At 50.9% G+C, this 57,671-nt stretch carries 56 protein-coding genes (1 of these 56 running past the window's edge); 35 read left to right on the plus strand and 21 right to left on the minus strand.

Annotation, left to right across the window (positions count from 1 at the left end; all coding sequences use genetic code 11):
* The first annotated feature begins 147 nt into the window (after positions 1-147).
* On the plus strand, positions 148-699 hold the full coding sequence (locus tag ON072_RS14875; RefSeq protein WP_144380338.1) for a gamma carbonic anhydrase family protein: 552 nt from the start codon (positions 148-150) through the stop codon (positions 697-699).
* Here ON072_RS14875 and ON072_RS14880 read toward each other — a convergent pair.
* Together ON072_RS14880 and aroE are read right to left on the minus strand one after the other, a co-directional pair.
* Complete coding sequence (locus ON072_RS14880) at positions 696-959, minus strand: DUF1488 domain-containing protein (protein ID WP_028780916.1); 264 nt, start codon at positions 957-959, stop codon at positions 696-698. The genes ON072_RS14875 and ON072_RS14880 overlap by 4 nt on opposite strands.
* On the minus strand, positions 956-1,777 hold the full coding sequence (gene aroE / locus ON072_RS14885; RefSeq protein WP_117200125.1) for a shikimate dehydrogenase: 822 nt from the start codon (positions 1,775-1,777) through the stop codon (positions 956-958). Before aroE ends, ON072_RS14880 begins: the two co-directional genes overlap by 4 nt.
* Positions 1,778-1,902: 125 nt before the next feature.
* Here aroE and ON072_RS14890 point away from each other — a divergent pair, with 125 nt between their 5' ends.
* Positions 1,903-2,334, plus strand: a complete 432-nt coding sequence (locus ON072_RS14890) for a group II truncated hemoglobin (RefSeq protein WP_025011814.1) — start codon at positions 1,903-1,905, stop codon at positions 2,332-2,334.
* A 33-nt stretch (positions 2,335-2,367) separates the two neighbouring features.
* On the opposite strand, the gene hemF is transcribed toward ON072_RS14890, so the two are convergent.
* The 3 genes from hemF to ON072_RS14905 all read right to left on the minus strand — a co-directional run bounded on the left by hemF (position 2,368) and on the right by ON072_RS14905 (position 4,517).
* Positions 2,368-3,282: an oxygen-dependent coproporphyrinogen oxidase gene (hemF, locus tag ON072_RS14895; RefSeq protein WP_123115435.1), complete on the minus strand. Its 915-nt coding sequence runs from the start codon at positions 3,280-3,282 to the stop codon at positions 2,368-2,370.
* Between the two features lie 25 nt (positions 3,283-3,307).
* On the minus strand, positions 3,308-3,871 hold the full coding sequence (locus ON072_RS14900; RefSeq protein ID WP_025889807.1) for an L-threonylcarbamoyladenylate synthase: 564 nt from the start codon (positions 3,869-3,871) through the stop codon (positions 3,308-3,310).
* An 82-nt stretch (positions 3,872-3,953) separates the two neighbouring features.
* A complete protein-coding gene (locus ON072_RS14905) occupies positions 3,954-4,517 on the minus strand; it encodes a DNA topoisomerase family protein (protein WP_025011817.1) in 564 nt (187 codons plus the stop codon).
* Positions 4,518-4,679: 162 nt separating this feature from the next.
* On the opposite strand from ON072_RS14905, the gene ON072_RS14910 reads away from it, so the two are divergent.
* Positions 4,680-6,437, plus strand: coding sequence for a collagenase (locus tag ON072_RS14910; protein WP_144380340.1), 1,758 nt, complete (start codon positions 4,680-4,682; stop codon positions 6,435-6,437).
* A gap of 205 nt (positions 6,438-6,642) precedes the next feature.
* Here ON072_RS14910 and ON072_RS14915 read toward each other — a convergent pair whose 3' ends face one another.
* The 3 genes from ON072_RS14915 to ON072_RS14925 form a co-directional block, all read right to left on the minus strand.
* Positions 6,643-7,119, minus strand: a complete 477-nt coding sequence (locus ON072_RS14915; protein ID WP_025889803.1) for a DUF494 family protein — start codon at positions 7,117-7,119, stop codon at positions 6,643-6,645.
* A 2-nt stretch (positions 7,120-7,121) separates the two neighbouring features.
* The gene (gene dprA / locus ON072_RS14920; RefSeq protein WP_446741085.1) at positions 7,122-8,060 is read right to left on the minus strand and encodes a DNA-processing protein DprA; all 939 of its coding nucleotides are present in this window, start codon (positions 8,058-8,060) and stop codon (positions 7,122-7,124) included.
* A 161-nt stretch (positions 8,061-8,221) separates the two neighbouring features.
* A complete protein-coding gene (locus tag ON072_RS14925; protein ID WP_025889800.1) occupies positions 8,222-9,322 on the minus strand; it encodes a LysM peptidoglycan-binding domain-containing protein in 1,101 nt (366 codons plus the stop codon).
* 126 nt (positions 9,323-9,448) lie between these two features.
* Here ON072_RS14925 and def point away from each other — a divergent pair, with 126 nt between their 5' ends.
* From def to ON072_RS14950, 5 genes are read left to right on the plus strand one after another with little or no spacing between them, the layout of a single operon-like run.
* Positions 9,449-9,958, plus strand: a complete 510-nt coding sequence (gene def / locus ON072_RS14930; RefSeq protein ID WP_109248279.1) for a peptide deformylase — start codon at positions 9,449-9,451, stop codon at positions 9,956-9,958.
* A gap of 27 nt (positions 9,959-9,985) precedes the next feature.
* Entirely contained in the window at positions 9,986-10,939 is a 954-nt protein-coding gene (gene fmt, locus ON072_RS14935) for a methionyl-tRNA formyltransferase (RefSeq protein WP_045283980.1), read from the plus strand.
* The gene (gene rsmB, locus ON072_RS14940) at positions 10,936-12,234 is read left to right on the plus strand and encodes a 16S rRNA (cytosine(967)-C(5))-methyltransferase RsmB (RefSeq protein WP_261753218.1); all 1,299 of its coding nucleotides are present in this window, start codon (positions 10,936-10,938) and stop codon (positions 12,232-12,234) included. Before fmt ends, rsmB begins: the two co-directional genes overlap by 4 nt.
* 9 nt (positions 12,235-12,243) lie before the next feature.
* The gene (gene trkA, locus ON072_RS14945) at positions 12,244-13,653 is read left to right on the plus strand and encodes a Trk system potassium transporter TrkA (RefSeq protein WP_025011823.1); all 1,410 of its coding nucleotides are present in this window, start codon (positions 12,244-12,246) and stop codon (positions 13,651-13,653) included.
* Between the two features lie 10 nt (positions 13,654-13,663).
* Complete coding sequence (locus ON072_RS14950) at positions 13,664-15,106, plus strand: TrkH family potassium uptake protein (RefSeq protein WP_261753217.1); 1,443 nt, start codon at positions 13,664-13,666, stop codon at positions 15,104-15,106.
* A 6-nt stretch (positions 15,107-15,112) separates the two neighbouring features.
* Here ON072_RS14950 and speG read toward each other — a convergent pair whose 3' ends face one another.
* Together speG and hemG (ON072_RS14960) are read right to left on the minus strand one after the other, a co-directional pair.
* Positions 15,113-15,646, minus strand: a complete 534-nt coding sequence (gene speG / locus ON072_RS14955; RefSeq protein WP_107353450.1) for a spermidine N1-acetyltransferase — start codon at positions 15,644-15,646, stop codon at positions 15,113-15,115.
* A 148-nt stretch (positions 15,647-15,794) separates the two neighbouring features.
* The gene (hemG, locus tag ON072_RS14960; protein ID WP_054745270.1) at positions 15,795-16,334 is read right to left on the minus strand and encodes a menaquinone-dependent protoporphyrinogen IX dehydrogenase; all 540 of its coding nucleotides are present in this window, start codon (positions 16,332-16,334) and stop codon (positions 15,795-15,797) included.
* Positions 16,335-16,562: 228 nt separating this feature from the next.
* Between hemG (ON072_RS14960) and ON072_RS14965 the strand changes: the two genes are divergently transcribed.
* A complete protein-coding gene (locus ON072_RS14965; protein WP_025011827.1) occupies positions 16,563-16,868 on the plus strand; it encodes an ArsR/SmtB family transcription factor in 306 nt (101 codons plus the stop codon).
* Between the two features lie 274 nt (positions 16,869-17,142).
* Here the strand turns inward: ON072_RS14965 and hemG (ON072_RS14970) are convergent, their stop codons facing one another.
* The 4 genes from hemG (ON072_RS14970) to pepQ all read right to left on the minus strand — a co-directional run bounded on the left by hemG (ON072_RS14970) (position 17,143) and on the right by pepQ (position 21,121).
* Positions 17,143-17,670: a menaquinone-dependent protoporphyrinogen IX dehydrogenase gene (gene hemG, locus ON072_RS14970; protein ID WP_208135172.1), complete on the minus strand. Its 528-nt coding sequence runs from the start codon at positions 17,668-17,670 to the stop codon at positions 17,143-17,145.
* Positions 17,670-19,127: a TrkH family potassium uptake protein gene (locus ON072_RS14975; RefSeq protein WP_025011829.1), complete on the minus strand. Its 1,458-nt coding sequence runs from the start codon at positions 19,125-19,127 to the stop codon at positions 17,670-17,672. The genes hemG (ON072_RS14970) and ON072_RS14975 overlap by 1 nt, the downstream gene beginning before the upstream one ends.
* A 64-nt stretch (positions 19,128-19,191) precedes the next feature.
* Entirely contained in the window at positions 19,192-19,806 is a 615-nt protein-coding gene (locus ON072_RS14980) for a YigZ family protein (protein ID WP_107111435.1), read from the minus strand.
* Positions 19,799-21,121, minus strand: coding sequence for a Xaa-Pro dipeptidase (gene pepQ, locus ON072_RS14985; protein WP_208135178.1), 1,323 nt, complete (start codon positions 21,119-21,121; stop codon positions 19,799-19,801). The genes ON072_RS14980 and pepQ overlap by 8 nt, the downstream gene beginning before the upstream one ends.
* 236 nt (positions 21,122-21,357) lie before the next feature.
* On the opposite strand from pepQ, the gene fadB reads away from it, so the two are divergent.
* The 6 genes from fadB to ON072_RS15015 all read left to right on the plus strand — a co-directional run bounded on the left by fadB (position 21,358) and on the right by ON072_RS15015 (position 30,162).
* Positions 21,358-23,508 (plus strand): fatty acid oxidation complex subunit alpha FadB, encoded by a 2,151-nt coding sequence (fadB, locus tag ON072_RS14990; RefSeq protein WP_261753215.1) that lies wholly within the window; start codon positions 21,358-21,360, stop codon positions 23,506-23,508.
* Positions 23,509-23,529: 21 nt separating this feature from the next.
* Positions 23,530-24,693, plus strand: coding sequence for an acetyl-CoA C-acyltransferase FadA (gene fadA / locus ON072_RS14995; RefSeq protein ID WP_044735608.1), 1,164 nt, complete (start codon positions 23,530-23,532; stop codon positions 24,691-24,693).
* A 198-nt stretch (positions 24,694-24,891) separates the two neighbouring features.
* A complete protein-coding gene (locus ON072_RS15000; protein ID WP_044735607.1) occupies positions 24,892-26,019 on the plus strand; it encodes a diguanylate cyclase domain-containing protein in 1,128 nt (375 codons plus the stop codon).
* Between the two features lie 122 nt (positions 26,020-26,141).
* Positions 26,142-26,387: a sulfurtransferase TusA gene (tusA, locus tag ON072_RS15005; protein ID WP_025011832.1), complete on the plus strand. Its 246-nt coding sequence runs from the start codon at positions 26,142-26,144 to the stop codon at positions 26,385-26,387.
* A 27-nt stretch (positions 26,388-26,414) separates the two neighbouring features.
* Positions 26,415-26,885 carry an MOSC domain-containing protein gene (locus tag ON072_RS15010; RefSeq protein ID WP_115389544.1) on the plus strand — a complete coding sequence of 157 codons (471 nt, stop codon included), beginning with the start codon at positions 26,415-26,417 and terminating at the stop codon, positions 26,883-26,885.
* Between the two features lie 100 nt (positions 26,886-26,985).
* Positions 26,986-30,162, plus strand: coding sequence for an amidohydrolase family protein (locus tag ON072_RS15015; RefSeq protein ID WP_144380354.1), 3,177 nt, complete (start codon positions 26,986-26,988; stop codon positions 30,160-30,162).
* A 401-nt stretch (positions 30,163-30,563) separates the two neighbouring features.
* On the opposite strand, the gene ON072_RS15020 is transcribed toward ON072_RS15015, so the two are convergent.
* Positions 30,564-31,127 (minus strand): DNA-3-methyladenine glycosylase I, encoded by a 564-nt coding sequence (locus tag ON072_RS15020; protein WP_025011835.1) that lies wholly within the window; start codon positions 31,125-31,127, stop codon positions 30,564-30,566.
* Between the two features lie 109 nt (positions 31,128-31,236).
* Between ON072_RS15020 and glyQ the strand changes: the two genes are divergently transcribed.
* Both glyQ and glyS read left to right on the plus strand, forming a co-directional pair.
* On the plus strand, positions 31,237-32,142 hold the full coding sequence (gene glyQ / locus ON072_RS15025; RefSeq protein ID WP_028780936.1) for a glycine--tRNA ligase subunit alpha: 906 nt from the start codon (positions 31,237-31,239) through the stop codon (positions 32,140-32,142).
* A 10-nt stretch (positions 32,143-32,152) separates the two neighbouring features.
* Positions 32,153-34,222: a glycine--tRNA ligase subunit beta gene (glyS, locus tag ON072_RS15030; RefSeq protein WP_261753214.1), complete on the plus strand. Its 2,070-nt coding sequence runs from the start codon at positions 32,153-32,155 to the stop codon at positions 34,220-34,222.
* Positions 34,223-34,276: 54 nt separating this feature from the next.
* On the opposite strand, the gene ON072_RS15035 is transcribed toward glyS, so the two are convergent.
* From ON072_RS15035 to dnaA, 5 genes are all read right to left on the minus strand, one after another.
* A complete protein-coding gene (locus ON072_RS15035) occupies positions 34,277-35,320 on the minus strand; it encodes an HDOD domain-containing protein (RefSeq protein ID WP_109248284.1) in 1,044 nt (347 codons plus the stop codon).
* 133 nt (positions 35,321-35,453) lie between these two features.
* Entirely contained in the window at positions 35,454-37,871 is a 2,418-nt protein-coding gene (gene gyrB / locus ON072_RS15040) for a DNA topoisomerase (ATP-hydrolyzing) subunit B (protein ID WP_208142333.1), read from the minus strand.
* A 16-nt stretch (positions 37,872-37,887) separates the two neighbouring features.
* Positions 37,888-38,970 carry a DNA replication/repair protein RecF gene (gene recF / locus ON072_RS15045; RefSeq protein WP_062793861.1) on the minus strand — a complete coding sequence of 361 codons (1,083 nt, stop codon included), beginning with the start codon at positions 38,968-38,970 and terminating at the stop codon, positions 37,888-37,890.
* Positions 38,971-38,989: 19 nt separating this feature from the next.
* On the minus strand, positions 38,990-40,090 hold the full coding sequence (gene dnaN, locus ON072_RS15050) for a DNA polymerase III subunit beta (RefSeq protein ID WP_274626087.1): 1,101 nt from the start codon (positions 40,088-40,090) through the stop codon (positions 38,990-38,992).
* 15 nt (positions 40,091-40,105) lie between these two features.
* Positions 40,106-41,494, minus strand: coding sequence for a chromosomal replication initiator protein DnaA (gene dnaA, locus ON072_RS15055; RefSeq protein ID WP_025011718.1), 1,389 nt, complete (start codon positions 41,492-41,494; stop codon positions 40,106-40,108).
* A gap of 440 nt (positions 41,495-41,934) precedes the next feature.
* On the opposite strand from dnaA, the gene rpmH reads away from it, so the two are divergent.
* The 8 genes from rpmH to ON072_RS21130 all read left to right on the plus strand — a co-directional run bounded on the left by rpmH (position 41,935) and on the right by ON072_RS21130 (position 48,463).
* Complete coding sequence (rpmH, locus tag ON072_RS15060; protein WP_011758135.1) at positions 41,935-42,072, plus strand: 50S ribosomal protein L34; 138 nt, start codon at positions 41,935-41,937, stop codon at positions 42,070-42,072.
* An 18-nt stretch (positions 42,073-42,090) separates the two neighbouring features.
* Entirely contained in the window at positions 42,091-42,447 is a 357-nt protein-coding gene (gene rnpA / locus ON072_RS15065; protein ID WP_025889662.1) for a ribonuclease P protein component, read from the plus strand.
* Positions 42,414-42,668 carry a membrane protein insertion efficiency factor YidD gene (gene yidD / locus ON072_RS15070; protein WP_081737191.1) on the plus strand — a complete coding sequence of 85 codons (255 nt, stop codon included), beginning with the start codon at positions 42,414-42,416 and terminating at the stop codon, positions 42,666-42,668. Before rnpA ends, yidD begins: the two co-directional genes overlap by 34 nt.
* 3 nt (positions 42,669-42,671) lie before the next feature.
* The gene (gene yidC / locus ON072_RS15075; protein ID WP_274626088.1) at positions 42,672-44,297 is read left to right on the plus strand and encodes a membrane protein insertase YidC; all 1,626 of its coding nucleotides are present in this window, start codon (positions 42,672-42,674) and stop codon (positions 44,295-44,297) included.
* An 80-nt stretch (positions 44,298-44,377) separates the two neighbouring features.
* Positions 44,378-45,739, plus strand: coding sequence for a tRNA uridine-5-carboxymethylaminomethyl(34) synthesis GTPase MnmE (gene mnmE, locus ON072_RS15080; protein ID WP_096142810.1), 1,362 nt, complete (start codon positions 44,378-44,380; stop codon positions 45,737-45,739).
* An 877-nt stretch (positions 45,740-46,616) separates the two neighbouring features.
* Positions 46,617-47,117, plus strand: a complete 501-nt coding sequence (locus tag ON072_RS15085) for a hypothetical protein (protein ID WP_186297232.1) — start codon at positions 46,617-46,619, stop codon at positions 47,115-47,117.
* 82 nt (positions 47,118-47,199) lie between these two features.
* Positions 47,200-48,030 carry a zeta toxin family protein gene (locus ON072_RS15090; RefSeq protein ID WP_144167256.1) on the plus strand — a complete coding sequence of 277 codons (831 nt, stop codon included), beginning with the start codon at positions 47,200-47,202 and terminating at the stop codon, positions 48,028-48,030.
* Entirely contained in the window at positions 47,996-48,463 is a 468-nt protein-coding gene (locus ON072_RS21130) for a hypothetical protein (RefSeq protein WP_342656061.1), read from the plus strand. Before ON072_RS15090 ends, ON072_RS21130 begins: the two co-directional genes overlap by 35 nt.
* A gap of 171 nt (positions 48,464-48,634) precedes the next feature.
* On the opposite strand, the gene ON072_RS15100 is transcribed toward ON072_RS21130, so the two are convergent.
* Positions 48,635-49,486, minus strand: a complete 852-nt coding sequence (locus ON072_RS15100; RefSeq protein WP_261753211.1) for an endonuclease/exonuclease/phosphatase family protein — start codon at positions 49,484-49,486, stop codon at positions 48,635-48,637.
* A gap of 148 nt (positions 49,487-49,634) precedes the next feature.
* Between ON072_RS15100 and mioC the strand changes: the two genes are divergently transcribed.
* The 10 genes from mioC to atpH form a co-directional block, all read left to right on the plus strand.
* A complete protein-coding gene (gene mioC, locus ON072_RS15105; protein ID WP_107111420.1) occupies positions 49,635-50,075 on the plus strand; it encodes an FMN-binding protein MioC in 441 nt (146 codons plus the stop codon).
* Between the two features lie 450 nt (positions 50,076-50,525).
* Entirely contained in the window at positions 50,526-52,415 is a 1,890-nt protein-coding gene (gene mnmG, locus ON072_RS15110; protein ID WP_044735595.1) for a tRNA uridine-5-carboxymethylaminomethyl(34) synthesis enzyme MnmG, read from the plus strand.
* Between the two features lie 100 nt (positions 52,416-52,515).
* On the plus strand, positions 52,516-53,139 hold the full coding sequence (rsmG, locus tag ON072_RS15115; protein WP_025889675.1) for a 16S rRNA (guanine(527)-N(7))-methyltransferase RsmG: 624 nt from the start codon (positions 52,516-52,518) through the stop codon (positions 53,137-53,139).
* A gap of 86 nt (positions 53,140-53,225) precedes the next feature.
* Positions 53,226-54,014, plus strand: coding sequence for a ParA family protein (locus tag ON072_RS15120; protein ID WP_025889676.1), 789 nt, complete (start codon positions 53,226-53,228; stop codon positions 54,012-54,014).
* A gap of 10 nt (positions 54,015-54,024) precedes the next feature.
* On the plus strand, positions 54,025-54,906 hold the full coding sequence (locus ON072_RS15125) for a ParB/RepB/Spo0J family partition protein (protein WP_274626089.1): 882 nt from the start codon (positions 54,025-54,027) through the stop codon (positions 54,904-54,906).
* 225 nt (positions 54,907-55,131) lie between these two features.
* Positions 55,132-55,515 (plus strand): ATP synthase subunit I, encoded by a 384-nt coding sequence (locus tag ON072_RS15130; RefSeq protein WP_028780951.1) that lies wholly within the window; start codon positions 55,132-55,134, stop codon positions 55,513-55,515.
* Positions 55,516-55,527: 12 nt separating this feature from the next.
* Complete coding sequence (gene atpB / locus ON072_RS15135; RefSeq protein ID WP_025011728.1) at positions 55,528-56,322, plus strand: F0F1 ATP synthase subunit A; 795 nt, start codon at positions 55,528-55,530, stop codon at positions 56,320-56,322.
* 65 nt (positions 56,323-56,387) lie between these two features.
* Entirely contained in the window at positions 56,388-56,639 is a 252-nt protein-coding gene (gene atpE, locus ON072_RS15140; protein WP_025011729.1) for a F0F1 ATP synthase subunit C, read from the plus strand.
* 37 nt (positions 56,640-56,676) lie between these two features.
* Complete coding sequence (gene atpF / locus ON072_RS15145) at positions 56,677-57,147, plus strand: F0F1 ATP synthase subunit B (protein WP_028780952.1); 471 nt, start codon at positions 56,677-56,679, stop codon at positions 57,145-57,147.
* 15 nt (positions 57,148-57,162) lie between these two features.
* A protein-coding gene (gene atpH / locus ON072_RS15150; protein ID WP_025011730.1) for a F0F1 ATP synthase subunit delta crosses the window boundary here: on the plus strand, positions 57,163-57,671 show its 5' portion. The gene runs 25 nt beyond the window's last position; the window shows 509 of its 534 coding nt (coding positions 1-509); its start codon is at positions 57,163-57,165; its stop codon lies beyond the right edge, outside the window.

The following is a 57,671-nucleotide window of genomic DNA, read 5'->3' on the forward strand; positions in this document are numbered from 1 at the left end:
TGGGAGCGCATTATAGGGAGCCAAAACTTTTGTGCAAGGGCTTTTTATAAGAAAACTGCTGTTTTCGGCTTACTTGTCGAGAATTTGTCCTGACCTGCCACTTTTTAATCTTTATAATGGCGAAAACCATTCATATAAGGACTTTTTATGGCCAATTCTCTCAGATCTTATCAAGGTACCAAGCCAAAGTTGGCCGAAGGTGTCTATATTGATGAAGCAGCGGTTCTGGTAGGTGACATCTTTTTGGATCAGGACGCCAGCGTTTGGCCTATGGTGGCTGCCCGGGGTGACGTCAATCATATTCACATAGGCAAACGCAGTAGTGTTCAGGATGGCACTGTCCTGCATGTTACTCGTAAGTCGGTGGCCAATCCCGAGGGACACCCTCTGCTCATCGGCGATGATGTCACCATAGGGCACAAAGCTATGCTTCATGGTTGCAAGGTAGGTAATCGTGTATTGGTAGGCATGGGAGCCATTATTTTGGATGGCGTCATCATCGAAGACGATGTGATTTTAGGTGCTGGTTCCTTGGTGCCTCCCGGCAAGGTGCTAAAGAGTGGCTTTCTCTATATAGGCAGCCCGGCCAAGCAGGCTCGCCCCTTGACCGAAGCCGAACGCCAATTTCTGCCACAATCGGCAGACAACTATGTCCGCCTTAAAGATGAGTACCTGGCCGAGCAAAGTAGTACTGACTAAGGTAACTCTATCTCACCGGCTCCATTGAAGCACTCCTGCTCAATCAGCGCCTCGGCTTCATCTTCGAAGTCGAAGCGCCACTGTTCAAACAGGCTCAGGATCTCTTGTTCTTCGAGAAAAACCTTGCCACTTAGTTGCTGCATACGTTGTAAACCAACATAGCAAGGAATACTGACCCCTTGCTGCTGGGCCATAAACATGAGCCTGTTTGATTCGGCTTGCCACTGACACAAGTCGCTGAAGATGATCCCCTGATTCATGAGGCCTCTCCTTTCAATTCTTGCCGCAGACTCTCGAGTACAGGCTCAACTTTGGGCATGACACCTCGCCATAAATAGAAACTTCTAGCCGCCTGCCCCACCAACATTCCTAAGCCATCCAGTGTTTTTGCCGCCCCTTGCTCGGCAGCCCAGCGATTGAACGCGGTTGTATGTGCCGAATACATCATGTCGTAGCAATAGCTATGATTGGCAACCACGGTTACGGGAATATCCGGCAGCTCACCATGCAAACTGGCTGAGGTGGAATTGATAATGAGATCATAACCCTCATAGAGTTCATTTCGCCTCAACGCCTGCAATTGCTGTGGCGCAATAGCCGCCAACACTTCGGCCTTACTGTATGTTCTGTTGTAGATATCAATATGGCCGACACCGGCCGCCAGCAGAGAAAGCAGACAACCTCTGGCAGCCCCACCAGCGCCGAGCAGCAAGACCTTTTTATCTTGCAGCGTCAGGTAACGACTGAGATCGGCCACCAACCCGTAGCCATCGGTATTGTCGCCCCGAATTCTGCCATCATCCAGTTTAATCAGGGTATTCACTGCGGCGGCGGTTTCGGCTTCCTGGCTCAACTCATCACAGAGTTGAAAGGCTTGTTCCTTGAAAGGCACAGTGACATTGGCGCCCATCCCCCCTGCAGCAAAAAAAGCCGTGACACTGCCGCTGAAGTCATCAATTGGTGCCAAAATCGCTTGATAGCTTAGGGGTTGCCCGGTCTGAGCGGCAAAAGCTGCATGGATAGCCGGTGATTTACTGTGATGAATGGGATTGCCAAAGACGGCATAGCTGTCGGTCATCTGTGCTCCAGAGCAATGGAAGAGGTATCAGTCTACTCAGCGGCCCAAGGCCAGGCAAGACTCCCGACCTATGGGGCTTTCAGTGTATACTGACGCCAAAATCGACAACAAGATTCAACACGAAAATGAACTGGCTAAAGAAAATTATCAATCGCAAACCCGAGGCCGAGCGGGACCCCACCCAGTCCAACGCCTATGATCTGATTGGTGGCGATGAGACGATACGCGCCATAGCCAAGAGCTTTTATCAGCAAATGCAAACGCGGCCGGATACTCAGGAACTCCTGTCCATACATCAGGCTCCGCTGGCACAATCGGAACAGAAACTATATGAATTTCTCAGCGGTTGGTTGGGAGGGCCTCAGCTGTATCAAGCCAAATATGGCCACCCGGCGCTGAGAGCCAGACACATGCCGTTTGCCGTTGATGAAAGAATGCGCGATCAGTGGCTGTTATGCATGAGGGCCTCGCTGGAGGCCAATCTGAAGGATCCTGAACACAGGAAGGTGATTTTCAATGCTATCGCTCAGTTAGCTGACCATATGCGTAACCAATAAGCCAAAGAAAGGCTTATTGGTTACGCTCACTAACTATTCGGTGAGCCAATCCCTGGGGTGCAAAAAGTCACTGTATAGCTTGGCTTCGGCAGAGCCGGCTTCAGGTTCATAGGCGTATTGCCAGCGAACCAAGGGCGGCATCGACATGAGTATTGACTCGGTTCGGCCGCCGGTTTGCAGCCCAAACAGCGTTCCTCTGTCATAGACCAGGTTGAACTCTACATAGCGACCTCGGCGATACAGTTGGAACTCGCGCTCACGCTCGCCATATTCGGTATCCTTACGCCGCTCAACAATGGGGGCATAGGCAGGTAAGAAGCCATTTCCGACAGCTTGCATGAAAGCAAAGCAGTGCTCAAAGCCACCTTCATTGAGGTCATCGAAGAAAAGGCCGCCGACACCGCGGGTTTCGTTTCTGTGTGGCAGGAAGAAATACTCATCGCACCATTTTTTGTACTCGGGATAAACCGCTTCGCCGAAGGGCTCACAAATCGCTTTGGCTTGCTGATGCCATTCGCGCACATCCTCGAGGAAGGGGTAATAGGGGGTCAGGTCGAAGCCACCACCAAACCACCAGACGGGATCGGCGCCTTCTTTGCGGGCAATAAAAAAGCGCACATTGGCATGAGTGGTTGGGATATAGGGATTACGCGGGTGGATAACCAGTGAAACCCCCATAGCTTCAAAGCTTCGTCCGGCCAGCTCAGGCCTGTGTGCCGTAGCCGAGGCTGGCATGGCTGCGCCTTCTACATGGGAGAAGTTCACCCCGGCCTGTTCAAACACACCACCGCCGTTAAGTACCTTACTGATCCCGCCACCGCCCTCGGCCCGTTTCCAGGAATCGGTAGCAAACTCAGCTTTGCCGTCCAGTCGTTCCAGTCCTTCACAAATCTGTTGTTGCAGTTGCATCAAGAATGCTTTTACCTGGTGGGAATCAGGTGCCGTCATGCTCGCTCCTTCTTGCTTGGAATTATTAGCCATTACGCAGGATCTGGCCGCTGCGAATATCTATGATGGTGGAAGGCTGGCGCTGCTGCCCCAACTCCCCTTCGATAAGGGCATCTATCTGCCCGGCAAAAGTTGTTTCAATATCATTCACAGTCAGTGCCGGCGGCTCACCCGCCAAGTTGGCACTGGTGGATACCAGCGGCTTACCCAAGGTATCACACAACTCCCTGACAACCGGATGGGCCGACACCCTGACGGCTATAGAGTCAAAATGGCCACAAAGCAGTTGGCTCATTCCCTGACGCACCGGCATGACAAAGGTAAAAGGTCCGGGCCATTTGGCAAAAGCCTGCTGCAGTTGCTCATCACTCAGTTGAGACTCGTCCAGATAGGGTTGCAACTGCCGATAGTCACTGGCGACCATGATAAGCCCCTTGTGCCAGGGGCGCTGTTTGATGTCGAGAATTCGGGAAACGGCGGCTTCATTATCGGGATCGCATCCCAAACCATAAACAGCTTCGGTGGGATACGCTATGACCCCTCCATCCAGAAGCAGTTGCTTACTCCTGGCGGCGAGCAAGTGCAGCATTGAGAGTACCTTTTATAGAGACAAAGACGGCTGAGCGCCCTCGGCGACAGCGGAGGTGATTATAGTCACATATTGAGCCGGATCACAGAGTTCGCTTGTACTTACATTCCTTACGGGGACATTCCAGTCTGTCGCCTGCAGCTCCCTTACGTTCTACCAGAATACCGAAACCGCATTCAGGACAAGCTTCTGCCCGAGGAGGAAAATTCACCAAAAACTTGCACTTGGGGTAGTTGCTGCAAGCATAAAAGCTCTTGCCGAACTTGCTGGTCCTATGCTCAAGCACTCCGCTATTACACTGAGGACAAGCCACTTTTTCAGCCTCTTCCTGCTGATCGTGTCGCTCGATATGAGTGCATTGTGGATACTGGGTACAACCAATAAAAATACCAAAGCGCCCCGACTTGACCGCTAACTCGTGGCCACACTGGGGACACTCGGAGCCGGGAATAGGCTGAGAGTCGATGGATTCGTGCTGCACCAAAGGCCGGGTGTAATCGCACGCTGGATAATTGTTACAGCCAATGAAGCCACCATGCTTACTGTGGCGCACGGAGAGCTCACTGCCGCACTTGGGACAAAGTTCATATTCTTTTTCGAGCGCGTGCGCCCGAGCATTGAACAACTGCTGGTCTATCTTGGCCATGACACATCTCGCTGTTAAAAGAGTTAGGCGAACATTTTACCAGCGCCACACGGATAAAGGGAGCCTGCAACAGGAGTCATCAAACAGCAAAGACAAATGGGGCTGGGATCTCAGTGCGGATAAGGATATATTGTATCCAAAATAACAAAAAGGACGTTCTCTATGCCTCTGCTCACAACTCCAGGAAAATCTCTCGCTTCCATACTGATGACGCTAATGATCAGCGCCTGCGCCGGCCACACACAGACCACGAATCTGTCCCCCGCCATAGCGACAGCTTCCCATGAACAATTACTGCAACACTCGGATGCCCTCTATAACCCAGTGCAATTGCAGCATATGCTCGCGTCACTACAAAACACAACGGATATGACACAGTGGCAGCAAGGGCTGTTTTATTTGAGGGGATACAGTTATTTCGGTCCCTTCGATAAATTGACCGACACAGATTTTCAGGCCATAGCCGACGCGTTGGCAAGGTTGCCGCAACAGGCAAACTTTTCTATGGATGAGCAGTTTGCCGTAACCCTCTATCTCTATTTCACCAGCGACCAGCAAGCCGGAAAACTTGCACCACTACTGCCGAGGCTCGCCCACCAGCTGTCTCGATTGGGTAAACAAACTGCCAGTGAAGCCAGAGATTATGCATTATGGGAGACAATTCGAGCCTATGGATTTCTACTTAACCAGAGCCGACAGCGGCTCGATGGCCAGTTGAATAAGCTGCTGTTGCAACAGCACCTCGACGCAGATCTTTTGGGTTTTGTAGCTGGCAACAGATCAGCATGGGAGCGGGAAAACGCATATTGGGCCCTGGCCATGTACCGCCTGGCACTGACCCCCAGCAAGGGCAAACAAGCTGACGATGCCCCGACTCCAGAACAACTGGCTCTGGATAAACAGCTCGAAGTCCTGGCACTCAAAGATATTGCCATCAGAGGTGATGCGGGTAAAGACAGCTACACCTTGGGATACCATGTAAACCACTTTGGTGGTCAACTGAGTTGCCAAGAGAAGACTCAGCTTTGCCGCATACCGGACTTACTCTCTGTACTACCGCAAAGACATGAATGTTCAGAGTCTCTATTTATCGTCGCCCAGGATCTCAGCACGGCTGAATTTACCGAGAGCTGCCAGCGACTAACGTCCCAGGAAAGCCATTTCCACTCTTTGCTCAAAACAGAGCAACAACCTACAACCAACGATCACAACCAGGCGCTGCAAGTCGTAGCTTTCAAAAACTGGAGCCAGTACAACGCCTATGGGCAGTTGCTGTTTGATATAGGTACAGACAACGGCGGCATGTATATAGAAGGTACACCACAGCAACCTGGCAACCAAGCCAGCTTCTTTGCCTTTCGCCAATTCTGGATCGCTCCCGAGTTCGCCATTTGGAACCTGAACCATGAGTACGTCCACTATCTGGACGGACGTTTCGTCAAATATGGTGGCTTTGGCCATTTTCCAGACAAAATGGTGTGGTGGGCCGAAGGCTTGGCGGAGTATATCTCCAAGGGAGAAACCAACCCCAAGGCTATTGATTTAGCTACTGAAGCCCTGGAACAGAAAAAGGCTTTGGACTTGGCGAGTATTTTTGCCACCGAGTACCAGGACGGCCAAGATCGTACTTACCGCTGGAGCTACTTGGCTATCCGCTTCCTGGCAGAGCAAGAACCTCTGGCACTCGTTCGCCTGAGCCAAGCCTTGAAAATGGATTATTTTGCCGGTTATGAGCAGGAATTGACGGCCTTAACATCAAAGGAGCCAGCTTTCCGGCAATGGCTGCAACAACTGGCCCAAACAGCCAAAAACAATGACGCGGATACTGCCCCATCAATACGCAAGCTCAATAGGTACAGCTATCGTGACTACCTGCAGCCGGCACACTTGAGCAGCAGCGGCCGTCATCAACACTACTGACAATGTCGTAATCGGATGCTTGATTCAGATAAGAAAGAGTTTGGGAAGGTGCCGGCAAGTCTGGCGCCTGTATTGCCAAAACATAAGAATATGAACAAAAACCGGCTTAGTTGCGGAATGGTAGAAATAAAAAGGGTCGCTTAATGAAAGCCAAACCGGGCAGCTAAATCCGGAAATTAAGCTGCTGCGGCATAGCTAAAACAGATCAGGAGTGTAATCGACCTTCTTCGGGTTGCTCGAAGATAAGATCTTCCATCTGCTCATAGGCAGACTCATTACCGGGAGCATTGAACAATACCATCAGAATCACCCACTTGAGGTCTTCCAACACCATGGCTGGCTCGTCCAATTCCATCACCCGATCGATAACCATCTCCCGGGTTTGCACATTCAGCACCCGAATCTGCTCCAGGAACAACAGGAAACCACGGCACTCGACGTCCAGTTTTTCCATTTCATCTTTGGTGTAGATGCGGAAGGAATGTTGAGTATGCCCTCTAAGGTAAGGAGTATCACTCTCTTGCAGTTCGGCCAACCGCTCAAGCCAGGAAAGCGCCTTGATGATTTCGGACTGATGGAAACCGGCACGGGTGAGTTCTTTGGTCAACTCATCTTCGTCAACCAACATTTCAACTTCACTATGAACATAGTTTTCAAACAGATACATGAGGATATCAAACATGGCTATTTCCTCTTAAGTCTAACGTAACCACCGGGTACTGCGGCAACCCAACCTTGCAACTCAAGTTCAAGCAATTGTTCCAACACCAGATCCAACGTTATTCCACTATGCTCAACCACAACATCCAAAGGTGTGGTCTCATAATCTACACTAGCTAACAGCGTTTTAAATGGCAACTCAGAGTTATCACTTGGTTTTATATGGTGACTCTTGTGCAAGTCTTCAAGGTGGCAGCTACATAAAGGCGCCAACTCTTCCACTATATCGGCCACAGACTCCACAAGTTTTGCCCCATTGCGAATTAAATCGTGGCATCCCTGGTGTTCATCGCCCATAACGGAACCCGGAACCGCAAAGACTTCTCTGCCTTGTTCTGCCGCCAAACGAGCGCTGATCAGTGAACCACTGCGCCGACGAGCTTCTACCACCAAGGTTCCCATTGCAAGGCCGCTGATTATACGGTTTCGTTTGGGGAAATTCCCGGAAAATACACCGACAGAAGGCCAAAGTTCACTGATAACAGCGCCATGTACTTGAATATCATCATAAAGGGCTCTATGCCTTCGAGGGTAAATTTCGTCAATTCCGGTTCCCAGTACTGCGATAGTCTTGCCGGTTGACGATAAGGCTCCCCGGTGAGCAGCGCCATCTATGCCGGCAGCCATACCACTGCATACGCTGATGTTCAAGGCATCCAGTTCGGCGCCCCACTGCCAGGCGAGCGACAAACCGGCGCGGCTGGCATCGCGGCTGCCGACCATGGCCAGCGCGGGTTGCAGCAGGGTTTCAACCTGTCCTTTGACGAACAAAATCGGAGGAAAATCTGGGATATGTTTCAACAATGGCGGGTAAAAGGGATCATCGGGGCAGATTAGATATCTGCCCTCTGCACCCTGCTGCCATTGCAAGGCTTGGTCAACTTTTTCAGGAGCCAACTCCAAGCGTTGGAGCTGTGTCTGGTTTATTGGCAAAGACTGGGGTTCATGTTCCAGCCTCTGTCTCAACTCAGCCACATCCATGTGCAAGAGTAATTGCCTTATCCGGAGGGGTCCCAGTCCAGATACCGCAGCGACAACCAGCCAATCAACCAGACTATTATGCGTCATTCACCTTTCAGTAATATGTCAGGCTTGACCAAAAGGTCATCAACCCTGACAGGGCTCTCGTTCACCATAATGAGCCCGAGAGCTGTCTTGTCGAATACCTTGAACACCATTACCTGACCGCGATAGAGGTCGGGCAGTTTGACGGCATTGTCTGAGCCCATCTTGGCCATCAGGTTGTCGTAAGCAGAGCGTTCGGTCGGTGGCACCGGGATACCATCGCCGTTGATCACCACCTCGGCACCGTCTTTGTAGATAGAGAACACATCGCCGGGCTCTACGCCCTCACGGCTGCCCCGATCCAGATAAAACACATCCAGTTTCCCCATGGCGCGAATTTTACGTTCAGATGCCAACACCTTGGCGCCCTCGGTATCGCTGGCCTTGGGAATAAAGTAGGCAGACAACAAGGAGTCGTCTTCTATCGCCAACACTCTGAAACCGGCTTTGGTTTCGCGGAAATTGTTGAGCAGCTTCACCTTGGAAACCTCACCCGACTCCACCACTCGGCCGCTGGCACTGAGGATCACTTCCTGACCCAGCAACTCACCGGTTTCCTTATTGGTAAATTCGCGCCCGGGCTGATACATCCCGACTTTATCGCCTTGTGGCAGATTGGCCTGGATATAGATGATGTCGTCCATCACATGGTGACGGGAATCTCTTTCTCCCCCCAGCACCATGGGTTGTTCCTTGAACCACTCGGGGTCGACCACCCGGTTTTGCACCAGGTAGGGTTGAATCAAGGCCAAATCGACCGCGGGAATGGCACCGCCTTTGGGTTGAACCCTTCCGGCCGGGCTTTTGCGAACATGAGGTTTATTGACCAGCCTGGGTTCACCGTCGATAAACACCAGTGTTAATCGATCGCCGGGATAAATAAGGTGTGGATTGGCTATCTGGGGATTGGCGCCCCAGAGTTTGGGCCAACGCCATGGGTCTTTGAGGAACAATGCCGATATATCCCAAAGGGTATCGCCTTTCTTGACCACATAAGTATCAGGATGACCGGGTTTTAATGTCAGGGTATCTGCTGCAACGAAGGCGCAATTAAATGTCAGTAACGCGAGTAAAATTAACCGTTTCATGGGGGCTTCCATGTTGTCTGGCTCATTAGTGAGAGCTTTTGCTGTTATTGATAGCCGCTAAGGATTAAAATTAACGCAATAGCACAAGTCAGTATAACCAACTGGCACGGATTTGACAGACTTGTTAAGAGTTTATCTATGGCCCTGTTAAAAGTATTACGATTCCCAGACGAGAGATTACGCACGATTGCCCAGCCCGTGACAGAATTTGATTCTGCACTGCAGACGCAAATCGATAATATGTTCGAGACCATGTACGAAGAAAAGGGTATTGGTCTGGCTGCAACTCAAGTCGATTTTCATAAGCAATTGATTGTGATGGACTTGCAGGACGATGTCGAACGTCCAAAAGTCTTTATCAACCCCCAAATTATCAGCGCAAGTGGCGACTTCTGTAATGAAGAGGGTTGTCTGTCTGTACCCGGTATTTATGCCAAGGTGGATAGAGCCGAATTTATTACCGTGACGGCGCACGACCGTGATGGCAATGAATTTACTATTGAAGCAGACGGTTTATTTGCCATCTGTATTCAGCACGAGATGGATCATCTAAAGGGCAAGCTTTTCGTTGATTATCTGTCACCACTGAAACGTCAGCGGATCAGACAAAAGCTGGAAAAAGCGGCACGTCAGGAAGCTAAAGCCTGAATTAATCCCGAATAATTAGGATCTATTTTGAAACCACTGAAGATCATTTTTGCCGGTACTCCGGACTTTGCAGCGCGCCACCTGCAGGCGCTGCTGGACTCAGAGCATCAAGTCATCGCCGTCTATACCCGAGTGGACAAGCCCGCCGGACGAGGCCACAAGCTAACCCCAAGCCCTGTCAAGGCGCTGGCGCTGGAACACGATATTCCCGTCTATCAACCCAAGTCGCTGCGCCACGAAGAAGCCCAGCAGGAGCTGGCAGCTCTGGGTGCCGATATCATGGTGGTGGTCGCCTATGGCCTGATCCTGCCATTGGCAGTGTTGCAGGCTCCCCGCCTGGGGTGCATCAATGTTCACGGCTCTATTCTGCCGCGCTGGCGCGGTGCGGCGCCTATCCAAAGGGCATTGTGGGCCGGGGACAAAGAAACCGGGGTCACCATAATGCAGATGGATGTCGGTTTGGATACCGGAGACATGCTGCTCAAGACCTCGCTGCCGATAGCCGATGACGACACTTCAGCAACCCTGTATGAAAAACTGGCCCAACAGGGACCAGTGGCACTGATCCAAGCTCTGCAAGGTCTGGCCGAAGGCAAACTCACCGCCGAGCCGCAGGATGAATCACTGGCCAACTACGCCGAAAAACTCAGTAAAGAGGAAGCCCGTATCGACTGGCATAAGGCTGCCCGCAATCTGTGGCAGGAGATCCGCGCCTTTAACCCATGGCCGGTGAGCTACTTTGAATGCCAGGGGCAAAATATCAAGGTCTGGCAGGCCGAAGTGGAAGAGTCAGCCGAGCAGTTTGAGCCGGGCACAGTGGTGCGCGCCGACAAGCGAGGGTTAGCTATTGCCACTGCCGATGGCTTATTAGTGTTGAAAAGGGCGCAACTGCCAGGGAAAAAACCGCTGGATATCGCCGATATTCTCAACGCCAGGGGCGAATGGTTCCAGCCCGGTAAGAATTTGGCTCAAGCATCATGAGGCAGAATCTCAGAGCTCTTGCCGCCAAGGCCATCTTTCAGGTACTGGAACGGGGCATGTCCCTCTCGGTTGCCCTGCCCGAACAACAGCAGCAGCTTCACAGCGGCAAAGACAAGGCGCTTTTGGCCGAACTTTGCTACGGCGTAATGCGCACCCTGCCACAACTGGACAAGAGAGTCAGCGACTGCCTCAGTAAACAGTTCAAAGGGAAACAGCGTATCGTCCACCAGCTGCTTCTTGTGGGTTGTTACCAATTGTATTTCACCCGGATACCGGCCCATGCAGCCATTTCGGAAACTGCCGAAGCTTGTCGTCAGCTGAAGTTTGAAAACCTGGTCAAGGTAGTCAACGGCGTTTTACGCAATATCCTGCGAGACAATAGCCCACTGGCCACAGATAACCCTGTGCTGGAACACAATACGCCCAACTGGATCCTCAAGGCGCTCACTTCAGCCTATCCGGAAAACTGGCAACAAGTGGTGCAGCAGAGTCACCAGCGGCCGCCACTGTGGCTGCGCAACAACCGTTTGTCCCAAAGCCGTGAGCAATATCTGCAACACTTGGCTGAAGCCGAAATTGCCGCCACTCCAGGTCAGGGGGAAGACAGTATATTGCTCGAGCAAGCCTGCGATGTCACCACTCTGCCCGGCTTTAGCGAAGGCTCAGTGTCTGTGCAGGATGGTGCTGCTCAATGGGCCGCCGCCCTGCTGGCACCTCAAGCGGGCGAAACCATTCTCGATGCCTGCGCCGCTCCGGGAGGCAAGAGTTGCCATCTGCTGGAGCTGTGTCCGGACATAGAACTGGTGGCGGTCGACAACGACAACAAACGGCTGCAGAGAGTTGCCGAGAACCTGCAAAGGTTGCAACTGAATGCCAAGTTGGTGCACGGCGATGCCGCAAATATTGCTTCATGGTGGCAGGGTGGCAAGTTTGATCGCATATTACTGGATGCTCCCTGCTCGGCTACCGGCGTTATTCGGCGCCATCCGGATATCATGTGGCTGCGTAAGCCGCAGGATATTGAGGAATTGGCCAAGGTGCAGCAACAGATATTGGATCACTGCTGGCAGTGGTTGAAGCCAGGCGGTGTACTGTTATACGCCACCTGCTCTATCCTGCCACAGGAAAACCGCGATCAAGTTGTCGCCTTCCTGGAGCGTACGCCGGATGCCCGGCTGGAAGCTATCACTCAGGCAGACCAGCCAGATGCGATAGGCTGGCAAATCTTGCCCGGACAGGACAATATGGACGGGTTTTATTACGCGCGAATCGTTAAGTCGAAACTTCAGGGATAAGACGAGGCCATGAAAATAATCATCTTGGGCGCAGGTCAGGTCGGTGGCACCCTTGCAGAAAACCTGGTGGGTGAAAACAACGATATCACCATAGTCGACAGTGACAGAAATCGCCTTAGGGCACTGCAAGACAAATATGACTTGCGGGTGGTTGTCGGTCACGGAGCCCACCCAGGCGTCTTGAAAGAAGCCGGCGCCGAAGATGCCGATATGCTGATCGCTGTAACCAACAGCGACGAATGCAACATGGCCGCCTGTCAAATTGCTTATACCCTGTTTGGCACACCAACCAAGATAGCCCGTATTCGCTCAGAGCAGTATTTGGGGATGCAGGATAAACTGTTTATCGACAGTGAAACCAAGAGTAATGAACCTCGTACCCGGGGTGGTTTCATCATAGATGAGCTGATTGCCCCCGAGCAGTTAGTAACCGCTTACATACAACGCCTGGTAGATTACCCAGGGGCTTTACAGGTTCTGGAGTTCGCTGAAGGAAAGCTGAGCCTGGTGGCTGTTCGCGCCTATTATGGCGGCCCCTTGGTGGGTAACGCGCTGGCCGCACTGCGCGAACACATGCCGAATATAGATACCCGGGTAGCGGCGATTTTCCGTCAGGGACGGCCGATTATGCCCAGGGGAACCACTATCATAGAAGCCGATGATGAAGTGTTCTTTGTCGCCGACAGTCGCCATGTGCGGGCAGTAATGAGTGAGATGCAGAAGCTGGATAACAGTTACCGCAATATCATGATCGCCGGTGGCGGTAACATAGGTTTGGGACTGGCCAAGAAGCTACAGCGTAATCACTCGGTCAAGTTGATAGAACATCGTCAGGACAGAGCCGAGGCGCTGTCGGAAAAGCTGGAAAATACTACGGTATTCTGCGGTGATGCTTCCGATCAGGAACTCCTGATGGAAGAGCACATAGATCAAACCGATGTGTTTATCGCCGTCACCAACGACGACGAGGCCAATATCATGTCGGCACTGTTGGCCAAACGTATGGGTGCCAAGAAAGTGATGGTGCTTATTCAGCGTGAAGCCTATGTCGATATTGTTCAGGAAGCCAATATAGATATCGCCATTTCACCGCAGCAAGCCACCATCTCGGCCTTGTTGACCCATATCCGCCAGGGGGATATCTGCAACGTATATTCACTGCGCCGAGGCGCTGCCGAGGCGATTGAAGCCATTGCCCACGGTGATTCCAGCACCAGCAAAGTCGTGGGTAAACAGATAGGCGAAATCAAGCTACCACCGGGTACCACCATAGGCGCCATAGTCCGCGACGATGAAGTCTTGATGGCCCACGATAAGACAGTTATCGAACAGGGAGACCATGTCATTCTCTTCCTGGTGAACAAGAAGTTTATCGGCGAAGTGGAAAAACTGTTCCAGCCGAGCGCTTTCTTCTTCTAAGGCTCTGGCCATGCTGAATTTTCGCCCACTACTATTCATCCTAGGCCTGTTTTTGTCCATGCTGACGGCCTTTATGTTTATTCCACTCTTCTTCGCCCTGTTTTACGGCGAAGAAACAGTGGCAGCCTTCATGGCATCGGCGCTGGTCACAGGTACTGTCTCCAGTATCTGTATGCACAGGGGCCAAGGACAGCAGCTTAATTTGAATATCCGCGACATGTTCCTGCTGACCAGTCTCACCTGGTTTATTGTCAGCTTGTTCGCCGCCATGCCCTTTACCCTGTATCACGGTATTGGCTATACCGATGCCTTCTTTGAAACCATGTCGGGGATCACCACCACAGGCTCCACTGTACTATCCGGGCTGGACAGCATGGATCACAGCATTCTTGTCTGGCGTTCGCTGTTGCAGTGGCTCGGTGGCATAGGCTTTATTGTGATGGCGGTGGCCATTCTGCCGTTTCTCAACGTAGGGGGGATGCGGCTGTTCAGAACAGAATCCTCAGATTGGTCCGAGAAGGCCATCCCCCGCACCCAGAGCCTGGCCAAATACCTGTTTCTGGTGTATCTGGGGCTGACAGTATGCTGCGGTTTGGCATATCACTTGGCGGGGATGAACTGGTTTCAAGCGCTCAACCATGCCATGACCACGCTCTCCACTGGGGGCTACTCGACTTCGGACAGTTCCATGGCAGCCTTTCCTAAGGCGGCGCACTGGGTCGGGGTGGTATTTATGGCGACCGGTGGCCTGCCGCTGCTGATGTTTGTTCAGAGTCTGCAGCAACGTAGTATCAAGGTCTGGAATGATGCCCAAGTGAAAGGCTTTATTCTTTTTCTGCTGCTGGTGTCTTTCTCTCTGGCTTATTGGCTCTACAGTTCGCGTGAAATAGCCTTTATTGACGCCCTGCGGCTCTCGAGTTTCAACGTGGTTTCCGTGGTCACTACCACAGGCTATGGCCTGACCGACTATGGCAGTTGGGGGGCGCTGGCAAATATCGCTTTTCTGTTCCTGATGTTTGTCGGCAGCTGTTCAGGTTCAACCTCCGGCGGAATCAAGATATTCCGCTTCCAGATCGCCGGCGCCATCATGCGCGAACAATTGAAGCAGCAGTTTCATCCCAACGGCATTTTCCGCGAACGCTACAACAACCGACCTATCAATGAAGAGATTGTGCGTTCCCTGGTGACCTTCGCACTGCTGTTTATGCTGGTTATCGTGATGCTGACGCTGGTTTTGGTGCTTTGTGGTCTTGACCCTGTCACCAGCCTGTCCGGCGCAGTCACGGCAGTGACCAACGTCGGCCCAGGGCTTGGCCCTGTTATCGGCCCAGCAGGCAACTTTTCCAGCCTGCCGGACTTGGCCAAATGGGCGTTGTCGATAGGCATGTTACTGGGCCGCTTGGAGATCCTGACTGTTGCCGTCTTGTTCCATCCCAGCTTCTGGAAATACTGATACTATCTATGAGTGAATTTTATTCAACTGTATATAATCGGCCTGCAGGACATACATGCGTTTGACATCCGAGTATTGGCCGTTGATAAAGATCTCCTGTACCAGATGGCCTTCCTCTTTAAAGCCGCACTTCTGATAGAGTTGTAACGCCTTGTCATTCTCCAAGGCCACATGCAGATAAACCTTGTATAGGTTCAGTATGGTAAAGGCGTAGTTAAGCGCCTTGTTAACCATGGCCCTGGCGTAGCCTCGCCCCTGAAACTCAGGCGCTATGATTATCTGAAACTCGGCATTGCGATGAATGTCATTGATCTCCACCAACTCAACCAGACCTATGGTCTGCTGCTGAGCATTTTCTGCGATAAAGCGCCGCTCTGTCTTGTCGTGGATATGCTTGTTGTAGAGCTCTTCAAGCTCATCGAACGATTCATAGGGCTCTTCAAACCAGTAAGCCATAATGATGCGGTTGTTATTCAGCTGATGAATAAATCTCAGGTCTGTTCTTTCCAGCGCCCGTAGGCGAATCTCACCGTCATTCATGACACCTCCTAAAATCGTGCCAATAAAGCCAGCCATATTAAGCGGACAACAGGCACACAGATAGTGAAAGTTAACTTACCTTGCTACCCTTTTCCACACATACAAAAAAGCGCAGTACCAGGACTGCGCTTTGAAAACATTGCCTCTATCAGGAAGCCAAGTCACTCAGGTACTCGGCATAGTGCTTTACGTCTTCCCAGTCCGTGTAGTCGATAACCGTCTTGGGATCGGTTGGCCCCCCCGTCATCTTCATGATCAGCCGGATCATAAAGCTGTCCAGCCAGCCCCAAGAGGGGTAATCCACCTTACCGGCGATAATCTTCACATCCTTGGGCTTCCAATCCGACAGGGCAATAAACTTCTGCAGATACTTGTTGTTTTCCGGGATCCGTTTCTCCGGCTTGCGAGCCACCACATTGACGGAAAAGAAACTGAGTCCTTTCTCTGCCAGCACCTGTTGGTGTTTGCTGCAAAAAGCGAACACGCTCTTGTCGTAGGTACCATAAAGCACACAAGCACCGAGGACCACGACATCATATTTTTGCCAGTCGATGTTTTCCGCCTCAGCCGCAGCCAAATCCATACTGTCACACTCATGGCCCAACTGCTGTAGCCTTTCGGCAATACAGCGACTGATCTTGGCAGTGTGGCCACCACGGGAGAAGTAGAGCACAAGAATGGATTTCATAAGTTCGCCTATTGAGTGTCTGTAACTTAAATTGTGTGGCTTATCGCCCGGATTGAACAAGTTGAAAGATCACATAATCGGCTTCAACCCGTGAGAATATTGCCGCAAATTGCGCTGTATCGGTATTTTTCAGGCTAGAATTGCGATCCAGATAAAAGACTGATGATTGTGCTCATCTCCCCATTCAATTAGAATAACCTAATCAAAAGGCGAAGAGGTTCCAAGCTGATGCAAAAAGATATTGATGTCGCAGCCATGCTTTCCAATGCGGAAAACGCTGCCAAATGGCTCAAGGCCATCGCCAACCCTTACCGCCTGATGATCCTCTGCCTACTACTGGATCAAGAGTTGAGCGTCACTCAGCTGAATGAAACCGTACCCCTGAGCCAGTCCGCTCTGTCACAACATCTGGCAGTACTGCGTGCCGAAGATCTGGTGGCGACCCGCAAGAGTTCGCAGGTTGTTTACTACTCGCTCAAGAACCAGCAGGTCACAGAGGTCATCTCTATCCTGCACCGCAAGTACTGCGCTTAGGGAAGGTGCGAATAAGTCCCATGTGTGCTCTGCGTCGGCTTACGGGCCTGGATGCAAGGCGTGGTTCGCAGCAAATGGCCCTAGTCCTTTGCAAGAAGCACAACACAGCAGGCAGGCTTGTAAGCCACGCCCTTAGGGGCTTTCACAGCAACCGGCTTTCTGCGTTATCCGCCCCGGCATGCCTTCAGTCAGATGCCTTGAACGCCAATTGCTGTGCAAGCCACTCTCTACAAAAGAGAGTGCCACGAGGACTTATTCGCACCGTCCTTAGGTCTTAAAGCGCGGCAAACTCGGCAGCAAATGCCTTCACCCGCTGCCAATCGGTGAATTCATAAGTACCGCTGGTATCTGTTGGCCCCTTGGTTATCCACATAATCAGCCGAATCATGCTACGGTCAAATAAACCGTAGTTGGGATAGGCTATCTTGCCGGCAAACACGCCTTGCAACTGTGGCTGCCACAGGGATAACTGCAAGAACTTCTGCATATAAGGGTTGGTTTCCGGTGTATTCTTTTCCGGCTTGCGGGCCACAACATTCACGGTAAAGAAGGCGTTCTTCTTGGCGTTCAGCAGCGCATGATGGTTATTGACGAAACGATACAGCTCAGGCCTATGCTTACCATAACGTATGCTGGCACCCACCAAGATTTTATCGAATGTCGGTAACGTATCGGTTTCCACCTCAGCCAGCGATACCATAGAGACTATCTCACCCGCTTGGCTCAATTCATCGGCCATGGTCTGGCATATTGCCTTGGTCTGGCCATCAACGGTCGAGTAAATAATCAGAGTCTTGCTCATCAGTTCTTCCAGAAAGTCGGGGTAAACAACACCAATAAGGTAAAGATTTCCAAGCGCCCAAACAACATGGCAACCACAAGCACGTATTTGGCACCGTCACCTATGCTGGCGTAGTTGCTGGCAACTTCGCCAAGGCCTGGCCCCAGGTTGTTGAGGCAAGCTGCGGTGGCGCTGAAGGCCGTAATCGCATCCATCCCCATGGCCATCAGAACCAGCATACAGATGACAAACACCAGAGCATAGGCGGAGAAGAAGCCCCAAACAGCGTCTATCACCCTATCCGGCAACGCCTTGGAACCGATACGAATGGAGAACATGGCCCTGGGATGAATTAGACGCTTAAGCTCGCGCGAGCCCTGCAGTAACAGTAGCACCACGCGGATAACCTTGATCCCGCCGGCAGTAGAACCACCGCTGCCGCCGATAAAGCTGGAAAACATCAACAGAATAGGCAGAAACAGCGGCCAAACATGGAAGCTCTCGGTACCAAAACCGGCAGTGGTGGAAATGGATACCGCCTGAAACAGCGCATGATCCAGAGTTTGTTCCGGTGAGTCGTAGATACCCGAGTGATACAAGGTGGCGAAACAGATAGCGGTCAGCAGTAACTGAATACCGATAAGCGCCTTGAATTCGGCATCACGAAAGTAAACCTTGAAGTTGATCCCCCGGCGGGAAAATGCCGCAAAGTGCAGGCTGAAGTTCACTGCCGCAATCAGTAGAAATACCACACAAATTAAATTGATGGTCGGGCTTTGAAAGTAGCCCATGCTGGCATCATGGGTGGAGAAGCCGCCGATGGCGATAGTAGAAAATGAATGGCTGATGGCATCGAAGGCACTCATACCGGCGAGCCAGTAAGCACCGGCACAGGCCAGGGTCAACATCAGATAGATATACCAGAGCGTCTTGGCCGTTTCGGCAATCCTGGGGGTCATCTTGGAATCTTTTACGGGCCCGGGGATCTCAGCCCGGTAAAGCTGCATCCCCCCAATCCCCAACACCGGCAGAATAGCTACCGCCAACACAATAATTCCCATGCCACCTAGCCATTGCAGCAAGTGACGATAAAAGAGTATCGCCTTTGGCAGGTTATCCAGGCCGACAATCACAGTGGCCCCTGTGGTTGTCAGTGCCGAAAAAGATTCAAAAATACTGTCGGCCAGCGACAAGTCCGGCTGTTTCGATAGCAAAAAGGGCAAGGTACCTATGGCACCAAGTACGGTCCAGAACAACACAACAATCAAAAAACCCTCTCGGGTCTTGAGTTCTGCCTTATGGTGGCGATTGGGATACCAGAGCCAGAAACCGATAAATAGACTGATAAAGAAGGCCTTGATAAAGGCTGTACCACCGCCGTCTTCATAGATAAGGGCCACCAATGCCGGAGGCAGCATAGTGATGGAGAAGAGCCCTATCAGTAACCCGGTAATACGGGTAATTGTTCGGTAATGCATGCCGTTTTTCAATCAGTCCATTGGCCAATAAAACCCAGCATTGTCGCACAAGTTATCAGAGTGTTCACTGTGAAAAATCTATCTTTAACTGGCCTTGGCTCATGGGAGCCAGCTCCTTATTGATGCTTCCGGTAACAGATAAGGGCACGGCCAGTGTCAGCCGAATCAGCTCTGAAAACTCCCGCCCCTCTATCAACACATCGAGCCTCTGCAGCAGATGTTCGACATCGGCCAATTGGTCGTAACGGCAAACCAGATAGCCTTTTTCCCTAAGCATTTTGGTCTTGGTCGCCAGCCTGGGCAACATCTGCTTGAGCCCACTACTGTAGGCACGAACCAGCCCACCCACACCCAACTTGGTGCCGCCATAGTAACGCACCACAACCGCGCCAATCTCGCCTATGCCAGCCCCCTGCAATACCGCCAACATGGGGCGACCGGCACTACCGCCTGGCTCGCCATCATCACTCGAACCCATGGCCAACTGCCCCATGGGTGCACCACAAATAAATGCCTGGCAATAATGACTGGCACCGGGATAACGCTGCTTTATCTGTTGTAGTTGCTGTTTAAACTCTTCCGGCGAATGACAGGGAAATACCAGAGAGATAAAGCGGCTGTGCTTTATCTCCTCTTCATATTCCTGTTCTTCGGCCGCAATGGGATAACTTTCAATCAATGAGACCAGACTCTCGAGTCATATTTTCGTTGCCATGGGCGTGGATTATGACATTGTCTTCGATGCGGATCCCACCAAACGGGCGCAAACTGGCGACCAGGTCCCAATCCACTAACGCCTTGCGGCCATCTTGTTTGAGTGGCGCCAACAGGCTGTCGATGAAGTAGAGCCCGGGTTCTATGGTTACTACATGCCCGGGCGCCATAGTCCTGGTGCAGCGCAGAAACGGGTGCTCTTCCGGAGGGGCCACATGAGTGCCGCGTTCGTCATTGAAGAAACCACCTACATCATGCACCTGCAATCCCAACATATGCCCCAGCCCGTGAGGGAAAAACGCCCGGGTAATGCCCTGCTCCAACAGCGTCTCTTGTGAGCCTTTGGCCAGGCCGGCTTCAAGTAACAGAGTTGCCAGCTGTTGATGAGCCAGCAGATGCAGCTCGGTATAACGTTTGCCGGGTCGCAAGTGCTCAATCAGTTGAAGCTGCAGTTGATTCATCGCCTGGATAAGATCGTGGAACCTATTTTTTTCAAAAGCATAGGTACGGCTGATATCGGCGGCATAGCCGTGGAAAGAAGCACCTGCATCGATCAGAAAAGACAACCTCTGCTGTGGGCTTTCATGCTCCAACGCAGTGTAATGCAAAATAGCCGCATTTTGGTTGAGGGCTATGATGTTGCCATAAGGAACCTGATTCTCCCCTTGTGCTATGGCACCCAGATATTGCTGCTGGATTTCAAACTCACTGGCACCACTGTAGAAGGCGTTCTTGGCCGCGCGATGGCCCTTGACCGCAATGCGGTTAGCCTGACGCATACATTCCAACTCGTAATCTGTCTTACAGGCACGATAAAAGTGCATGTAACTCATTACGGCTTCGGGATTACAGTTGTTAAACCCGAGCACAGAAGCCACTTCCAGGTGTTCACCTATATAGGCCCAGCGACCTTCGGCCACAGGCAGGAGGTCCGCCACCTTATCGGCCTTGGTCAAAATACGGATATCAAAACTGTCACACCAGAAACTTTGCGGCAGATCTGTTACCTTATGCCAGAAGTCTTCGGGACGGTAGAAGATCAGTACAGGCTTGTCACGACCATTGACCAGCAGCCAACAGTGAGGTGTTTCCAGTAAAGGCACCCAGGCCTTGAAATGGGGATTCACCTTGAAGGGGTAATCGATATCGTCCAGAAACTGCCTGTGGGGTTGACCCGAATGAATTGCCAATCCAGACAGTCCCTCACGGGCACAAATCTCGGCAACCCTTTGATTAAGAGTGTTTATATGTGATTGATAATGCTGAGCCAGTTGCATAATAAGCCGTTCCTGTTATCTGAAATCAAGGTTCCCCTTGCTATTGGAAGCTGTTCACAGTTACAACAAAAGCCAATGTGCAGTGTATCACAAAGCTGAAATTTGCAGCTAACCGGCAAGCAATTAAACGATCGTTTAAATTGGGTGTTGTATTTTTCCTTTTTTCGAAGCACACTGAGCAACAACTGGTCAAATGATGGCCTGAGCTGCCCTACTCCTAAGCAATAAGGATGCAAGCAATGATCTACCGAAATTCGATGATTCAGGTTGAGTTACTCGAGAATAATATCGCCCGCCTTTGCTTCAATGCCGAAGGATCGGTAAACAAATTCGACCGCGCCACCCTGACCTCTCTGGATGAGGCACTGGACGCCATCAAAGCGGAATCCAGCGTTAAGGCACTGCTGCTGACATCGGCCAAAGATGCCTTTATTGTCGGTGCCGACATTACTGAGTTCCTTGGGTTGTTCGCCCAGGAAGATGAAGTACTCTTGTCATGGTTGCAGCAAGCCAATGCGGTATTCAACAAGCTGGAAGACATGCCTTTCCCAACTGCTTCTGCTATCAATGGTTTTGCCCTGGGCGGTGGTTGCGAAACCATTTTGGCCACAGACTTCCGCATTGCCGACACCAGTGCCCGAATCGGCCTGCCGGAAACCAAGCTGGGGATCATCCCGGGATTCGGTGGCACAGTGCGCCTACCCAGAGTGATAGGTGCAGACAATGCACTGGAGTGGATCACCACAGGCAAAGACCAACGCCCGGAAGCCGCTCTCAAAGTCGGCGCTGTAGACGCAGTAGTGGCTCCAGAGCAGCTCCAGGCCGCAGCACTACAGATGCTACAGGACGCGCTGGCTGGCAAACTTGACTGGCAGAGCCGCCGTCAACGTAAACAGTCGCCACTGACACTGCCCAAGCTGGAAGCCATGATGTCGTTCACCACAGCCAAGGGCATGGTGTTTTCCGTTGCCGGCAAGCACTATCCGGCACCAATGGCGGCGGTTAACGTTGTGGAAAAGGCAGCCGGTCTGGGGCGCGAAGAAGCCTTATTGGTAGAGCATCAAGCCTTTATTCAACTGGCCAAAACTGATGTGGCCAAGGCGCTGATCGGCATCTTCCTCAATGACCAACTGGTCAAAGGCAAAGCCAAGAAGGCCGCCAAACAAGCCAAAAACATTGAACAAGCTGCAGTATTGGGCGCAGGCATTATGGGCGGCGGTATCGCCTACCAAAGTGCCAGCAAGGGTACGCCGATTGTTATGAAGGACATAGCGCAGAAGGCGCTGGATCTCGGCCTTAACGAAGCAGCCAAGCTACTGACGGCCCAGGTAGAGCGTGGTCGCTCCACCCCGGCAAAGATGGCCAAAGTGCTCAACAACATCACCCCATCGCTCGACTACAGCGCCGTCAAAGACGCCAACATAGTAGTAGAAGCGGTAGTAGAACATCCCAAGGTTAAGGCGACTGTGCTGGCCGAAGTAGAGCAGCAGCTGGCTGCCGATGCCATCATAGCGTCCAACACCTCAACCATCTCGATTAATCTGCTTGCCAAGAGTCTGAAAGACCCTTCCCGCTTCTGCGGTATGCACTTCTTCAACCCCGTGCACAAGATGCCACTGGTGGAAGTGATCCGTGGCGAACATAGCTCGGAAGAAACCATCTCCTCTGTAGTGGCCTATGCCAGCAAGATGGGTAAGACGCCGATAGTGGTCAACGACTGCCCCGGCTTCTTCGTTAACCGGGTACTCTTCCCCTATTTCGCCGGTTTTAACGGCCTGCTGGCCGATGGTGCAGACTTTATCGCCGTCGACAAGGTGATGGAGAAACAGTTTGGTTGGCCTATGGGCCCGGCTTATCTGCTAGATGTAGTCGGTTTGGATACCGGCCATCACGCCCAGGCCGTCATGGCCGAAGGCTTCCCGGACCGTATGGGCAAAACAGGTAAAGACGCCATAGATATCATGTTTGGCCATGAGCGCCTGGGGCAGAAGAACGGTAAAGGTTTCTACCAGTATTCTGTGGATAAGCGTGGTAAGCCGAAGAAAGACAAGGATCCTGTCAGCTACGAATTACTGCAGACCGAATTCGGTGAACTCAAAGAGTTCAGCAGCGATGAAATCATCGCCCGCACCATGATCCCCATGATTATTGAAACCGTACGCTGCTTGGAAGAAGGCATAGTCGCCACCCCGGCCGAAGCCGACATGGGTCTGGTATATGGTCTTGGCTTCCCACCATTCAGAGGCGGTGTGTTCCGCTATCTGGATACCATGGGCGTTGCCAACTTTGTCGTCCTGGCTGACAAATACGCCCACCTGGGGGGACTCTACCAGGTGACCGATGGCATGCGTGAACTGGCAGCCAACAACGGTTCTTACTATCAGGCCTAATTTGCGGAAAGGATTTTAACCATGAAACAAGCAGTTATCGTAGATTGCATTCGTACACCCATGGGCCGTTCCAAGGCCGGTGTATTTAGAAATGTTCGTGCAGAGACACTCTCTGCCGAGTTGATGAAAGCCCTGCTGGTACGTAACCCCCAGTTGGATCCCGGCACCATAGAAGACGTTATCTGGGGCTGTGTGCAGCAGACTCTGGAGCAAGGTTTTAATATCGCCCGTAATGCCTCTCTGCTCGCGGGTATCCCCAAGCAGGTTGGCGCAGTTACCGTAAACCGTCTCTGTGGCTCCTCCATGGAAGCCATTCACCAGGCAGCCAGGGCCATCATGACTGGCATGGGTGACACCTTCATCATTGGTGGTGTTGAACATATGGGTCATGTTCCCATGAGTCATGGGGTCGACTTCCACCCTGGCCTGGCAACCCGGGTTGCCAAAGCAGCCGGTATGATGGGACTGACGGCGGAAATGCTCGGTCGCATGCACGGTATCAGCCGTGAAATGCAGGATGAGTTTGCCGTGCGCTCGCACAAACGTGCGCATGCAGCCACAGTTGAAGGCCGTTTTGCAAGAGAGATCCAGGCTATCGAAGGCCATGATGCCAATGGTGCCTTGATCAAAATTGATTATGACGAAGTGATCCGCCCTGAAACCAGTATGGAATCACTGGCGGGCCTGCGTCCCGTGTTTGACCCGGCCAACGGCACTGTTACCGCTGGTACCTCTTCGGCCCTGTCCGATGGCGCATCGGCCATGCTGGTGATGGAAGAAGAGAAAGCCAAGGCGCTGGGGCTGCCTATCCGAGCTCGTATCAAGTCGATGGCGGTTGCCGGTTGTGACCCATCAATCATGGGCTATGGCCCGGTTCCAGCCACACAAAAGGCACTGACTCGCGCAGGCCTCAGCATAGCGGATATCGATCTGGTTGAACTGAATGAAGCCTTTGCCGCGCAATCTCTGCCTTGCGTGAAAGACCTGGGTCTTATGGAGCTGGTCGATGAGAAGGTTAACCTCAACGGTGGTGCCATCGCTTTGGGTCACCCTCTGGGTTGCTCGGGAGCCCGTATCTCCACCACTTTGATCAATCTGATGGAGAGTAAGGACGCGACCTTGGGTCTGGCAACCATGTGTATTGGTCTCGGCCAAGGTATTGCCACTGTGTTTGAGCGTGTCTGAGTAAATATCGCCAAGGCTGAGGGCGTATAAAGCAGCCCCTTTCAAGCGAACTCAAACAAAAACCGCTGCCTGGTCAGTTAAAGCCAAGCGGCGGTTTTTTATTGCCGTCAAATACTCAAGATTCCCCCTCGTGATAGTTTGCTCTTAGTCCATTCTTCATCTTTACTTTCAGTAACTAATAACGGTGAAGAGAACATCATGCTCCAGACTGAACAGACACTGTTCGAGCAGATGCGGATCACTGAGCTGGAAATTGACTTCCGCAAATCTCTTTTTAATCTCGGCAGTCAGGACATCAAGGCTCTGCTTTCCTGCAAACCCATTATCGAACACAACATAGACAGGGTCGTAGACAGTTTTTATCAATTACAGACCAGTGTTTCCGAAATAGCCCTTCTAATTGGCGACTCAGACACTCTCGCTCGGTTGCGTACGGCACAAAGAAGGTATGTTATTGATTTATTTAGTGGTGTTTATGACCTTGAGTATGTTAACAACCGTCTGCGTATCGGTTTGGTACATAAACGTATCGGTGTGGAGCCCAAACTCTACTTGTCGGCGGTTCATACTCTAAAGTCGCTGCTCTACGAAGTATTGGCTACATCCATGACTAAGGAGCAAGAGTTTCAGGAAGCGAGAGTCGCCCTGGACAAGTTAATGTTGTTTGATGTGACCCTGGTATTCGATACTTACATTCGCAGCCTGGTTTCCGAAATAGAGAATGCTAAGTACAAGGCGGAGCAATACGCTCTCAGCATGGAGACCAAGGTAAAGCAGAGAACACAACAGTTGGAGGAGCTTTCGCGAACCGATCCCCTAACTGGGCTACTGAACGTGCGCCATCTGCAGGAAATAGCCACCAGAATCCTCCGAGCGGCACAAAGGAGAGCCGAGCCGGTCTCCGCCATCTATATGGATATAGATGACTTCAAAAACTTCAATGACACCCAAGGCCATAGACTAGGGGATGAAGTTCTCTGCACCGTCGCCAATGCGATAAAAAATACAGCCAGATTGGAGGACTGCTGCTTCCGTTATGGCGGAGATGAGTTCTGCATCATACTACCCAACTGCCGCGAAGATCAGGCCAGAGAAGTATTTATCGACCGACTCAGGCAGTATCTACAACAATCACTCAAAGAGGTTTCTCTTAGTGTCGGCATTGCTGAAACCGGTCCCGATGAATATATGGAGCCCATGGCATTAATCCATCTGGCCGACGAGCGCATGTATGCCTATAAGCGTTCCCGCAAGCAGAATACGACAGCAGAAACCGGCGGAGATCCGGAGGCCGAAGATACAGTTAAGAGCTCAGAGTTGGATTAAGCACAGAACTATGTTCCACGTGGAACAATGCGGTAGAGCACAAAAAATAGCTGCCAACTTGGTTTGACCGCTGCCTTGGAGTAATATTAGCCACTTCTGTTGTTCTCGTTGTAAGAGGTTATATGAGTCAGGTCTTCGCCAGTGCCCAACATCAACTGGATGCTTTAGGTTTGAGGTGTCCGGAACCTGTCATGATGGTTCGTAAAAAAGTCCGTCATATGGCCGAAGGAGAAACGCTACTCATCATCGCCGATGATCCGGCTACCACCAGAGATATTCCCAGCTTTTGCCAGTTTATGGACCACACCTTGGTGGCCAGTCAAACGGATAACCTGCCTTATCAATATTTGATTAAGAAGGGCCTCTAATTAACTCACTCCATCAGGAAGGAACCTATGATTACCCTGCTCGCTATCGCCCATAAAAAGCAAAGAAACGCCCCAATGGATTTATTGCCTTATGCCGAAGTCAGTTTGGCTCAAGGTGTAGAGGGCGACGTTTTCGGTAAACCGGGAAAGCGTCAGGTGACGCTGTTGTCTCAACAACAGTGGCAACAAGCCTGTGCTCAATTGCAGACAGAGCTTCCCTGGACGAGCCGCAGAGCCAACTTGCTGCTGGATGGTCTGGAGTTTGCACCTGAATTGGTGGGTAAATACCTGAAAATTGGTGAGCAACTGGTTCTTGAACTTACCGGAGAAACAGACCCCTGCGGCAAAATGGAGCGAGCACACCCTGGGTTGGAAGCAGCATTAACGCCTGCTTGGCGTGGTGGCTGTACCGCCAAAGTGATCAATCCGGGAAAAATCAGACCTCAGGACCCGGTTCAGTTACTCGATAGCTGGCCAAATCGCAACTTAGACTTATAAAAAATGTAAAACCAATTGATACAGTATTGAGGTTTTACTGTTAACAAATTTGTGAGATAACAGACAGTCGGTAACCGATAACTAAAATAAGGCCGCTGTCATGTTGAGACCTAAACTAACCCCTCTGTACACAGCTGTTTCATTGCTCTTTTCAGCTTCGGCATTCAGTGACGATCAAGCCCCCAAGTGGGATGTCAATGCCCCGCTGAACGCTCCTCTTGAACAAGCCAAAATTCAGGTATCTGAAGGTACCTGGATGAATCTGAGCCTGAGTCCAGATGGCAAATATCTGGTTTTTGATCTGCTGGGTGACATCTACAGAATTCCCGCTCAGGGCGGCGAAGCCAAACCTCTGGCACAAGGCATAGCCTGGCAGATGCAACCTGTCTACAGCCCAGATGGAAAATACATTGCCTTTACATCGGATCAAGATGGCGGCGACAACATCTGGGTAATGAATGCTGACGGCAGTAATCCGCGTCCGGTAACCAATGAAACATTCCGCCTACTCAACAGCCCGGCCTGGAGCCCAGACTCCCAGTATCTGGTGGCGCGAAAGCACTTCACAGCCAGTCGCAGTCTAGGAGCCGGGGAAGTCTGGCTTTATCATATTGCCGGTGGCGAAGGAGTTAAACTCACCGAGCGGCCAAATGATCAGAAAGATTTGGGTGAACCCGCCTATTCCCCTGACGGCCGATATATCTACTTCAGCCAAGATGCCACCCCAGGCAAGACCTTTCACTACTCCAAAGACTCGGTCAAAGGCATATACAAGATAAAGCGCTACGATACCCAAACCGGGGATATCGAAGTGCTTATCGAAGGCACAGGTGGTGCTATCAGGCCTACTCCGAGCCCGGATGGTAAACAGTTGGCCTATATCAAACGCGACGGTTTTCAGTCAACCTTATACCTGTTGGATCTGGCTTCCGGTAAAGAGCAAAAGCTCTATGGCAACCTTGACAGAGACATGCAGGAAACCTGGGCGATACACGGTGTCTATCCCACTATGGCCTGGAGTCCAGATAGTGCAGAGATCTATTTCTGGGCAAAAGGCAAAATCCACAAACTCGAATTGGCTTCCAAGCAAACGGCAGAGATCCCATTCAATGTCACCACAGAGCTTGCTGTGCAACCGGCGGTGCGCTTTAAGCAGGATATAGATCAGCAACAACTGGATGTCAAAATGCTGCGCATGGCTCAGGTGTCGCCAGATGGAACCAAAGTCATCTACGAAGCTCTGGGAAAAATCTGGATAAAACAGCTGCCGGACGGCAAACCGAAGCGCCTGACCCGTTTGGATGAACAGTTGGAAGAGTTATTCCCTCAATGGTCCCGTGACGGTAAGCGTGTGGTGTTTACCACATGGAATGATCAGCAACAAGGCAGCGTTAGAACCATCAGTGCCCGAGGAGGAAAAACCACAACACTTACCCAAGAGCCGGGGAAATATATCGAGCCCACCTTCTCTCCCGATGGCAAAAAGGTGGTGTTTCGTAAAATTGCGGGTGGCTATATTACCCCCAAAACCTGGAGTCAGGATCCCGGGCTCTACTTGGTTGACAGCAATGGTAAAGGACTAAAGAAACTCTCAGCTCAGGGCTTCCAACCACAGTTTGGTGCCGACAATAACAGAGTCTACTTTATGGAGAGTGGTGAAACGCCGCAGCTAGCCTCGATATCGCTTAGTGGTTTCGATAAGCGGGTACACTACACCAGCAAACACGCCACAGAATTCAGGGTATCTCCCGATGGTAAGCAACTCGCATTTGCCGAGCGTTTCCGGGTTTGGGTCACCCCCTTCGCCAAGCATGGTGAAACCGTTGATATCGGGCCTAAGGCGACTAATTTGCCGGTAACACAGCTCAGTACCCGCGCCGGTGAGAGTATCAGTTGGGGCGCCAACAGCGATCAACTCTATTGGACCCTTGGCCCAGAACTCTATCAAGTGAGCCTGAATAACGACTATCAAGAGAAGAATGCTAAGGACAAGGTCCAAGTTACTAAGATTGGTTTTCAGACAGAGATGGATGTTCCACGTGGAACAATCGCTTTCGTCGGCGGTAAGATCATCACAATGGAGAATGATAGGGTCATAGATAAGGGTGTGGTGCTGGTGAAAGATAACCATATCCAAGCCGTGGGTGAAGCCGACATGGAAATTCCGAATGATGCCATGCTAGTGGATATTTCAGGTAAGACACTGATGCCGGGTCTGTTTGACGCCCATGCCCATGGCGCTCAAGGTGAAAGCGAAATCATCCCCCAGCAGAACTGGCAGCTATATGCCGGCTTGGCCTTGGGGGTTACCAGCATCCATGATCCCTCCAATGACACTACAGAAATTTTTGCTGCCAGCGAGCAACAAAAAGCCGGAAAGATTGTTGGTCCGCGGATCTTCTCTACCGGCACCATACTCTATGGTGCCAACTTACCTGGCTACACCAGCCACATAGACTCATTGGATGATGCCAAATTCCACCTCGAACGACTTAAAAAAGTCGGCGCTTTCAGCGTCAAGAGCTATAACCAACCCAGACGCAATCAGCGTCAACAAGTCATAGCCGCTGCCAGAGAACTGGAGATGATGGTGGTTCCAGAGGGAGGAAGCCTGCTGCAGCATAATCTCACCATGATTGCCGATGGCCACACCACAGTGGAACATTCCCTGCCGGCTGCAGCAATCTACGACGACATTAAGCAGTTCTGGAGCCAAACCCAAGTGGGTTACACCCCCACCCTGGTAGTGGCCTATGGCGGCATTTCGGGTGAAAACTATTGGTACGACAAGACTGATGTCTGGGCTCATCCACGATTGTCAAAATATGTTCCAGCCGATCTGTTGCGGGCTCGCTCCATGAGAAGGCCTACCGCACCGGATGAACATTACAACCACTTCAATGTGGCCAGAGTCGCCAATGAGGTGAATCAATTGGGGATTCATCCCAACATTGGTGCCCATGGTCAGCGCGAAGGCTTGGCTGCTCATTGGGAGATGTGGATGTTTGCCCAGGGCGGTATGAGCAATATGGAAGTGCTGAAGACGGCAACGCTTTATCCCGCCAAGACCTTCGCTATGGACCATCAACTTGGTTCGATAACGCCGGGCAAATTAGCCGACCTTATTGTTATCGACGGTAACCCGCTAGAGGATATTAGGGTCACAGACAGGGTCACTCATACTATGGTCAATGGCAAACTCTATGATGCCGAAACCATGAATCAACTCAATGGTGATAAGAAGCAGCGCCAGCCCTTCTTCTTTGAAGAGATTTAAAAGGATTAAGCCCAACGTAAATACGGAAGGATGTTCCACGTGGAACATCCTTTTATTTTATAAGCAGTAGCAGTGCCAAAGATAACAGTAGGTAGCTAACAAGCGCCGGCAACAGGAAACGGATGAGTGTAGGCATGATGGCTTGTTTGCCAAAGCTGAGTCGCAGTAAAGTATCACCCACCCGAACGGCCCACAAGTTCACCAGCGCCAGAGTTGGCAATGTAAATAGCGCTCCAATAAACACACTAACGCCATCACTAAGCGTCAATAATCGACCCAAGGCAAATGCGATAAACATCCAGAATAACATGCACAATGGCAGATAGATTATCGTCGCAAAGGGCCCTGGCCCCGGACCAGAACTGAACAGTAGCAGCAAAAAACGGCGACGCCGGGAAAATTTAATCATGGGGATAACAACAGCAATCCAACAGATGATCGTTGACCATGCCTACAGCCTGCATAAAGGCATAGCAAATTGTCGGGCCACAGAAGTTAAACCCCAGTTTTTTCAGCGCCTTGGACATAGCCTCCGACTCTGGTGTTTGAGCCGGAACCTGAGTCAGGGTTTCAAAGCGATTCACTTTGGGTACCCCGCCGACAAAACCCCAAAGAAATTCTGAAAAATCATTACCTTGTTCCACAAATGCCAGATATGCCTTGGCGTTTCGAACTATGGAATTCACCTTAGCTCGATTGCGCACTATCCCTGGGTCTTGTAGCAATTCCTCTATCTTGGCTTGGTCGAACCCGGCAATGACTTGGGGATCAAACCCGGCAAAGGCGCGTTCATAGTTGGCCTGCTTTTTGAGAATGGTCAGCCACGACAAACCAGCCTGCTGACCATCGAGACAGAGCTTGGCAAACAGTTCTTTGGCATCGTAAACCGGCCTTCCCCATACCTTGTCGTGATATTCCTGATAGAGAGGATCATCAGTCACCCAGCCACAACGAACTATATCCATTACTCAAAATCCCTTAAATCGTTAAATCCGATAAAAAATAACCTACATAAGCCTATATCGACAAGGTATAATCGAAACCATTTTCTATTAATAGCTGACAGCAGTAGATATGACGACGAAACACGACGTGAAGACATTCCAGGGTTTTATCTTAACCCTGCAAGAATACTGGGCGCAGCAAGGTTGCGCCATAGTTCAACCCCTGGACATGGAGGTCGGTGCCGGCACCTTCCATCCACAAACCTTTTTGCGTTCATTGGGCCCAGAGCCGATGAGCAGCGCGTATGTCCAACCATCGCGCCGCCCTACCGATGGCCGCTATGGTGAAAACCCCAACCGTCTTCAGCACTACTATCAGTTTCAGGTCGTATTGAAACCTTCACCGGATAATATTCAGGAGTTGTACCTAGGCTCACTGCAAGCCCTGGGTGTAGACCCAAGTATCCATGATATCCGTTTCGTTGAAGACAACTGGGAATCACCTACCCTGGGTGCTTGGGGCCTGGGCTGGGAAGTTTGGCTCAACGGTATGGAAGTCAGCCAGTTCACCTATTTCCAACAGGTTGGTGGCCTCGAATGTAGCCCGGTAACCGGCGAAATCACCTATGGTCTAGAACGTCTTGCCATGTATATTCAAGGCGTAGACAGCGTCTATGATCTGGTGTGGACCGACGGCCCAATGGGAAGGATCACCTATGGTGACGTGTTCCACCAAAACGAAGTGGAGCAGTCGACCTACAACTTTGAACATGCCGATGTCGACTTCCTGTTCGGTCTGTTCGATCAGTGCGAAAAAACCTGTCAGCACCTGCTTTCACTGGAAAAACCTCTGCCTCTGCCCGCTTATGAGCAAGTGATGAAGGCCTCACACGCCTTCAATCTGCTCGATGCCCGTCACGCCATCTCTGTGACCGAGCGTCAGCGCTACATCCTGCGGGTGCGCACCATGGCCAAGGCGGTAGCCGAAGCTTATTACCAGGCGCGTGAAGCCCTGGGCTTCCCAATGTGCAAATGAGGTAGAACTAATGAATTTTGACAACTTACTCATAGAGATAGGTACCGAAGAGCTGCCACCAAAAGCTTTGCGCACTCTGGCAGAGTCTTTTGTAAACAACTTCTGCGAAGAGCTGGACAAGGCCGAACTCAGCTATAGCAAGGCACACTGGTATGCCGCTCCGCGCCGTTTGGCGCTCTACATAGAGCAACTGGCCCTGGCACAACAGGATAAAGTGGTTGAGAAAAGAGGCCCAGCGGTCAGCTCGGCCTTTGATGCCGACGGCAAGCCAACCAAGGCCGCCGAAGGCTGGGCCCGCGGCAATGGTATCAGCGTTGCCGAAGCCGAGCGTCTGGTGACAGACAAGGGGGAATGGCTGCTGCACCGCGCCAAGGTTGAAGGTGTGACCACTGAAAGCCTGATCCCGGCCATGGCCCAGCGCGCCCTGGATAAGCTGCCTATCCCCAAGCCTATGCGCTGGGGCAGCAACAAGACTCAATTTATTCGCCCCGTGCATACAGTTACCATGTTGTTGGGTGACAAGCTGGTTGCCGGTGAGCTGTTGGGTATCACCTCCGCACGTACCATTCGTGGTCACCGCTTTATGGGCGAAGCCAGCTTCGAGCTGGATCATGCCGACAACTACCTCAGCAGCTTGAAAGAGCGCGGCAAGGTGATTGCCGACTATCAGGCCAGAATGGATATCATCAAGACAGACGCCGAAAAAGCCGCTGCCGAGTTGGGTGGCCGTGCCGATATCGCCGACGAACTGCTTGAAGAAGTCGCCTCCTTGGTTGAATGGCCTGTGGTACTGACAGCGGCTTTCGAAGAGAAGTTTTTGCAGGTGCCCGCCGAGGCTCTGGTCTACACAATGAAAGGCGATCAGAAATACTTCCCGGTATTTGATGGCAACAATAAGCTGATGCCCAACTTCATCTTTGTGACCAATATTGAGTCCAAAGATCCGGCGCAAATCATAGCCGGGAATGAGAAAGTTGTCCGCCCTCGCCTGGCCGATGCCGAATTCTTCTTTAACACAGATAAAAAGCAATCACTCGAGTCCCGCATTGCCAGCCTGGAAACCGTGGTATTCCAGAAGCAATTGGGCACCCTTAAAGACAGAGTGGAGCGCATCTCCTGTGTGGCCGAAGCCATTGCGGCCAAAATCGATGCCAACCAAGCCGATGCCAAGCGGGCCGGTCTGTTGTCCAAGGCCGATTTGATGACCAATATGGTTATGGAATTTACCGACACCCAAGGCACCATGGGTATGCATTACGCGCGCCTCGAAGGGGAAACCGAAGCCGTTGCACTGGCATTGGAAGAACAGTACAAGCCCAAGTTCTCCGGTGATACTGTGCCTACAGCGCCGGTATCCTGCGCCGTTGCACTGGCAGAGAAGCTGGATACCCTGACCGGGATATTCGGTATCGGCCAGGCTCCTAAAGGCGCTGCCGACCCCTTTGCCCTGCGCCGCGCGGCCATAGGTGTACTGAGGATCATTGTTGAGAACAAACTGCCACTGGATCTGGTCGAACTGATTGGCTGCGCCATTAAGGCTCACGGCAGCAACCTCAGCAATCAGCACTGCGCCGAAGAGGTGCTGGAATTTCTGATGGGCCGTTTCCGCGCCTGGTATCAGGATAAAGGCATCAGTACCGATGTGATTCTGGCGGTTCTGGCCCGTCGGCCGACTCGTCCGGCCGACTTTGACAGCCGTATCCAGGCCGTCAGCCATTTCCGCAGCCTGGAGCAAGCCGCCTCTCTGGCCGCAGCCAACAAGCGGGTTTCCAATATTCTCGCCAAGGTTGAAGGTGAATTACCAAGCGAAGTCGATACTGCCCTGCTGCAGGAAGATGCCGAGAAGGCCCTGAATCAAGTTCTGAGCTTACTTCAGCCACAACTTGAGCCCTTGTTTGCCAAAGGGGAATATCAACAGGGATTGACCCTGCTATCGACGCTGAAAGAGCCGGTAGATACCTTCTTTGAAGATGTGATGGTAATGGCCGACGATGAGGCGCTGCGCCGCAATCGTCTGGCACTGCTGAACCAGCTGCGGAATCAGTTCCTGCGAGTGGCCGATATATCACTGTTGCAGTGATGGCAGTTGCAGTGATGCCAAACAGCTAAAAAACGCGCCGAAAGGCGCGTTTTTTCATTTTATTTCAAGCAGTTTCTGATGCCACTGTTCAAACATTTCCCGGCTGATATTGGCTTCCTTCAACAAGGCATCCAGCAATTCCGGGGGAAACTTATCCTCTTCCACCAGCATAGAGCATTCACTGATCAGATTGGCTTGCCAAATCAGCTGGCTTAAACGATTTTCCGGCTTGGCACCGACATTGGCCAGAGGTTGCAGTACAATCTCAAATGCCTTGGGTAACTGCCAGCAACTCACCAGCAGGCTACTCAATGACAAGGAGCGCGCCGTCATCACCTGACGGAACAGCCAGGACTTGGGCTGCTCGCCAGGGTCGGCCTGATTGAAAGCATCGAGCAACAGCTTGAAGATGGCTATCTTGCCAACATCGTGCAGCAGCCCCACCATAAAAGCTGTATCCGGTTCTTCGGTTTCCAGCTCTCCGGCCAGGAAAGCCACCTGTAGTGAATGGCGCCACAAATGGGCCCCAAAACGGCGAAAGTAGATGGGTTTGATATCTATCATCTCTTTCATCATGCAGGTAGTCACTATCCGTCTTAGTCTGTTGCTGCCCAGTTGAACCAGAGCCTGCTGGAGACTGGTTATCTGCCGCTCGCTGCGGCGAAAAGCCGCCGAGTTACAGATGCGGATCACCTCGGCACTCAATACGGGATCTTGCTGAATCAGTACCACTATATCCTGACTATCAAATTCTGGATCGCTGAGTTTGTTGTCCAGCTCCAGTATACGACCAGGGATCTGCAGTACAGAATCGGCAATCTGCTGCGGTGAGGCCAGTGCCTGCTCAATGTCGCTCATGACTCGCTTTTCGAGTTTATTGGCAACGCCACCGCTATTCTGGCTGCTGACGGAGAACAGTAAACTGTAAAACAGTGCAGTAGCATCGACGGCAGCCACCAGTTCGTCAGCCTCAGTCTCCCGCGAGCGGCTCAAGATTTGCTGCTCATGCTGAATATTGGGCGGAGCTTCGTTGAAGCTTTTTGGCCGCTCTACTTCAACGTTTTCCCTGACATTAAACAGTTTCCTGAAGATTCCTATCACTTGATTTCCTGCGCAATTATTCCACCCCAGATGGTTCAGTATAATCGCTATTTCCTAAAGTTAACGCGGTAAACACCCAATAAAAAAGGAAGGCCTGAGGCCTTCCTTTTAAAGACAACGAGCTGTTTGATTAAACGTCGAGGTTAGCCACGTTGAGCGCGTTGGCTTCGATAAAGTCACGTCTTGGCTCAACCTGATCGCCCATCAGAGTGGTAAACAGCTGATCGGCAGCTATCGCATCTTCAATGGTGACCTGCAACATGCGGCGGCTCTCGGGATCCATGGTGGTTTCCCATAGCTGCTCGGGGTTCATTTCACCCAGTCCTTTATAGCGCTGAATATAAAGGCCGCGCTTGGACTCAGCAATCAGCCAGTCAAGTGCTTCAACAAAACTGCTGACCTCTTTGACCCGCTCACCGCGTTTAACATAGCCGCCGTCTTCAATCAGATCACAGATCTGCTCACCCAGCTTGGCGATACGCTCATAATCGCTGGAATGGAAGAAGTCATAACCAAACAGATAATGGGTATCTATACCGTGTTTGCGCACAATGAGCTGCGGCAGATACACCTTACGCTCTGGATCCAGCACGGTTTCCATCTTGTAGATAACGCCGCCATTCTCTTCATCTTCAAGATCCTGCAGCAGGCCTTTGCACCAAGTGGCCATAGCGGCCTCATCGGCCAGCATTTCGGCGGTCACCCGTGGACGATACAGCATGCGGTTGGTCACATTGGTTGGGTAACGCTTTTCCAAACGCTCAATAATGGCTTCCACTTCGCGATACTGATTAACCAGACGCTCGAGGCCTTCACCTGACATGGCCGGAGCATCCTTGGACGGATAGATGCAGCCGCCATCAAGAGCCTGAGTGGTCAAGTATTCAGTCAATGCCGGCTCATCTTTTAGATACTGCTCCTGCTTGCCTTTTTTCACTTTGAACAAAGGAGGCTGGGCAATATAAACAAAGCCACGCTCAATCAGCTCAGGCATCTGACGGAAGAAGAAGGTCAACAGCAGCGTACGAATGTGCGAGCCGTCGACGTCAGCATCCGTCATGATGATGATGTAGTGGTAACGGGTTTTTTCCGGATCATATTCATCACGGCCGATACCGCAGCCAAGGGCAGTGATAAGAGTCGCCACTTCCTGAGAAGACAGCATCTTGTCGAAGCGGGCCTTCTCTACGTTAAGAATTTTACCCTTGAGTGGCAAAATAGCCTGGTTCTTTCTGTTTCGGCCCTGTTTGGCACTACCGCCGGCCGAATCACCCTCCACTATGTAGATTTCAGAAAGACCAGGGTCTTTTTCCTGACAGTCCGCCAATTTACCCGGTAAACCACCCAAATCCAGGGCACCTTTACGACGGGTCATCTCGCGGGCTTTACGGGCCGCTTCACGGGCGCGGGCAGCGTCGATAATCTTGCCAACAATCATCTTGGCATCGGCTGGGTTTTCCAGCAGATAGTCATTCAGCTTCTCACCCATGGTCTGTTCCACGGCGCCTTTGACCTCACTGGAAACCAGCTTGTCTTTGGTTTGGGAGCTGAACTTGGGGTCAGGAACCTTCACAGAAACCACAGCTGTCAGGCCTTCACGGGCGTCATCACCTGTGGCGTTGGTCTTGCCCTTCTTGTTGAAGCCCTCATTCTCCATGTAGTTGTTCAGGTTACGGGTCAATGCCGCCCGGAAACCTGCCAGGTGAGTACCACCATCACGCTGGGGAATGTTGTTGGTAAAACAGAAAATGCTTTCCTGGAAACCGTCATTCCACTGCATGGCTACTTCAACAGTGATGCCATCTTCCCGCTCTTGGGAGAAGTGGAATACATCCTTATTCACCGGAGTCTTGTTACGGTTCAGGTACTCTACGAAGGCCTTGATACCGCCCTCATAGTGGAAAAACTCATCTTTGTTGTCGCGCTCGTCAATAAGACGGATACCCACGCCTGAGTTCAGGAATGAAAGCTCGCGAATACGTTTGGCCAGCAGCTCATAGTGAAACTCGGTATCAGTAAAGGTTTCATGGCTGGGCCAGAAACGAATTTCAGTACCTGTCTTGGTTGCTTCACCGATTTCCTTGATAGGCTCTTGCGGCTCACCGTGCTTGTAGAACTGCTCATAAACCTTGCCATCGCGGCGAATGGTCAACTGCAGCTTTTCCGACAGGGCGTTAACCACTGACACACCCACACCGTGCAAACCACCGGAAACTTTATAGGAGTTGTCGTCGAACTTACCGCCGGCGTGCAGCACTGTCATAATAACCTGAGCAGCCGATACCCCTTCTTCAGGGTGAATGGCGACCGGAATACCACGACCATCATCTTTGACAGATACAGAGCCATCAACATGGATGGTGATCACTATGTCACTGCAGTGGCCCGCCAAAGCTTCATCGATAGAGTTATCGACGACTTCGAATACCATGTGATGCAGACCCGTGCCATCGTCGGTATCACCAATATACATCCCAGGTCTTTTACGTACCGCATCAAGGCCCTTAAGGACCTTGATACTCGAAGAATCGTAACTGTTCTCTGACATATTATTCTCTCATCGGTTATTCAATGACCGTTACCCGCCCCTGTTCCACCTGAAAAATCCGGCTTGGGGGCGTGCTTAATGAATCTGATATTGCTGCCGGGTCAATCGCAGTGACAAACACTTGCGCCCCGGTTTCGCTCAACTGCCGCAGCAATAACTTCCTGTGTTTCGCATCCAACTCTGACGGCAGATCGTCGACCAGATAGATACTATTCTTATCTATTTGTTGTTTAAGCAACTTTCCTTGTGCTATTCGCAGTGCACACACCAACAACTTCAGCTGACCACGGGACAAAGCATCCTGAGCGGGTAGATTACCCACTCTGAGTCTCAAGTCGGCTTTATGGGGGCCACTGACGGTGTGCCCCATGGATAGATCCCGGGAATAAGACGCCTGTAACAGGGTCGAAAACTCAGTTTTACTATCCCAACCACGGGTAAAGGAAACCTTGATATCAACCTGTGGTAAAAACTCCCCGATTATACCCTTAAGTAGCTCATTTAACGAGTCTACATATGCCTTTCGTATCTCGGTGACCAACTCGGTATAACGGATAAAATCCCGGTCCCAGTATGCGATTTGCTGGTAGGCTGCACCGTCCTTAAGTAATTGATTACGTTGCTTGAGGATCCGCCTTACATTGACCCAGGCCTGATAAAACTGGGGATCGCAATGAAACGCGCCCCAATCGATAAACTGGCGCCTGGCCTTGGGGCCTTCAAACAACAGTGAAAAGCTCTCTGGGGTTATCACCTGAATAGGCAGGGTGTCGGCCAGCACAGACAGGCGTTTTATCTTCTCGCCATCCATTCTGACCTCGGTTTCGCCACTGCGAAACCGCCGCAGCCCCAACTTACTGTCACCGGAGGGCAGGCTCAAATTGGCAAACAGGGTCAACTGATCCTGTTGGTTATTGATCACCCTCTGAGACAGATGACTGCGAAACGAGCGCCCCATCCCCAGAAAGTAAATCGCCTCCAGGACACTGGTTTTGCCACTGCCATTTTGGCCGTAAATAAGATTCAGCCCAGTGCCGGGGAGCAGTTGGGCTGAATCGATATTACGAAAAGCTTGGATATTGAGACGAGTTAGACTCATTTATGGCCCAAAGTCGCCCCTAGAGGCGCATCGGCATCACCACGTACATGGAGTCTTCCTCGACGTGGTTTTCAATCAAAGCACTGGAGTTACCGTCACTGAGGGTGATCCTCACTTCATCGGCCTTGAGACCATTGAGCACATCCAGCAGATAAGAGACGTTGAAGCCGATTTCGAGCGGCTGACCGGCGTAATCCACATCGATGATCTCTTCGGCTTCTTCCTGCTCCGGGTTATTGGCGGTGATCTTGAGCAGCGCATTTTCCAGCTGCACCCTGACACCACGGAATTTCTCATTGGACAGAATAGAAGCCCGCAATAGTGCTTGCTTAAGCTGATTGCGACTGGCCAGCACTATCTTGTCGCCGCCTTTGGGCAATACCCGGCGATAATCCGGGAAGCGACCATCCACCAGCTTACTGGTGAACACGGCGCTGGCTGTGGTAGCACGAATGGCGTTATCACCAATGGCAATATGGATATCCTGATCTTCACTGTCCAGTAGGCGAGCCAGCTCCATCACCCCTTTACGAGGCACGATCACCTGATTTTCCGGCAAAGAGGCTGCTATTTCTCTGTGACTCAGAGCTAAGCGGTGGCCGTCTGTTGCAATGGCGCGCAGTACATTACCCTCGGTTTCCAGCAGCAAACCGTTGAGATAGTAACGCACATCCTGGTTAGCCATGGAAAACTGAGTAGCATCTATCAGTGACTTGAGTGTGCCCTGCTTGAGGTTAAATTCGATGGCGGGCTGGAAACTCTCGACATTGGGGTATTCTTCCGCCGGTAGCGTCGCCAACGAGAAACGGCTGCGACCGCTGCGAAGCAGCCACTTGTTTTCCTGCTGTTCGATTTTGATTTCGCTCTGCTCAGGCAGTGACTTGACGATATCGAGCAGTTTCTTGGCCGGCACTGTGGTGCGACCTTCCTGCACTTCGCCACTGACCTCGGCACTGCCGACCAATTCCACCTCAAGATCTGTACCCGTCATCTTGAGTGAGTAATTACTTACTTCCACCAGGAGGTTTGCCAAAATGGGCAAGTTATGGCGTCTTTCCACCGCGCCACTGACCAACTGGAGCGGCTTTAATAGGGCATCCCTATCGATCGAAAATTTCATGGTCCTGTTCCCTGATTAAGAAGATAAGGTTCTAATCAAGTTGGCATAATCTTCTTTAATGTCGTGACTCTCTTCCCGCAGCTGTGCAATCTTGCGGCAGGCATGCAACACAGTTGTATGGTCACGACCACCAAAAGCATCCCCTATCTCAGGTAAGCTCTGATTGGTTAATTCTTTAGATAACGCCATGGCCATCTGCCTCGGTCTCGCCACACTGCGGGAACGGCGCTTGGACAGCATATCGGCCATCTTGATCTTGTAGTATTCAGCCACTGTTTTCTGAATGTTGTCTATAGTGACTAATTTTTCCTGCAGAGCCAAGAGGTCACGCAAGGCTTCGCGCACAAAATCAATGGTTATTGGCCGACCGGTAAAGTTGGCATTGGCGATAACCCGGTTCAATGCCCCTTCCAGTTCACGCACGTTGGAGCGCAAACGCTTGGCGATGAAGAAGGCCACTTCATCCGGCAAATTGATCCCACTCTCCTGCGCCTTGCGCATCAAAATGGCGACCCGGGTTTCCAGCTCAGGCGGCTCGATGGCCACGGTAAGACCCCAGCCAAAGCGCGACTTGAGCCGATCTTCCACGCCGTCGATCTCTTTCGGATAACGATCCGATGTCAAAATGATCTGGTGATTGCCCTCAAGCAAGGCATTAAAGGTGTGGAAAAACTCTTCCTGGGATCTGTCTTTATTGGCAAAGAACTGAATGTCATCGATAAACAGGGCATCTACACTACGGTAGTAACGCTTGAAGTCTTCGATAGCATTGTTCTGCAACGCCTTGACCATGTCCTGCACAAAACGCTCTGAGTGCATATAGACCACTTTGGCATTGGGATTATTCTTAATAATGCCGTTGCCTACGGCGTGCAGTAGGTGAGTCTTACCCAGACCGGTACCGCCATATAGAAACAGAGGGTTATAGGCACCACCCGGGTTTTCAGCCACCTGCAATGCGGCCGCCTTACCCAGTTGGTTGGACTTACCTTCAACAAAGTTGTCGAATTGGTAAGTGGGGTTAATATTGCTGCGATAGCTGTGGTTTACGGCCGGTTCAGCGGCAGTATTAAAGGTTGCACCTTTACCGGCCGCACTCTTGGGGGCACTGACAGAGGCCTTGGTCGCAGTTGGGGTCTGAACTTGGGGCTTGGCCGACGGACGACTACCGATATCAAACCTGAGTTTTGGCGCATCATTGCCCAAATGCTCAGTAAAAAACTGATTGATAATGTTGAGATATTTATCCCGAACCCAATCAAGCACGAACCGGTTTGGTGCATAGATCACCAGGGTATCCCCATCCATTTCGGCCTGTAACGGTCTGATCCACATACTGAATTGTTGAGCAGAAAGCTCATCTTGCAGTCGTCCGATACATTGTTGCCAAAGTGAAACCGCCACTTACTTATCCCCAAAAGATCGCCTCGAAAGGAGGGTATTCTATAGTGAGATCTGAATAATCGCTATCCTTTAAGTGTAATTATCCCCAGCCGGATCCCAATCATCAGATCCACCGGATCCGGATCGATCCACCAAGATCCACTATTTGGTGAAGCGGTTAAAATCCCGCTTTATAAAGCGATCCACCCTGATCTATAATCAGCGACCGCCGATCTGCCAAGAGATCAATGGATCCACAAGATGTAGTGTCCGTACACAGAGTTATCCACATCCTGTGGTGAACTCTGCTCTACAGATCGCGAAAATGCCGAGATAAATTACCTTGAGAAGGGCTGCGCGTGTTGACTGCTCTGACTAAAGTGATTACAATTCGGCCTCTTTTTTGCCCTTACCTCGTACGAGAGATAAGGTAAATTCACTAACAAAGACGGATTGCCATCATGAGTAAACGTACTTTTCAACCTAGCAACCTGAAGCGCAAGCGTTCTCACGGCTTCCGCGCTCGTATGGCTACAGCGAACGGCCGTAAGGTACTGGCTCGTCGCCGTGCCAAAGGTCGCGCTCGTCTGTCTGCTTAATTGCGAGTAGACAACTAGGTGACTCGTTACACCTTTACGCGGGAGTTACGCTTGCTAACTCCCGCGCAATTCAAAACTGTATTTACCAATCCCATTAAAGCCTCCTCAGCTGAAATAACCCTGCTTGCTGTACCCAATGAGATGCAACATCCGCGTCTTGGACTTACTGTGGCCAAACGCCATGTAAAGAGAGCCAATCAACGCAATCGCATCAAGCGGGTGATCCGAGATAGCTTCCGCCTTAATCAACATGATTTACCTCCACTGGACATAGTGGTGCTGGTTCGCGGCGGTGTGCTGGATATGGATAATGAACAGCTCAGAAAGCTGGTAGAAAAGTTATGGCGCAAACTCAGTCGCCGTTTCAATGGCTGATAATCAAGGCTATCAGAGCCTATCAACTCCTTATCAGCCCACTGCTGGGGCCTCGCTGTCGCTTTAATCCAACCTGCTCTCACTACGCCATAGAAGCTGTGCGAGTGCACGGAACGATTAAAGGGAGTTGGTTTGCAATCAAACGCATATTAAAATGTCACCCTTTACATCCGGGCGGCAGTGATCCCGTCCCCCCTAAAAATGACAGGTGTAATAAATAGGCTATGGAATCTCAACGCAATTTACTGCTTATCGGCCTGCTGTTTGTCAGCTTCTTGCTGTGGCAACAGTGGCAAACCGATAAAGCACCCAAACCCGCTGTAACTGAAAATACAGTTGCCACTTCCGTTCAAGAGACAACTCACAGCGCTGACGTTCCGGTTGCCAAATCAGGCATGCCAGGAGAAACGGCCGTGGCGTCCAAAGATCTTATCAGGGTCACCACAGATCAACTGGATGTACTGATCAACCCTGTCGGTGGTGACATAGTGCATGCTGCTCTGGTTTCTCACAAACTGGAACTGAACAAAGATGAACCGTTTGTCCTGTTGGAACAGAAACCCGGTTTTGTTTACATAGCCCAGAGTGGCCTGATGGGCACCGGCGGTACTGACAGTGTCAATAGCCGTGCCACCTATTCTGCCAGTGCCAAGGAATTCACCCTTGCCGATGGCCAGGATACACTGTCAGTTCCTTTGAGTTACACCGCAGCAAACGGCGCCAAGTACACCAAGATCTACACCTTCCACAAAGGCCAGTTTGCCGTGGGAGTTGAATACAAAATTGACAACACCACTTCTGAGCCGCTGCAGGTTCAGATGTACGGTCAGATTAAACAGACCATCAAACCTTCAGACAGCAGCATGATGATGCCTACCTATCGTGGTGCCGCCTTCTCAACTGCCGATATCCGCTACGAGAAGTACAAGTTTGACGATATCCAGGAAAAGGATCTGGAGAAGGAAACCAAAGGTGGCTGGGCCGCCATGCTGCAACACTACTTTGTGTCAGCCTGGGTTCCACCAAAGAATGAAACCAACACCATATTCACCAGAGAGAGCTCAGGAACCGCCAACATTGGCTACCTGGGTGAGCCAAAGACAGTAGCCCCGGGCACTGAAATGACCCTGAGCGCCGACTTCTACGTAGGTCCAAAGGATCAAGCCGCCCTGTCCGAGCTGTCTGATACCCTTAACCTGGTTGTAGATTATGGCTTCCTCTGGTGGCTGGCTGTACCTATCTACAAGCTGCTGATGTTCTTCCAGTCAATAGTGGGTAACTGGGGCTTGGCCATCATACTGATCACCCTGACGGTGCGCGGTATTCTGTTCCCGCTGACCAAGGCGCAATACACCTCCATGGCCAAAATGCGTAACCTGCAACCCAAACTGCAGGAGCTGAAGGACAAATTCGGTGATGATCGCCAGAAGATGGGCCAGGCCATGATGGAGTTGTACAAGAAGGAAAAAGTGAACCCTATGGGTGGCTGTCTGCCTATCTTGCTGCAAATGCCTATCTTTATTGCCCTTTACTGGGTACTGATGGAAGGTGTTGAACTGCGTCATGCGCCGTTCATGCTGTGGATTGACGATCTGTCGGTACAGGATCCTTACTACATTCTGCCGCTGCTGATGGGTATTTCCATGTTCCTGATGCAAAAAATGCAGCCAATGGCACCGACCATGGATCCTATGCAGCAGAAGATGATGCAATGGATGCCGGTAATCTTTACCGTGTTCTTCCTCTGGTTCCCATCCGGTCTGGTACTCTACTGGTTGGTGGGTAACATAGTTGCCATTATCCAGCAGAAGATTATCTATGCCGGCCTGGAGAAAAAAGGCTTAAAATAAGCCGATTTCGGGTCAAATGATCAAAGGCGGCCTAAGGGTCGCCTTTTGCTTTTATAAATACGTTTTCAAGGGTTAATGCAGTGACAACAGATACTATCGTGGCACAGGCCACCGCTCCAGGCCGCGGTGGTGTAGGCATAGTCAGAGTCTCGGGGCCCAAGGCCCAAGCCGTTGCACAGGCATTGCTGGGCCACCAGCCCAAGCCAAGATATGCCGATTACTGTGATTTCAAGGGAAGTCATGGAGAAGTGCTGGATCAGGGGATCGCCCTGTTTTTCAAAGGCCCGAATTCTTTTACCGGTGAAGACGTACTGGAACTTCAGGGCCATGGTGGTCAAATCGTCATGGACATGCTGATTAAGCGAGTCCTCGAAGTCGAGGGGATCCGCTTGGCACGCCCTGGGGAGTTCAGCGAACAGGCCTTCATGAATGACAAGCTGGATCTGACCCAGGCAGAAGCGATTGCCGATCTTATCGATGCCACCAGTGAACAGGCCGCCAAGAGCGCGCTGCAATCACTTCAGGGCGAGTTTTCCCGCGAAGTGCATGAGTTGGTGGAACAGGTTACCAATCTGCGTCTTTATGTCGAGGCCGCCATCGACTTTCCCGATGAAGAGGTGGATTTCCTCTCCGACGGTAAGATTGCCAATGCCCTTTATCGCATCATAGATAAACTGGACTTGGTACAGGCCAGTGCCAAACAGGGCGCCATCATCCGCGAAGGGATGAAAGTAGTGATAGCCGGCCGCCCCAACGCCGGTAAGTCCAGTCTGCTCAACGCCCTGGCGGGAAAAGAGTCGGCGATTGTCACCGAAATAGCCGGCACCACAAGGGATGTATTGCGGGAGCATATCCACTTGGATGGCATGCCACTGCATGTCATAGACACAGCCGGCCTGCGCGACACCACTGACACAGTGGAACAGATAGGGATAGAAAGAGCCTGGGCCGAAATCGCCACCGCCGACAGAGTGCTGTTTATGGTAGATGGCACAGAAACCCAAGCGATTGATCCCCATGAAATCTGGCCGGACTTTATTGATCGCCTGCCGGAAAACCTCGGCGTCACTGTGGTACGTAATAAGGCGGATCTGACCGGTGAGTCACTGAGTCCCAGCGAAGAGAAAGGCTATGACGTCTTTAGGATCTCAGCCAAAACCGGGCTCGGGGTCGATGCGCTGAAACAGCACCTCAAGAACCTGATGGGCTATCAAAGTAACCTGGAAGGCGGTTTTATCGCCCGTCGCCGTCACCTGGAAGCCTTGGAAGTCGCCGGTGAACATCTGCAGCAGGGCAAAGTACAGCTGGAAGTCTATCAGGCAGGTGAGCTGCTGGCCGAAGAACTGCGCATGACTCAACAGGCTCTGGCCGAGATCACAGGCCAATTTACCTCTGATGATTTACTGGGAAGAATTTTTTCCAGTTTCTGTATCGGGAAATAAAGTGGGCAAATAACGGAAAACAACAGCAAACGATAGCAGATAACCCACTGATTTTATTAGTTCGTCATTTTCCGTTTGTTGCCAAATCTAGTCCCCAGTTGGGCCCCATGACATGCTACTCGCACTGATTGGGGCCCAAGTGGAGTCTATCACGACGCCCCCAAACACCTACCCAGCGCCAACACAATAAAGAACATATGCTTCTCGCCGAAACCATTAAGAGTAAACGACTGGTTGAGTGGCAATCTCAGAAGCATAGATTTGAGAATCGAACCAAGCGTTCAGCTAGCTTCATTGATTACTTTCACCTAAATCGTCAAACTGAAATTTTCACCGCATACTGTGAAAATACATCTCCAACATATTTACCGAAAACAACCTTAAAGGGTTAATTCAATTGAGGTCGCCATACCAATCACCTAATCTTTCAGGGTGTAATTCCTGAGCAATTTTATTCTCAGGAGCAATTGAATCATCGAAGGATTGATCCAATAATGACCGCAAAATGACTATCAATTGCTTCAAGGGGTTGAAGCTATATACCACGAAAATTTTACGTTCACGGTATGACTTGGTATATCGAAATTGTTGCTCTAATTGCCATTGCAGCCAAATCAACAAACCCTGAGGCAGAGCACTGCCGAGGCCGGTGGCTTGAACGATTACAACAAGACTGCTTTAAAGGCCAGTGCTCGTAAGTAACCAGCACAAGTAAAGATAAAGGCCATAGTTATAAACGGCCTATTCCTGTTTAGGGATAAATAACTTAGTTCTTCAGGGAGGTAAAATGTCATTTCACTTGATGCCATCGATTTCAAATTCAGCTTGCGCCAGCGTTACACTCTGTATGTTCCTTATAGGAACTCCTTCCATTTTGATGGCAAACGAGAGTGGCGAACCAGCGCAATTGCTGATGGACAGGTTCCCCAAGCCCCATGAGATAGAGCTTGCGCGCCAAGGCGTGGCCGAGGCCAATATAGATAAGCCTTGGGAAACAGCTTGCCCCTATAGAGAACTAACAGGCACTGCTGAGGCTGAGGACGAGTTTTTCTTTCGCTGCCAACGTTGGGACGACTGTGTCTCTGCGGGTGGTTCAGCCAGCATTTACAGCGAGGCGTTCTTCCAGAATCATCAACGACAACCTAAAGATCAGATACCTTGGGAGTCTTACAGGGATGGTAGCATATTTCTTCTCGAGCCATCCGATTTCGAGAGGGTCACAGGTCACTTGAGACAGTATGCCCTGAAATCTGCAGAAGAAAATTGGCGCTTGTTTGAGGGGCGGGATGCTGTCGCGGCAAGTGACTTGGTGGAGAAGAAATTCTGGCAATGGTGCTCTGCCGAACCTTTGACTTTGTGGAAGGCAGAATATCAGTAGCAGGCGTACCCACACCCAAACAACAAATTTAATTTAAATAGAGACATCAGGCCTGTCAGGTGGTGAGTCTCAGCGGATCAAGATGATCCGCCATCTTGGCAGTAGTCTTAGCGATATTGCATATGTCTTTGATGAACCCAGCGTCGGGCTGCATGCCCGCGATGTCCGTCAACTCGCCAATTTACTCACTCGCCTGCGGAATAAGGGAAATAGTGTCCTCATAGTTGAACATGACCCAGATGTAATTGCCATTGCCGATCATGTTATCGATATGGGCCCTGGGGCCGGAGAAGCGGGTGGTCAGGTAGTTTATCAAGGCCCTTTTATAGGGCTCAAACAAGCAGATACCATGACAGGCCAAGGCTTGCGCCGAAAAAGTTCTCCAAGAGTATCACAGCGTAAAAACTCAGGTTGGCTCAAGCTTGAGCATCAGTCTATGTTCAATGTTCATGATCTGTCGGTCGATATTCCCCTCGGGGTCGTAACTGTGGTTGCCGGTGTCGCCGGCTCGGGGAAATCAACGTTAGCCAATAGGATATTGCCCCGCCTTTATGCAGACGTGGTGGTGATTGATCAAGACGAACTTCGCGCATCCTCCCGTTTAACCCTGCCAGCTATCTCGGTATCCTGGACGATATCCGTCGCCATTTCGCCAGGCAGAGTGGCAAAGCTGTCGGCCTATTCAGGAACAATGCAGCCGGGGCTTGCCCTGCATGTAAAGGACGAGGTGTTGTACGCACAGATCTTGCGTTTCTTGAAACTATTGAGTCTATGTGTGAAACCTGCCAAGGTTCGGGATACAGCGGGGAAGCCAGCACCAGACGAAAATAGTAAATGCACTGACACGCCTGATTCAGGTAGGACTCGGCTACATACAGATAGGTCAGCGGCTGTCCACTTTATCCGGAGGTGAAAGGCAGAGACTCAAACTGGCAGCAGAACTGGAACGAAGCGGAGGCATTTATGTCTTTGATGAACCCACCTCCGGTCTGCATATGGCCGATGTCGAGCGCCTGCTCGAGCTGTTTACCTTACTCGCAGATCAAGGAAAAACTGTGATAATCGTCGAGCATAATCTCGAGATGATAGCCAATGCCGACCACGTAATAGAAATGGGCCCGGGAGCCGGAAAACATGGCGGAAAGATAATCTATCAAGGCCCTCCGTTAGGAATGCTGACTTCCGCTACTTCGGTCACAGACCCTTTTTTGGAGGAGCAGATGTCAGGGAAACATGAGTTACTTAGGGAAGGTGCGAATAAGTCCTCGCGGTACTCTGGCTTACACAGCAATTGGCGTTCAAGGCATCTGACTGAAGGCATGCCGGGGCCTGTCAAAGTCGGATAACGCAGAGAGCCGGTTGCTGTGTAAGCCCCGAAGGGCGTGGCTTACAGGCCTGCCTGCTGTGTTGTGCTTCTTACAAAGGACTAAGGCCATTTGCTGCGAACCACGCCTTGCATCCATGCCCGTAAGCCGACGCAGAGCACGCATGGGACTTGTTCGCACCTTCCTTAGGGCCTAGCGCTCGGCAATCACAAAGCTGGCGACCATAGGATTGTGATCCGACACATCTGTTTCCGGCACATACAGCTCTTTGGGTTTCAATCCTCGATAAAAGAGATGATCCAAAGGATACCCCAGAACTCTTACCCTGTTATCCTCGCCAAAATGAGCCTCATTCAATCCCAAAGAGGAAGCGAAGGCGGCCAGCAGCATACTGCGTTCCTCACTCCAGGTATTGAAATCACCCGCCAGAATAATAGGCCCCACGACTCTTTCCTCAGCCAGGGCTTCAGTCAAAGACTTAAGTTGCTGCCGATATTCTTCGATACCGACACTGAAGTTAATTCCATGGACATTGACCACAGTCAATAATGAGCCATCAGACAAAGGATATTCGGCAACCAAGGCCGTCTTGGGCAACCGCAACCAGGGCTCAAGAGTACGGTAGCCACAACTGCTCAAGGCAGCGCTGCGTGACAGATTCATCACTCCAGCCGGGGTATCCAATACACTGAAAGCATTGGCGAAACGCCAAAACCACTGCGCAGCACTCAAATAAAGATACATGCCGGGATCCAGACTGGCTTCCTGCAGCAGCACCAACTGCCTGCCTGTTGTAAAATCATCGAGACGAGAACGCCACAGGCCGTTTTGCTGCTTCTGAATATTCCAGATCAACACGCCAAACTCACCATTCTTATCCAGCGCCTTTGCCGTTGGCGTTTGGATACAGGCCGCGCCGGTATTGGAATCAACCCTATCAGATTGCAGTTGAACATTTGCCGGTACGGTAAACAACCAATGCCATCCCCCGAGTATCACCAGCAAAGAAAGCAACGGGAAGATCAGCAACCACTTCAGTTTCATATCAGCCTCAAGCGCAGAAAAAGCCTACAACAGGATCAATGCAATAGTGCTCAAACTCAGGTTACCCAAGGCTGTCTGTCACCGCAAATTGGATTAATATGGGCCGATTAAATCAAGGCGCCAGGCGCTACATACAGAGAGGATTATCATGGCGAAAGTCGAAGTATTAGTTGGAACCACCTTGGGAGGAGCCGAATATGTCGCCGAAGAACTCATCAATAAGCTTGAACAAAACGGCCACCAGACAAGCCTTTACTTAACCCCACAGTTGGAGCAACTGGATCCCAAAGCCCTTTGGTTGATCGTTTCCTCCACCCATGGGGCCGGCGATCTTCCGGATAATTTGCTGCCCTTCTATCAGGAATTACTCCAGTCAAACCAAAACCTGCAGGACTGTCGGTATGCTTTATGTGCAATCGGCGACTCGAGTTATGACACTTTCTGCCAAGGCCCGGAAAAGCTGCTACAGCAACTGAGCGCCAAGGGAGCCAAGCCCTATGTGGATAAGATCCAGATCGATGTTCAGTACGATCCCGTACCGGAAGATCCAGCATTGGCATGGCTCGACGACTGGCTGCCCGAGTTATAAAATGCTTTTCAACCTGAATAAAGCATCAAGTACTCACAATTTAGATCTAACTTACCCACAGATTAAGTCTAAAAAACATAACTCTGTGGATAATACTTTATTTTGATCTGATCAATCTTTGTATGAATCAGATCCTCGATACGGCCCAGATCCACCTTGTGGATAAGATCGCGATCTATCCCCAGCTTTAATGGAGATAGATCGCCAACAGATCACAGGATCACTTCAATTTAAGCTGTTGTTTTTAATAAGCAATAATCCTTACCCACAGCAAAGTGCGATCCTAATAGTAAACACAATAAGAAGATCTATATAAAGATCTTAAGATCTATAAGCCTGATCCCCTGCGATCCAAGAGCACAAAATAGAGCATTCACCTGCATCATTACAGATGCTAAAATGATCGGCTGATATTCCTTTTTCATCCCTTACCCAGCCAAAGGTAAATCTATGCGTTTTCATGAACGGTTTGATGTAATTGTTGTAGGTGGTGGTCATGCCGGAACTGAAGCCGCATTGGCTGCTGCCAGAATGGGTGTCAATACCCTACTCCTGACCCACAATATTGACACTTTGGGTCAGATGTCCTGTAACCCGGCTATAGGGGGTATAGGTAAAGGGCACTTGGTTAAAGAGATAGATGCCTTGGGTGGTGCCATGGCAACAGCAACTGACTATGCCGGGATCCAATTCAGAACCCTGAATTCAAGTAAGGGTCCAGCGGTAAGAGCTACCAGAGCCCAAGCGGATCGAGCCTTGTATCGGCAAAAGATCCAACAGATATTACAAAACCAACCTAACTTAAGGATCTTTCAACAGGCTGTTGACGATCTGGTTGTTGAAAACAACAGAGTCATAGGGGTTGTCACCCAAATGGGGCTGGCTTTTGAAGCACCTGCCGTGGTGTTGACTGCCGGCACTTTCCTCGGTGGCAAGATCCACATAGGTCTGGAAAACTACAGTGGTGGTCGTGCCGGTGATCCTCCGGCGATCGCCCTGGCCCACAGACTCAGGGAGTTGCCTATTCGGGTTGGCCGCCTTAAGACAGGTACGCCACCGCGTATCGATGCCCGCAGCGTCGACTTCCAACAGATGACTGAACAGCAGGGGGATAACCCTCTTCCCGTGATGTCTTTTATCGGAGATGTGAGTCAGCATCCACAGCAAATTTCTTGCTATATCACTCATACCAATGAGAAAACCCATGAAATCATTCGTGGTGGCTTGGATCGAAGCCCCATGTATTCAGGGGTTATCGAAGGTATAGGTCCGAGATACTGTCCATCGATTGAAGACAAGATCCATCGCTTTGCCGACAAGAGTTCTCACCAGATCTTTATTGAACCCGAGGGGCTCAATACCAATGAGTTATACCCCAATGGTATCTCCACTAGTTTGCCATTCGATGTACAAATTGCCTTGGTCCGTTCGATCAAGGGGATGGAAAATGCCGAGATCATGCGTCCTGGCTATGCCATCGAATATGATTACTTTGATCCTCGAGATCTGAAAAATTCGCTGGAAACCAAAACCATAGATGGACTGTTCTTTGCCGGTCAGATCAATGGCACCACAGGTTATGAAGAAGCCGGAGCTCAAGGTTTGCTGGCGGGCATGAATGCAGCTTTGCAGGTACAAGGCAAAGACGCCTGGGCACCTAGACGTGATCAGGCTTATCTCGGTGTGTTGGTGGACGACCTCTCGACTCTGGGCACCAAAGAGCCCTATCGCATGTTCACCAGTCGCGCCGAATACCGCTTGCTGCTGCGTGAAGATAATGCTGACCTGCGCCTGACCGAGAAAGGTCGCGAGTTGGGCTTGGTTGACGATCAACGCTGGGCCAAGTTCTCTGCCAAGGTTGAGGCGATTGAATCTGAGCTGCAACGCCTGCGCAGTCAATGGATCCATGTGAATTCACCTCTGGTTGAAGCGCTGAATCCGCATCTCAATACGCCAATATCTCGTGAAGCTTCGTTTGAAGAGTTGCTGCGGCGCCCTGAGTTGGATTATGACAAGCTTATGGGGATCGAAGGCTTTGGACCGGGTCTTGAGGATCGTCAAGCCGCTGAACAGGTGCAGATCCAGGTTAAATATGCCGGTTATATTCAGCGTCAGCAGGAAGAGATCGCCAAAGCGCAGCGCAACGAAAATACCGGCCTGCCGCTGGAGCTCGATTACAACGAAGTGCCGGGCTTGTCCAATGAAGTGATCGCCAAACTCAATGCCCATAAACCGGAAACCATAGGCCAGGCTTCCAGGATCTCGGGGGTAACTCCGGCAGCCATCTCCATTTTGCTTGTGCATCTGAAAAAACGGGGATTACTGCGCCGCTCGGCCTGATACCGTGAACTATTCCAGAGCCGGGGAAGCAGTGGATGCTTCCCTTGGCCGTTTTGGGGCCGCATAATAGCCCCGCAGTATTTTTCTGGGGAGAATACCCGTGCTTGCAGCACAGTTAAAAACATATCTGGCAGAGACTGGCCTCAATGTATCGGATGAACAGCAGCAACAACTGCTCGGTTTTGTTGCCATGCTCAACAAATGGAACAAGGCCTATAACCTGACCTCGGTGCGCGATCCTGAGCAGATGCTTATCCGGCATATCATGGATAGCCTGGTCGTCTCCCCTCATCTCAAGGGGCAGCGTTTTATTGATGTGGGTACTGGCCCTGGGTTACCCGGTATTCCGCTGGCGATTTTGAATCCGGATAAAGAATTTGTGCTGCTCGATAGCCTGGGCAAGCGGATCCGTTTTCAAAAACAGGTTCAGATTGAACTCAAATTAAAAAATATACAGTCGGTTGAGAGCCGGGTGGAAGCCTTTCAGGATCCACAAGGGTTTGATGGGGTGCTCAGTCGCGCCTTTGCCTCAGTGGCAGACATGTTAAGCTGGTGTCAGCATTTGCCGGCGCAAAATGGGGTATTCTATGCCCTTAAAGGGCAGTTGAACCCTGATGAGTTGACCGGGATCCCTGAGGGATACAGCATCAGGGAATCCATCGAACTCAAGGTTCCTAAATTGGATGAACAGAGACATCTGCTGATCATAGCTCCCCAGGTTTGAATGCCTTGCAATTGGCTGGCGTATCAAGCAACTTGATGCAAACGGAACCGGGCATCAATAACAAAATTGACAGACAAGGTGACAGTGTGGCGAGAATTATTGCCGTAGCCAACCAGAAAGGTGGCGTTGGAAAAACAACAACTTGTGTTAATTTGGCAGCCTCTTTGGCGGCAACCAAGCGGCGGGTGCTATTGATCGATCTGGATCCCCAGGGCAATGCCACCATGGGGAGTGGTGTCGACAAGTACGAAGTTGAAAACACCGCCTACGAGTTGCTGGTGGAAGAAAAGAGTTTTGACGAAGTCGTTGTGCGTAACACAGCCGGGAAATACGATCTCGTTGCCGCCAACGGTGATGTGACTGCCGCCGAAATCAAATTGATGGAGTTCTTTGCCAGAGAGATTCGCCTGCGCAATGCCTTGGCAAAAGTACAGGATGAGTACGACTTCATCTTTATCGACTGCCCTCCTTCGCTGAATATGTTGACAGTAAACGCCATGTCGGCGGCCGACTCAGTACTGGTTCCCATGCAGTGTGAGTACTATGCCCTGGAAGGCTTGACCGCCCTGATGGATACCATTTCCAAGTTGGCGGCCATGGTTAATCCCAAGCTCGGGATCGAGGGAATACTGAGAACCATGTACGATCCCCGAAACCGCCTGGCCAACGATGTTTCCGATCAGCTGAAACAGCATTTCGGTGACAAGGTTTACCGCACTGTTATCCCAAGAAATATTCGCTTGGCCGAGGCGCCGAGTTTTGGCGCACCGGCGATGTACTATGACAAGAGCAGCGCCGGCGCCAAGGCTTATCTGGCTTTAGCCGGCGAAATTATTCGACGCTCCGAACAGAACCAGCAAGCGAAACAGGCATAAAGGAATGAGCATGACACCGAAAAAACGGGGGCTGGGCAAGGGCCTGGACGCACTTTTGAGTACCAGCCATGCGGCGAGCAAGAAGCGTGATGATGCCGAGCAATCCAAGGTTGATGCCGGCGAAACTCTGCTTACCCTGGATGTGGATCTGCTGCAGCCCGGCAAGTATCAACCCCGTAAAGACATGTCGCCCGAGGCTCTGGAAGAGCTGGCCGAATCCATCAAGGCTCAGGGAGTCATTCAACCCATTGTGGTGCGTAAGATCAGCGATGACAAATACGAAATCATCGCCGGTGAACGTCGCTGGTGCGCGGCGCAAATTGCCAAGCTGGACAAGGTGCCCTGCATAGTCAAACAGGTTGCCGACGAGGCTGCTGTGGCTATTGCCCTGATTGAAAATATTCAGCGGGAAGACCTCAATGCCATGGAAGAGGCCGTTGCGCTTAACCGCTTGATCGAAGAATTTGATCTCACTCACCAACAAATAGCTGATGCTGTGGGAAAATCCCGGGCTACCGTTTCGAACCTGCTGCGGCTCAATGGTCTGAATGAACCGGTAAAGCGGTTGTTGGAGTATGGTGATATCGAAATGGGCCATGCCCGAGCCTTGCTGGCCTTGCAAGGTGAAGAGCAAACTTCTGTTGCACGATTGGTGGTGGCAAAGGAATTGACCGTTCGTGAAACCGAACGATTGGTAAATAAGGTCTTAAATCCTGCCAAAGAGGCCGAAAAGCCTGTAAAAGATACCGATGTTGCCCGTCTGGAGAGTCAGTTAATTGAGAGGTTAGGCGCAAAAGTTTCCATTTCCCACGGTAGTAAGGGAAAGGGAAAAATTGTAATTAACTATCAAAATCTGGCTGAATTAGACGGTATTCTTGCCAAAATCCATTAAAAAAACGTGGTTAACGCTTTTTAGTGTAAATTTGTGACGTTTGTTAATATTGCATTTATACGAATTTGGGTCTGTATCACGTTAAAAGGTGAGGTTTTTACTTATCTCAAAGTTGCAAAGAAGACTTGAAAAGGTATACTTTCGCAAGCTTTTTGTACCTCGACTCCATACGGATATTTGTAGTCCGGTCATCGAAACAAAAAGTAGTAATGCGGAGAAGAATGATTGAGTAAGGTTTTAGCGCGTCGTGGCCGTTGGTCAGCCTATAAGTTGGTGATGATGCAGGCGGCGATAGCTGGGGGTGCTTCAATTATCTTTTTCGCCGTGTGGGGAGCCCAGTTTGGCTATTCTGCTCTGGCAGGAACTGCCATAGCTGTGCTCCCTAATTTTGTATTCGCGACCCTGGCTTTTTCCCATATGGGAGCAAGCGCTGCCGGTAAAGTTCTCAAAGGCTTTTACTGGGGGGAAGCGGTAAAGTTGCTGTTAACAATAGCATTGTTTTCGCTGGTATTTATCAATTTAAAGGTCGCATTTATGCCCCTTTTTGTTTGCTATGTACTGGCGTTGGTAGTGCATTGGGCAGCTCCTTTGTACTTCAAGCAAAGTTAAGTGGGATGAATCATGGCTGCATCTGGTGAAGCATTAACACCGCAGGGCTATATCCAGCATCACCTTACCAACCTTACCGTTGGTGAAGGTTTCTGGACATGGCACGTTGATTCATTGCTCTTTTCGGTTGGTCTTGGCGTGCTGTTTCTGTGGTTGTTCCGCAGCGTTGGCAAAAAGGCAACTTCTGGCGTTCCCGGTAAGCTTCAATGCTTTATCGAAATGATCGTCGAGTTTGTCGACAACAGCGTTAAAGATACATTCCATGGTCGCAATGCCTTGATAGCACCTCTTGCTCTGACTATTTTCATGTGGGTATTCATGATGAACCTCATGGATATGGTGCCCGTTGACTGGGTACCACATGCGGCCTCTTTGGCTGGTGTGCCTTATCTGAAAATAGTACCGACTACTGACCTTAACATCACTTTCAGCCTCGCGTTGGGCGTGTTTGTGCTGATTATTTACTACAGCATCAAGGTCAAAGGTGTGTCAGGTTTTGCGAAAGAACTGACGCTACAGCCCTTCAACCATTGGGCAATGATACCCGTCAACTTCCTGCTCGAAATAGTTACCTTGATAGCTAAGCCCATTTCATTGGGGCTACGTCTTTTTGGTAACTTGTATGCAGGTGAGTTGATCTTCATCCTTATTGCGCTGATGTATGGTGCCAACTTGGCGATTGCCGCTCTGGGTGTGACTCTGCAACTGGGCTGGCTGATCTTCCATATTCTGGTTATCACGCTGCAAGCGTTTATTTTCATGATGCTGACTATCGTTTACCTAAGCATGGCTCATGAAGATCATTAAGGACTGCTGAAGAAATTTTTTAACTAAATCATCAACTAACATAGATTTAGATACTGGAGATACAGATGGAAACGATTCTGGGCTTTACTGCAATTGCTGTTGCTCTGCTCATTGGTTTGGGTGCACTGGGTACCGCTATCGGTTTCGGCCTTTTGGGTGGTAAGTTCCTGGAAGGCGCTGCGCGTCAACCAGAAATGGCTCCTATGCTGCAAGTTAAGATGTTCATCGTGGCGGGTCTGCTCGACGCCGTAACCATGATCGGTGTAGGTATTGCACTTTACATGCTGTTTACTAACCCACTGGGTGCAATGCTGTAATAAACGCTTCTGTCTTAACTCTAAATAGGAGGCTGTTGTGAATATCAACGCTACCCTAATCGGTCAGACGGTCGCCTTTATTATCTTCGTGTGGTTCTGCATGAAGTTTGTATGGCCCCCTTTGATGAATGCCATCGAAGCGCGCCAGAAAAGGATTGCTGATGGTCTTGCTGACGCTGACCGTGCAGCAAAAGACCTGGAGTTGGCTCAAGCGAAAGCGACTGACCAACTGAAAGACGCCAAGGCTACAGCCAACGAAATCATTGAGTCTGCCAACAAGCGCAAGGCTCAGATTATTGACGAAGCCAAAGCTGAAGCAGACGCTGAGCGTGCGAAAATCATTGCTCAGGGTAAAGCAGAAATTGAAGCTGAACGTAATCGCGTGAAAGAGGAACTGCGTAAGCAGGTTGCTACTCTTGCCATCACTGGTGCAGAGAAGATCCTCGAGCGTTCGATTGATGAAGCCGCCCAAAGCGACATAGTTAATAAACTAGTTGCTGAAATTTGATAAGGGAGTTGAGTTATGGCTGAGTTAACCACCATTGCTCGCCCTTACGCTAAGGCAGCTTTTGACTTTGCTGTTGAACATCAAGCAGTAGAAAACTGGGCAGAAATGCTCGATTTCGCGGCAATGGTGAGTGAAAACGAATCCATGAAGCCACTGCTGGCTGGATCTATGTCCAGCAATAAGCTAGCTGCACTCTTTATCAATATCTGTGGCGAGCAAATTGATGAGCACGGTCAAAATCTGATCAAGGTAATGGCTGAAAACGGTCGCTTGGAGGTACTGCCTGCTGTATCTCAGCTCTATGCTGAGTTTCGCCACGAATGGGCTAAGGAAATCGAAGCCAGCGTGGTGTCTGCTACTGAGCTTAGCTCTGAGCAGCAACAGCAGATCAGTGTTTCTTTAGAGAAACGTCTCGCACGCAAAGTTAAGCTGAATTGCAGCGTCAACGCCGAGCTTATCGCCGGTGTAATTATCAAGGCAGGGGATCTGGTTATAGACGGATCCATCCGCGGTAAATTGAACCG

Source organism: Shewanella sp. K8, assembly GCF_028823715.1.
Lineage (GTDB): Bacteria > Pseudomonadota > Gammaproteobacteria > Enterobacterales > Shewanellaceae > Shewanella > Shewanella algae.

Bases quoted from the DNA above. Each gene is read 5' to 3' on its own strand.
- ON072_RS14875 (WP_144380338.1), top strand. From the start codon at position 148: ATGGCCAATTCTCTCAGATCTTATCAAGGTACCAAGCCAAAGTTGGCC.
- ON072_RS14880 (WP_028780916.1), bottom strand. From the start codon at position 959: ATGAATCAGGGGATCATCTTCAGCGACTTGTGTCAGTGGCAAGCCGAA.
- aroE (WP_117200125.1), bottom strand. From the start codon at position 1,777: ATGACCGACAGCTATGCCGTCTTTGGCAATCCCATTCATCACAGTAAA.
- ON072_RS14890 (WP_025011814.1), top strand. From the start codon at position 1,903: ATGAACTGGCTAAAGAAAATTATCAATCGCAAACCCGAGGCCGAGCGG.
- hemF (WP_123115435.1), bottom strand. From the start codon at position 3,282: ATGACGGCACCTGATTCCCACCAGGTAAAAGCATTCTTGATGCAACTG.
- ON072_RS14900 (WP_025889807.1), bottom strand. From the start codon at position 3,871: ATGCTGCACTTGCTCGCCGCCAGGAGTAAGCAACTGCTTCTGGATGGA.
- ON072_RS14905 (WP_025011817.1), bottom strand. From the start codon at position 4,517: ATGGCCAAGATAGACCAGCAGTTGTTCAATGCTCGGGCGCACGCGCTC.
- ON072_RS14910 (WP_144380340.1), top strand. From the start codon at position 4,680: ATGCCTCTGCTCACAACTCCAGGAAAATCTCTCGCTTCCATACTGATG.
- ON072_RS14915 (WP_025889803.1), bottom strand. From the start codon at position 7,119: ATGTTTGATATCCTCATGTATCTGTTTGAAAACTATGTTCATAGTGAA.
- ON072_RS14925 (WP_025889800.1), bottom strand. From the start codon at position 9,322: ATGGAAGCCCCCATGAAACGGTTAATTTTACTCGCGTTACTGACATTT.
- def (WP_109248279.1), top strand. From the start codon at position 9,449: ATGGCCCTGTTAAAAGTATTACGATTCCCAGACGAGAGATTACGCACG.
- rsmB (WP_261753218.1), top strand. From the start codon at position 10,936: ATGAGGCAGAATCTCAGAGCTCTTGCCGCCAAGGCCATCTTTCAGGTA.
- trkA (WP_025011823.1), top strand. From the start codon at position 12,244: ATGAAAATAATCATCTTGGGCGCAGGTCAGGTCGGTGGCACCCTTGCA.
- ON072_RS14950 (WP_261753217.1), top strand. From the start codon at position 13,664: ATGCTGAATTTTCGCCCACTACTATTCATCCTAGGCCTGTTTTTGTCC.
- speG (WP_107353450.1), bottom strand. From the start codon at position 15,646: ATGAATGACGGTGAGATTCGCCTACGGGCGCTGGAAAGAACAGACCTG.
- hemG (WP_054745270.1), bottom strand. From the start codon at position 16,334: ATGAAATCCATTCTTGTGCTCTACTTCTCCCGTGGTGGCCACACTGCC.
- ON072_RS14965 (WP_025011827.1), top strand. From the start codon at position 16,563: ATGCAAAAAGATATTGATGTCGCAGCCATGCTTTCCAATGCGGAAAAC.
- hemG (WP_208135172.1), bottom strand. From the start codon at position 17,670: ATGAGCAAGACTCTGATTATTTACTCGACCGTTGATGGCCAGACCAAG.
- ON072_RS14975 (WP_025011829.1), bottom strand. From the start codon at position 19,127: ATGCATTACCGAACAATTACCCGTATTACCGGGTTACTGATAGGGCTC.
- fadB (WP_261753215.1), top strand. From the start codon at position 21,358: ATGATCTACCGAAATTCGATGATTCAGGTTGAGTTACTCGAGAATAAT.
- fadA (WP_044735608.1), top strand. From the start codon at position 23,530: ATGAAACAAGCAGTTATCGTAGATTGCATTCGTACACCCATGGGCCGT.
- ON072_RS15000 (WP_044735607.1), top strand. From the start codon at position 24,892: ATGCTCCAGACTGAACAGACACTGTTCGAGCAGATGCGGATCACTGAG.
- tusA (WP_025011832.1), top strand. From the start codon at position 26,142: ATGAGTCAGGTCTTCGCCAGTGCCCAACATCAACTGGATGCTTTAGGT.
- ON072_RS15010 (WP_115389544.1), top strand. From the start codon at position 26,415: ATGATTACCCTGCTCGCTATCGCCCATAAAAAGCAAAGAAACGCCCCA.
- ON072_RS15015 (WP_144380354.1), top strand. From the start codon at position 26,986: ATGTTGAGACCTAAACTAACCCCTCTGTACACAGCTGTTTCATTGCTC.
- ON072_RS15020 (WP_025011835.1), bottom strand. From the start codon at position 31,127: ATGGATATAGTTCGTTGTGGCTGGGTGACTGATGATCCTCTCTATCAG.
- glyQ (WP_028780936.1), top strand. From the start codon at position 31,237: ATGACGACGAAACACGACGTGAAGACATTCCAGGGTTTTATCTTAACC.
- glyS (WP_261753214.1), top strand. From the start codon at position 32,153: ATGAATTTTGACAACTTACTCATAGAGATAGGTACCGAAGAGCTGCCA.
- gyrB (WP_208142333.1), bottom strand. From the start codon at position 37,871: ATGTCAGAGAACAGTTACGATTCTTCGAGTATCAAGGTCCTTAAGGGC.
- recF (WP_062793861.1), bottom strand. From the start codon at position 38,970: ATGAGTCTAACTCGTCTCAATATCCAAGCTTTTCGTAATATCGATTCA.
- dnaN (WP_274626087.1), bottom strand. From the start codon at position 40,090: ATGAAATTTTCGATCGATAGGGATGCCCTATTAAAGCCGCTCCAGTTG.
- rpmH (WP_011758135.1), top strand. From the start codon at position 41,935: ATGAGTAAACGTACTTTTCAACCTAGCAACCTGAAGCGCAAGCGTTCT.
- yidD (WP_081737191.1), top strand. From the start codon at position 42,414: ATGGCGCAAACTCAGTCGCCGTTTCAATGGCTGATAATCAAGGCTATC.
- yidC (WP_274626088.1), top strand. From the start codon at position 42,672: ATGGAATCTCAACGCAATTTACTGCTTATCGGCCTGCTGTTTGTCAGC.
- ON072_RS15085 (WP_186297232.1), top strand. From the start codon at position 46,617: ATGGCAAACGAGAGTGGCGAACCAGCGCAATTGCTGATGGACAGGTTC.
- ON072_RS15090 (WP_144167256.1), top strand. From the start codon at position 47,200: ATGATCCGCCATCTTGGCAGTAGTCTTAGCGATATTGCATATGTCTTT.
- ON072_RS15100 (WP_261753211.1), bottom strand. From the start codon at position 49,486: ATGAAACTGAAGTGGTTGCTGATCTTCCCGTTGCTTTCTTTGCTGGTG.
- mioC (WP_107111420.1), top strand. From the start codon at position 49,635: ATGGCGAAAGTCGAAGTATTAGTTGGAACCACCTTGGGAGGAGCCGAA.
- mnmG (WP_044735595.1), top strand. From the start codon at position 50,526: ATGCGTTTTCATGAACGGTTTGATGTAATTGTTGTAGGTGGTGGTCAT.
- ON072_RS15125 (WP_274626089.1), top strand. From the start codon at position 54,025: ATGACACCGAAAAAACGGGGGCTGGGCAAGGGCCTGGACGCACTTTTG.
- atpB (WP_025011728.1), top strand. From the start codon at position 55,528: ATGGCTGCATCTGGTGAAGCATTAACACCGCAGGGCTATATCCAGCAT.
- atpE (WP_025011729.1), top strand. From the start codon at position 56,388: ATGGAAACGATTCTGGGCTTTACTGCAATTGCTGTTGCTCTGCTCATT.